Below are 57,671 nucleotides of genomic sequence, written 5' to 3' on the forward strand. Positions count from 1 at the left end.
CCTATCTGTGTAGAAGATTTTTCAGCCAAAGAGACCAAGTGAATAGCGTCCGTAGGACAAACTTCGGCACATTTACCACATTCCGGACGGCAATACCCTTTCTCGTACGACATTTCAGGCTGCATAAATCTCATCAAGTCAGTTGAAGGACGTAACACCTGATTTGGACATACAGATACACACAACTGACATCCCGTACATTTTTTTGCAAAACTGTTCTTACTCAAAGCCCCTGGAGGAAGTATAGGAGTATTTCTATGTGGAACTTTCTTGTCTATTATTTTTGCCAATCCTCCATCAACTTTCATTTCCTGGGCTTTCAAAGCGCTTCCCGCAGTAATTAAAGCGGCAGTAGTAAGGAAAGTTCTTCTTGAATTGTCTGTCTCGACAGACTTTGCCTCTTTCTGTTCATTATCTTTTTTCTTTTTACCAAAGTTTGGGACATAATGGATAGCATCATGCTTGCAAGAATCAAGACAATTCATACAAGAGACACAACGTGTGTAGTCTATGCTATGATTTTTAATATCTATACACGATGCCTTACACTGCATTGAACATAAACGACAGTTCTTACATTTTTCACTGTCAATTTCAACTTTAAATAATGAGAATTTCGAGATATATCCAAGAATCGTTCCAACCGGACAAATAGTATTACAATATGTACGTCCGTTACGCCATGCCAGAATGAAGATTACAACAAAAGTAACTAAAGCTATTATGAAAGTGGGTAAACTTTTTATCCATACCTCTGTAGAATAAAAAGCATAGCTGTCCGCACGCTCGGCAAAATAAGCCAAAATATTATTTCCAAACTGCCATACAGGCGCCAACAAATTGGATGCGATTCTTCCGTATGAGCTATATGGCGAGAGCAATGCCACAACAGAACCTATTCCAAGAAAAAATGCCGCAACAAATATCACAAGAACAATATTTCTCAGATAGAAATATGCAGTAGAATATGTAAATCTGTTTTTCTTCTTTTTACGCATTCCGCTTATTCGTGATATTACATCCTGCATAACTCCTAACGGACAAATAACAGAACAATATACACGTCCGAAAATAAATGTCAGCAGAAATAAAAATACCAAAACCGCTGTATTAACAGCAAACAATGCCGGCATAAACTGAATCTTTGCCATCCATCCTAACCAGGCATGTACCGTCCCGGTAAAGTCAAGAAACAATAGTGTAATACAAACAAAAAACACTAATGCCAAAATCTGTCTAATTCTCCTCAACATAATATCAAAAAATCATTTCAATTCAATACAAATCACTACAAAAATAGAAAAAATAGTAATTATCATAAAGATTTTTCCGCCTATATGTCTAACGCTTCCTTAATTAGACTGATTATAGATAACTCATAGTAAATGTGAACATTTTGAATAATACGTTTTTTTTGCCATATTTGCTATTGTCAAACATCTAAATACAATTTTATGAGAAAAAGAGATGTATTATTATATGCTTCATTATTAACACTTCTTGGATGCGGTTCTGTTCCATTGACCGGTAGAAAACAATTATTACTTGTTTCGGATACTGAAGTCCTTTCATCAAGCCTCACTCAATACAATGATTATATCAAAACTGCAAAAAAATCAACTTCCACCTCACAAACAGCAATGGTGAAACGTGTAGGTCAGAATATAGCTTCAGCTACAGAAGAATATTTGAGACAGGCAGGGATGAGTGATGAAATCAAAAATTTCGCGTGGGAATTCAATCTTATAAATGACAGTCAGGTTAATGCTTTCTGCATGCCTGGAGGAAAAATAGTGGTTTACGAGGGCCTAATGAATCTGGTAACTTCAGACGACGAACTGGCAGTAGTCATTGGACATGAAGTGGCTCATGCTGTGGCAAAACACAGCAACGAAAGAATGAGCCAACAAATTGCTGCGCAATATGGTTCGCAAATTCTGTCGGCGGCGCTATCAGAAAAAAATGCCATAGTAAAAAACGTAGCAGGTACTGTTTACGGATTAGGAGCACAATATGGTGTGATGCTTCCATTCTCAAGAACCCACGAACTTGAAGCAGATTATATGGGGCTGATTTTAATGACGATGGCAGGATACAACCCTGAAGTATCAGTAAATTTCTGGCAGAAGATGTCGGCACAGTCAGGTGGCGGTGTTCCCGAATTTATGAGTACTCACCCCAGCGATGAACATAGAATTAATGAAATTAAAAAAGTATTACCCGAGCTAAAGAAATATATTAAATAACAAATGAGAAGCCAATAACAGAAATAAAGCCCGACAATCATTCCGATTATCGGGCTTTATCATTCAAATATAATTCTTTACTTCTTATTCTTCTTCCAAAGGTTTGTCATATCTTCAAGTGTTTTACCCTTAGTTTCAGGAACCATTTTCCAAACAAACAGGGCTGCCAAAACACATATTACCGCATAAAGTCCATATACGAACATGTGACCAAACTTTTCGCCCATATCACCAGCACTCATGTTATACATAGGCAAGAATGTTGAAGAAACGATAAAGTTGAATATCCATTGGAAAGCTACAGCTATCGCTACAGCTCCACCACGAATGGTATTAGGGAAGATTTCAGCAATGAGTACCCAGCAAATAGGTCCCCAGCTGAACATAAATGAAGCACTATATATCATTATACTCACTACAGGAACGACGGCCGGCAATCCAGCAACCGCATTACTCAAAGCAACTCCCAATGCACCAATTGCCATACCGATAGATCCACAAATCAAAAGAGGCTTTCTTCCTACTCGTTCAACTGTAAATATAGCAAGCAAAGTAAACAGAATGTTTACTACTCCCATAAATACTGTCTGAACCATAGGATTACCCATACCCATGCTCTCGAATATACGAGGAGCAAAATACAACACAGCGTTAATACCAACAGCCTGCTGGAACACACTTAGCATTATACCTACAAAAATCACAGTCCAACCGTAAGTGAACAATTTCTCAGTCTTTTCTTCGGCTGTTGCCTTAATTTCATTAAGTATTATCTTAGCCTGGCTCATACCATTAATTCTGCTAAGCACAAACAATGCTTTTTCATCCTTACCTACCATGGCAAGATAACGTGGAGTCTCAGGAACCAAAAGAACCAATAACGTGAAAAGTCCTGCAGGAACAGCTTCGCTGACAAACATTAACCTCCATCCTGTTTCTATTGCCCAAGCAGCTTCTCCGGGATTAATAATCTGATTGACTCCTTCTACAGCCTTAATCACAGGATTTATATTGTCACCAAGTATCAGGAAATTAACAAAATATACTACCAACTGACCAAATATGATGGCAAACTGGTTCCATGAAACCAATGTTCCACGAATATTACTTGGTGCTATCTCTGCAATATACATAGGACAGATAGCAGATGCCAAACCGACACCAACACCTCCTAATACACGATAAAAATTGAAAGCAATTAATAATGAATATGAAGGTTTTCCGTAATCGAAAAAAAGGAACTCAGGCCAATATGAACCTAAAGCGGAAAGGAAGAACATAATACCTGCCATAAACAGCGATTTTTTACGTCCTAACCTTGACGCAAAGAAACCTGATATGGCACTACCAATTATACAACCAATAAGTGCGCTTGAAGAAGTAATGCCATGCCATGCATCTGTATAAACAAAATCACTTGCACCCATGAAGAATGCCTGAAGTCCTTTCTCGGCACCTGATATAACAGCTGTGTCATATCCAAACAACAAACCTCCAAGTACAGCAACTAAGACTATGGAAAAGAGATAGGCCTTACTACCTTTGTCTGTATCATTCATAATAACAAGATTTAAAATTTTGGGAAAACGAATAAGTCGGCACACTGCTGTCAGTGGTTTTATACCGCCGACAGCTGTACGCCGACTATAATCTGATAATCAATCAGATATTAGCAATACATATTTACAATAGCCTCGTAAAGTTCTTGCTTACCACTTGTCTGTTTTGGTTCGCCGTTAGCCTTAGCATAAGCGACAACATCTTCAAGAGTAAGTTTACCTTCTTCGAATTCTTTACCCTTACCGCTGTCGAATGAAGAGTAACGGTCAGCAAGCATCTTCTTGTATGGAGATTCTTCGAGCAAACGAGCCGCATTTTCAAGAGCGCGAGCCATAGCATCCATACCAGCGATGTGAGCAATGAAGATATCTTCAAGGTCAGTTGAGTTACGACGAGTCTTAGCATCGAAGTTTGTACCACCGTTTCCAAGACCACCACCACGGATAATCTGCATCATAGCCTGGATTAATTCGTAGTTGTCGATTGGGAACTGGTCTGTATCCCATCCGTTCTGATAGTCACCGCGGTTAGCATCGATAGATCCCAACATACCGTTGTCAACAGCTACTGCAAGTTCGTGTTCGAATGTGTGACCGGCAAGAGTAGCGTGGTTTACTTCGATATTTACTTTGAAGTCCTTGTCAAGGTTGTGAGCTTTCAAGAAACCGATAACTGTTTCAGTGTCAACATCATACTGGTGCTTAGATGGTTCCATTGGTTTTGGTTCGATAAGGAATGTACCAGTAAAGCCTTTTGAACGTGCATAGTCACGAGCAAGAGTCAACATCTGAGCCAAGTGGTCTTTTTCACGTTTCTGGTCTGTGTTAAGAAGTGACATGTAACCTTCACGTCCGCCCCAGAATACATAGTTAGTACCACCAAGTTCGATAGTAGCATCGATAGCATTCTTAATCTGAACAGCAGCACGAGCAACTACGTCGAAATCAGGGTTTGTAGCAGCACCGTTCATATAACGTGCGTGTCCGAATACGTTTGCAGTACCCCACAACAGTTTAACGCCAGTTTCAGCCTGTTTCTGTTTCAGGTAAGCTACAACTTCTTTCAAGTTAGCTTCATATTCTTCGATAGTTTCAGCTTCATCGCAAAGGTCAACATCATGGAAGCAGTAGTATTCGATACCTAATTTCTGCATGATTTCAAAACCTGCGTCAGCTTTATCTTTAGCAGCCTGAACTTTATCTGGATTTCCTTTCCAAGGGAATGTTTTTGTACCACCACCAAACTGGTCGCCACCTTCAGCGCAAAGTGTGTGCCACCATGCCAAAGAGAATTTCAACCAATCTTTCATTTTCTTTCCCATGATAACTTTTTCAGCATCATAATAACGGAAAGCCATAGGATTCTTGCTATTTACACCTTCAAATTTGATTTTTCCAATTTCTGGAAAGTACTCTTTTGTTGCCATAATATTCAAAATTTAAAAAGTTAATATTAAAGTTGACAATAAATTTATTATTATATTATTATAGTTTTTCCAAATATTCTACCCAACGTCCGTAAGCGTCAGCATAAGCAGCGGCATCTTTCACTTTTGGTTCAATAACTTCAAGTTTATCCAAAGTAGCAAATGCTTCGTTATTATCTTTATATATACCTGCTCCCATACCTGCGCCTTTGGCAGCACCTACAGAACCGTCAGTATCATAAAGTTCGATTGTAGCGCCTGTAACACCGGCCAATGTCTCGCGGAATATCGGGCTTAAGAACATATTTGCATGTCCAGCATGGATTTTATGTACATCCATTCCCATACCTTTCATTATATCAATACCATACTTGAATGAGAATACAATTCCTTCCTGTGCTGCACGGATAATATGATTACGATTATGCAAATTAAAGTTTACGCCGTTGATAGAGCAACCTACTTCTCTATTCTGAAGCATACGTTCAGCTCCATTACCAAAAGGCAATATGCTTACCCCACCTGAACCGATAGGCGCCTGAGCAGCCAAGTCATTCATTTCGGCATACGAAACTCCTTCCGGAACAACTGTACGCTTAATCCATGAGTTCAAGATACCTGTACCATTTATACACAACAATACTCCAAGACGTGTCTGCTCTTCAGTATGATTGACGTGTGCAAATGTATTTACTCTTGATTTAGGGTCATAATTTACGTTACCATTAACACCATATACAACGCCCGAAGTACCTGCGGTTGATGCAATTTCGCCAGGGTTGAACACATTCAATGACAATGCATTATTAGGCTGGTCGCCTGCGCGATATGTTACAGGAATACCTGCTTTCAAGCCTAATTCCTGTGCTGCGGCTTCAGTAACCCTACCCTGTTCTGAGAATGTCGGTTTGATATCAGCAATTATATATTTATCAAAGCCATAATAATTCATCAAGAAATCTGCCACACAATTATTCTTGAAATCCCAAAACATGCCTTCTGACAATCCCGAGACAGTAGTACAAATCTCACCTGTCAATTTCATAGCGATATAATCGCCAGGAAGCATTATCTTGTATATCTTTTCAAAGATTTCAGGTTCATTTTCCTTAATCCACGCAAGTTTGGAAGCTGTAAAGTTTCCCGGAGAATTAAGCAAATGAGACAAACATTTTTCTTCACCAATTGTTTCAAAAGCTTTTTGTCCGTAAGGTACGGCTCTTGAATCGCACCAAATAATAGCAGGACGGAGAACATTCTGGTCTTTATCTACACAGACAAGTCCGTGCATCTGATAAGAAATACCAATAGCCTTAATGTCTTCAGCTTTTACTCCAGATTCTGCCATTATGGCCTTTGTTGAAAGTTTAAGGTTTTCCCACCAATTAGAAGGTTCCTGTTCAGCCCAACCTTGCTTAACAGCAATAATAGCCGCTTCAGTCTTTGGGTAAAAAGCAGAAGCTACACACTTGCCTGTAACGGCATTTACCAAACTCGCCTTTACAGACGAACTACCAATATCATATCCTAATAAATACATGTTATTATAGTTTTAGATTATCTTCTTGTTTTATTGTATATTTTCTTATCAAATTTATAAAATCTTGCAGCTCTATGAGATACGCCTTGCTGATATTCATCCATTGGTATCACATATTCCATCATCGTTATCTTCTTATGAAAGTTTCTTACATCAATCTGCTTGCCGTACAATACTTCATACAGCATCCGCAGCTGCAAAGCAGTAAATTTTCTTGGCAAGAGATCAAACAAACATGAAGGATTGAATTCAACATACTGACGAATAAACTTCATAGCCTCATCAATAATCAGGTTATGGTCAAAAGCCAGATCTTTCACCTCATCCAGCGGAACCCATTCTGCCTGGAAGTTGTTAAGATTCTTATTGTTCAACGCCCTGTCAATCTTGACGAGCGACAAATAAGCAATAGTAACAATTCGTTCCACTTTGGCCTTCTCAGCTCTTTCCAGCCAACGGACATCCTTCGGATTCTTTGTCCTATCTTTTGAGCTGAACACCTTAAACTGCATAAGATTAACATTTTTCAGGCCTGTAAGCTGATTGAGAACACGCATTGCCGCACCATCCAAATCCTCGTCCACATATATAAGGCTACCCGGCAATTTCATATCATGAAAGACTTCACCTCCGCTATCCTCTCCAATGCGTCTGACCAGAAGGACTTTCAGTTTCTCGCCATCGAAACCTATCACTACGCAGTCGACAGAAATATGATTGTTAGCCAAAGGTATTTTGTGTTCCATATTATTCATTTGTTTATCGTTTCCAAGTGCAAATAAAAAGCATTATTTTTAATTATGCAAATATTAAAAGAGAAAATTTTAGTGTCTCATATATAATTAGCATTCAGATAAATACATATCATAGATATTACAATATCACCATACAGCCTTTTTGTAATACCTACAATATGTACTTTCATGTAACTTTATACATAATCAATTATATAGGCACTGACATACAAATGTTTTATGTTACAACACGTTACAATATTTTCCGGCACATATTTCATGAAAGAGTTATTGTCATTCTATAAAATAAAATTTTGCAACATGTTATACAGTGTTATCCGTCATATCGTATCATAATACAAGCATTTTACTTAGAATGTTAAAAAAACAAAAGAGCAAAACAATGTATGATTTATAGCAAAAAAACGCCTTACAACCCATATCGGCTGCAAGGCGTTTCTCATTCAAAATCCAAGTACAAATGCTTACTTAGGAGCCTTTATATATAGATATATCGCAATAAACAAAAACAAAATATTAGGAATCCATACCGCCAATACCGGAGGCACATTACCACTAATCGCAAAGGTTGAAGATATAGTCTGGAAAAGTATATATGAAGCACTTAATCCAAGACCGACTCCAAGATTAAGCCCCATACCTCCCTTAACTTTCTTCGACGACAATGAAGCCCCGATAAGAGTGAGTATGAAAGCCGCGAACGGAGTCGCAATTCTTTTATAATACTCCACTTCGAATTCTTTGATATTTGCGAATCCACGTCGTTTCTGATTGTCAATATAAGTCTTCAGTTCTGAACTTGTAAGAGTCTCATATTGGTTTCTCGTAATCAGGAAATCCTGAGGTTCCATCTTTATTATTGTGTCAAGCTTTTCACCTTTTGTGATAACCTCCTTCATTCCCTTCATTTCCCTTATCATATAATCCCTTATCACCCATTTGTGCAATCTTGTAGTATCGTAAGTTGCACGTCTGGCCGTTAGATGGGAAACAAGTTTGTTATCTTCGAACTTATCAAGCGAGAACCTATATCCGGTAAGGTTATAGTTTTCATATCTTTCCATATAAGCAATCGTCCCTGTATCGACTACAAGCTGTATGTTTCTGGCATAGTTTACCTTTTTCTTGTTCTTATATTTCGCCTCGAAATCAATTCTGGTAATACTGCCCTTAGGAATATATTGCGAACTTAATATATAACTTCCAATTGCTATAATTGTAGCCGAGAGGAAATATGGCACAAGCAATCTTTTAAAACTCATACCAGTAGAGAACATGGCAATTATCTCCGAATTCTCAGCCAGCTTACTTGTGAAAAATATCACAGATATAAAGATGAACAGAGGACTGAAAAGATTTGCATAATATGGAACAAAATTCATGTAGTAATCAAAAATAACTTCCTTTACCGGAGCCTTATTATTGATAAAACTATCTATGTTCTCATTAATATCAAAAACCACTGATATTGACAGGATAAGAGCCAGGGCAAAGAAAAACGTGCCCAAAAACTTCTTCATTATATACCTGTCAATACGTCTCAGCCAAAAACGTTTCAGATATTTTTCTTTAAATCTAATAAGTTTCTCTTTCATGTATTATCTATAATATATTCACACTCCCAAAAATCACAAACGTGCAGACAGACGTTCAACCATGACCGGTTTCCATGTAGAAAAGTCACCTGCTATAATATGCGCCCTTGCTTCCTTTACAAGCCATAGATAGAAGGCAAGATTATGTATTGACGCAATCTGCAATGCGAGTAATTCGTCGGCATGGAACAAATGACGAAGATATGCACGGCTATATAGAGTATCTACATACGAAGCGCCGTCTGCCTCAATTGGCGAATAATCCTTTTCCCATTTTTTGTTACGCATATTCATTATACCGTTCTTGGTGAACAGCATACCATTACGACCGTTTCGAGTAGGCATAACACAGTCAAACATATCTACTCCACGTTCTATGCCTTCAAGTATATTTACAGGAGTTCCTACCCCCATAAGATATCTTGGTTTATCCGCAGGAAGAATTTCATTCACCACTTCTATCATCTCATACATCTTTTCTGTCGGTTCACCAACAGCAAGACCGCCGATAGCATTACCATCAGCTCCTTTTGAAGCAATATATTCTGCCGAGCGCTTTCTCAGGTCGGGATATACACACCCTTGAACTATAGGGAATAATGACTGGCTATAGCCATACTTAGGTTCAGTTTCATTAAATCTGGCAATACATCTGTCGAGCCATCTATGAGTAAGTTCCATAGAATTCTTAGCATAGTTATAGTCGGACGTACCTGGAGCACATTCATCAAACGCCATCATTATATCAGCTCCTATTGTACGTTCAATATCCATTACCCTCTCCGGAGTAAACAAATGCTTTGATCCATCAATGTGAGAACGGAATTCCACTCCCTCCTCACGCATTTTTCTAATGCTGGAAAGAGAAAAGACCTGAAAACCACCACTATCAGTAAGCATAGGACGGTCAAAGCCATTGAACTTATGCAATCCTCCGGCCCCTTCTATCACATCAAGCCCCGGTCTAAGATAAAGATGATATGTATTACCCAATATTATCTGAGCCTTGATATCTTCCTTAAGTTCAGTAAGATGCACTCCCTTAACTGTCCCTAATGTACCAACCGGCATAAATATAGGTGTTTCTATCTGACCATGGTCCGTAGTAATAAGACCAGCTCTGGCATTAGTTTTCGGATCTGTATATTGCAATTCAAATTTCATGTAACTTAGTTATATAGGCAGTAATTATTTATCATCATTCTCTTTCTTCGTTTCAGGAATAGTCAGCTTTGGAGCATTTGTAACTATTTCGTCAGTCAAAGCGATGTCCAACACCTCTCTTATATCACTCACGTAATGGAACTTAAGCCCCTTGAGATATATTTCGGGGATATTGTCTATATCCTTCTTGTTTTCCTCACACAAAATAATTTCCTGGATACCTGCACGCTTTGCAGCAAGAATCTTTTCCTTAATACCTCCCACTGGCAAAACCTTACCTCTCAAAGTAATCTCACCTGTCATAGCAAGGCGGTTTTTAACTTTTCTTCTTGTCAAAGCAGAAGCCAATGAGGTAACCATAGTTATTCCGGCAGACGGACCGTCCTTAGGAATAGCCCCTTCCGGAACGTGGATATGGATATTCCAGTTTTCAAAAACTTCTTCAGGTATATCAAGTATATCATTGTGCGCTTTAAGATATTCCAAAGCAAGCATAGCCGATTCCTTCATCACATCTCCCAGGTTTCCGGTAAGAGTCAACCGACTACCTTTTCCCCGACTAAGACTTGTCTCCACAAACAGAATTTCACCGCCAACAGCAGTCCAGGCAAGACCCGTTACCACACCCGCATATTCATTGCCCTGATACTTATCTCTTGAATATTCTACAGGACCCAGGCATGAAGGTATATCTTCAGGCTTCAATTCTTTTGCTGTGGTCTCTTTGCCCAAAGCAATATTATAGGCTGTACGCCTCATCACCTTGTTGATTTTCTTTTCCAACTCGCGCACACCACTTTCACGAGTATAATTTTCCACAATAAATTCTATAGCGGCTTTTGACAGCTTGATATTATCTTTTGTTAGACCGTTGGCTTCCAAAGCTTTCGGTATAAGATGTCTTTTAGCTATCTCAATTTTTTCTTCAGTAATATACCCGCTCACCTCAATCATTTCCATACGGTCCAACAATGGAGCAGGAATACCTCCCAGATTGTTTGCCGTAGCTATAAACATCACATTTGACAAATCATAGTCTATATCTATATAATTGTCATGGAATGTTCCGTTCTGTTCAGGATCAAGCACTTCAAGCATAGCCGAAGCAGGGTCTCCCTGATTGCTTGTTCCCAGTTTGTCTATCTCGTCAAGGATTATCACAGGGTTTGAGCTGCCCGCCTTAATCAGACTCTTTATAATTCGTCCGGGCATAGCGCCTATATATGTTTTTCTATGTCCTCGGATTTCAGCCTCATCATGCACCCCTCCCAGTGACATTCTTACATACTTACGTTTAAGGGCCGACGCAATAGAGCGTCCTAAAGATGTTTTACCTACTCCAGGAGGGCCATAAAGACAAAGTATAGGAGATTTCATATCACCTTTAAGCTTCAATACAGCCAGATGTTCCAATATACGCTCCTTCACCTTTTCCAATCCATAATGGTCGTGGTCAAGCGTTTTCTCAGCAGTTTTCAGATTGAAAGCCTGTGTGGTAAAAACATTCCAAGGCAACGAGAGCAGGTTCTGCAGATATGTATATTGTACATTATAGTCAGGCGATTGCGGATTTATACGTTCAAGTTTAGTCACTTCCTTTTCAAAAATATCCGCAACTTCCTTCGACCATAGTTTCTTCTTACCCTGAGCACGAAGATTGTCTATTTCATTTTCAGTGCCATTACCAAGCTCATCCTGTATATTTTTCAGTTGTTGCTGAAGAAAATACTCACGCTGTTGTTTGTCCAACTCTTCACGAGTACGCATCTGGATATTTTGCTTCAGTTTGGCTATTTCAAGCTGCTCGTTTAAATATCCTATCAAATGAATTGCCCTGTCCTTTATATTGTCATGTTTCAGCAATTCATATTTAGAGCTCACCTCTAACGGGAAATTAGAACAAATGAAATTGATTCTTACAGCATCGCCTTCCATATCACGGAGAGCCATAAGGAAATCGGGACCAAGTTCGTCCATGCTTTCATGCAACTTCTTCATTACATCAAAACATGTACTCATTATGGCCTTGAACTCATTGTTTTTAGGAGCTTTATTATTTTCCGCAATAGGCTCAGCTGTACCTGAAAGGAAAGGCTCGTTAGATATAATTCTCTCAAGTCTAACTTTAGGACCGGCAGTATGTATCAAAGCATTTGTCGTTCCACCGGGCAATTCTATAATACGTACTATTCTGCCCACAACACCAAGAGGATATAAATCATCCAATTCAGGACTGTCAACAGCCGCATCTTTCTGTGTCGCCAAAATTATTGCAGTTTTTTTCTTATATGCAGTTTTCACAAGCTCAAGAGTGCTTCTTCTGCCTATAGCAACAGGCATAACAATTTCAGGGAAGATTATCATATTCCGCAAAGGCAAAATCGGCATTTCCCCATTCAACTCCTCAACCGGCATCGCAGTCTGGTCAATATCTATTTTTGCTATCACTGCCACTTCGTCTCTCTTATTTCTCTTATCATTATTATCTTCCAGCATATTCTATATTGAATTATCTGTTTATACAAACGGCTACAAAGTTAGTGAATATACACATAATAATAAAACATTTTATGTCAAATGAAACATAAAATAATGTTTTTATATATAAGAAACGTAATTCTACGGATAATAAATATCTTTGTACAGGAAAATTATAAAGCTGACATGGGTAACGAATATTTCAAGTTTAAACAATTCATCATAAAACAGGAAAAATGTGGTATGAAAGTCGGTACAGACGGAGTTCTTCTCGGAGCATGGACCGATACACGCGAAGCATCAAACATAGCCGACATAGGGACTGGTACCGGACTGATTGCAATAATGCTTGCACAAAAATGCGGCGCAAATATCACTGGAATAGAAATAAACGAGGATGCTGCCATCCAGGCAAAAGAGAATATGGACAACACATTATGGCACGACAGGCTGAATGCCGTCAAAGCCGACATAAACGATTATTACTTGTACAATGAATCAAAATTTGACCTGATAGTATCAAATCCTCCATTTTTCATTGAAGACGTCAAAGGCTATTCCGAGAAAAGGAACATGGCAAGACATACTGACAGCTTTGATTTTACAAGTCTCGTCAAAGCCGTATCATATATGCTGACAAGTGATGGACGCTTCTGTGTAATCCTCCCTGCCACATGTTCAACCGATTTTATTGGAGAAGCCATAAAAACCGGATTAGTCCTCACTAAAAGAACTGAAATAATCACTAAACCCGGTGTTAAGCCTAAAAGAATTCTCATGGAATTCTGCAAAGGACATAAAAACGCTCCCACAGAGTTTTCCCAACTTTTATTATCGGCAAATGGAGAAAAAACAGATGAGTATATAGAGCTGACAAAGGATTATTATCTATAAAGTCAGAATTCATACATAAGGACTCGGGCATCTTTATATCAGCACCGGAGTCCTTACATTAAAGTACTTTTTATATTCACTTATCAGTTTTGTCCGCTTCACCGTTTTTCTTCACCAATCTGCTCATAATATTACGATTCATTTCAACCAGTCGGCGATGTTTTTCCGCGATAGATATTGACACAGGCTGCGCTTCGATAAAATCTGTTATATGCTGCAAAATATTATGAGGCTCATACATCCTACGTTTGGGCTTAGGCGGACAAATCACTTTCAACGACGAAGGAATAATTTCCACTACAAGATCTTTTGGCCCCATCATTGGGTCTCCGTCAAAATGGAACACACCTTCCGAAGCCCTGTGAATCGTTATTTTCTTATCCTTCATAGTCTTGATACGGCTATTCATGTCAATAGTCTTAGTGAATAGCTGAAACGACAAAGAAGCTACATCAAGCACAGTAAAAGGCTCAAGCACAGTTATATCCATCATTCCGTCCGACAATGACGCCTGAGGAGCTATATAGGCATTATTGCCATATTGCGAAGCATTTCCGCAGGCAATCAGAAAAGCCTTATACCTCACTGTACCTTCCGAATTCTCTATTTCGTATGTCTCAGGCTGATAATGAAGCGCCTCGAGCAATGTATTTTCAAGATATGTCGCCAGGCCTCTACGCTTGGAACTTGCAAATTTAAGACTTACAAAAGCGTCAAACCCAACGCCACACGTACAGAAGAATGGATGTCCGGCAATCTTTCCATAATCTATGCTACGTACATTAGCATTATTTATTACATCAACAGCCTTCTGGTAATTCATTGGTATATGCAAATGACGCGCGAGCCCGTTGCCGGAACCGCACGGTATAATTCCGAGTGCAGTATCGGAATGTATAAGCGCACGCCCTACCTCGTTTATTGTACCATCTCCACCAATAGCCACAACATACGACACTTTATCTTCCACTGCCTTGACCGCAATGTCGTAAGCATGCCCCGCATACTCTGTCTTTATAATTTTAGGATTAAAAATATTACGGTTTATGTTTGATTCTATATATTCAAGTATAGCCTGTTTATCCTGAGTCCCGGAAATGGGATTAACTATGAATATAATATCCTCTCTTGTGTCCATATTATAGTTATATTGGTTGTTGACGCAAATGTAATATATATTTGTATATAAAAAATCCGGTAAGTATAAAATCTTATTTCGAGTCACAAAAATTGTTCCATAATGTTAGCCTTTGTTGAATTTTTACTATCTTTGCGGGCTGTTAAGCTAATAAGAAAAATCTATTAATCATAGAATATGGGATTATTACAAGAAAAGTTAAGTAAATTCAGACTCCCACAGATGTATATGGAGAAGGGGGTTTATCCTTATTTCCGCGAAATAGACAGTCACCAGGATACAGAGGTGATGATGGACGGCAAAAAGGTATTAATGTTCGGGTCAAACTCATATATGGGCCTGACCTACGATCAGAGAATTATTGATGCAGCAATAGCCGCAACACGCAAGTATGGAACGGGATGCGCCGGTTCCAGACTATTGAACGGAACTCTTGATATTCATGTACAGCTCGAAAAAGAACTTGCAGAATTTATAGGAAAGGACGAAGCTCTTTGCTTCTCTACAGGATTCACAGTAAATGAAGGCGTGATACCACAGCTCGTTGGACGTGGTGACTATATTATATGCGACGACCGCGACCATGCCTCTATCGTTGACGGACGACGCCTTACTTTCGCTACTCAGCTAAAATACAAGCACAATGACATGGAAGCTTTGGAAAAAGAGCTTCAGAAGTGCGAGCCGGACACCATCAAGCTTATAGTAGTTGACAGCGTTTTCTCTATGGAAGGTGATTTGGCAAACCTGCCTGAAATAATCCGCCTGAAGAAGAAATACAATGCAACAGTTTATGTTGACGAAGCTCACGGAGTAGGTGTATTCGGACGTAACGGACGCGGTGTTTGCGACCATTTTGGCCTGACAGACGAAGTTGACATCATCATGGGTACATTCAGCAAGTCGTTGGCGTCAATCGGAGGTTTCGTTGCCGCCGACAAAGATATCATCAACTGGTTACGCCACAATGCCCGTTCATATATATTCCAGGCAAGCAGTACTCCTGCGGCTACAGCAGCAGCGATTGAAGCTCTTCATATTTTAAAGACAGAACCTCAGCGCCAGGAGAACCTGTGGAAGATAACAAACTATGCCCTTAAACGCTTCCGTGAATGTGGTTTCGAAATTGGTGACACTGAAAGCCCTATTATCCCATTATATGTTCGTGATACAGACAAGACTTTCCTTGTAACAAAAATGGCATTCGACGAAGGAGTATTCATCAACCCTGTAATACCTCCTGCATGTGCGCCACAAGATACACTTGTAAGATTTGCGCTCATGGCTACACACACTAAAGAGCAGATTGATTTTGCAATCGACAAGCTTCTTAAATGCTTCAAAGAACTTGAAATAATAAAATAGACAAAAAGAAAATAAAATAATAGAGGCTGTCTCAAGGAAATCCGCGAGACAGCCTCTTTTGTTTTTGTTGTATTCAATAATTTCATTTTCAAAAGCTCATATTAACCTAATCAGTTTATATATGAGTTCAACTCATCGGCAGATACATTCTTTGCAACTATCAAACCATTGCTATCTATAAGATAGTTGGCAAATCCATCTCTAAGATGAAACTTCTTAAAGATTTCCGAAGTTCTACCCTCTGTTTCGATAAAACAGTCAGCCGAATCCAACTGGTCTTGTTCTACTGCCGCATGAAAAACAGATTCATAACGGTCCAACGAAACAGAAATCATCTTAATGCGGTCTGAATTCTGCAATGCATGAGACAACTCAGCATTCTTCATTCTTGACAAAGCGTCATAACCAGCCCAAAAGCTCAACAAAGTATATTTGCCATCATCGGCACGCAGGTCGAGCGTCTGCTTGTCAAATTCAAGAACTGGTATCGGAGTTTTATCGCCTGGTACCAACTTCTCTGTAGGGTCTTTCTTCTCAATAAAAGAGAAAGAAATTAAGGAACTGAATACTAATACAACAAAAATCGGCTTTACACTTTTAATCATGTAATGTGATTTTAGTTAATACTATCCGAGCCTGTCCTTAACAGTGATTTCATCTCGGAACATTATTTCTACATCCAAATATCAGTCACAGATATCTCGTTTGGACGCATTCATTGTTTGAAATCACTGCAAATATACGGTTTTTCTAATTAGCAACACAATTTTCACTCCATTTTTTATGTTATTAAACATCTTTTTATGATATACATCAATAATACAAACAATAAATCGGAATACAAAAACATAAAAAACACGTTTATATGGCTTATAAAGCATATTTTAATTAACTTTGCAAAACTATATTGAAAAAATAGGTTATTCACACACAAAACATACATCTAACAGATATATCAAATGGAGTTTTCAGAATTGAACTTAGACGACAGCGTACTAAATGCCCTTGATGCAATGAACTTCAAGGAATGTACGCCTGTACAAGAATATACTATACCGGTTTTACTTGAGGGACACGACCTCATAGGAGTAGCACAGACAGGAACAGGCAAAACAGCGGCTTATCTACTTCCGGTATTAAGCAAATTATGCAGTGGCAATTACCCGGAAGACTCCATTAACTGCATAATAATGTCGCCAACCAGAGAGCTGGCAATACAGATTGACAGACAGATGGAAGCCTTTTCATACTTCATGCCAGTTTCGGGAGTAGCTGTATATGGCGGTAATGACGGAGTCCGTTTCGAACAAGAGAAAAAAGGACTTACACTTGGCGCTGACGTAGTAATTGCGACTCCGGGACGTCTGATAAGCCATATAAGCTTAGGCTACGTGGATTTGTCAAAAGTATCATTCTTTATACTTGACGAAGCCGACAGAATGCTCGACATGGGATTCTATGATGACATCATTCAAATAGTAAAGCATCTACCTAAAGAAAGACAAACCATAATGTTCTCTGCTACCATGCCTGATAAAATCAGACAACTTGCGGAAAATATCCTTAACAATCCCAAAGAAGTAAAATTAGCAGTTTCAAAACCTGCCGAAAAGATTATTCAAGCAGCATATATATGTTACGAGGCCCAGAAACTTGACATTATAAAGGATTTATTCTCTTCGCAGGAACCAGAGAGAGTGATAATCTTTGCATCATCAAAAATGAAAGTCAAAGAAGTGACCAAAGCTCTTTCAAGAATGAAACTGAATGTTGGCGAGATGCATTCCGATCTTGAACAAAGCCAAAGAGAAGAAATCCTTCACGAATTCAGAAATGGAAGAGTAAAAATACTCGTAGCTACAGACATAGTGGCAAGAGGTATAGATATTGACGATATTAGATTAGTCATAAATTACGACGTACCTCACGACTGCGAGGATTATGTACACAGAATTGGACGTACAGCGCGAGCAAACAATGACGGATGCGCAATAACCTTCGTAAGCGAAACCGAGCAGACTAAATTCTATCAGATAGAACAGTTTTTGGATAAAACGATATATAAACTACAGATACCGGACCAGATAGGTGAAGGTCCTGAATATACACCAAAAACGGCTCAGAGCAATAGGAAAAAACGAAATGTGAAAAAGCATGGTAGTGTTCAAAATGGCAAAAAGAAATTCTCAAACAAAAAGAATAATACAACATTAAACAAACCACAAGAATAAATTATGATAATTGCTGTTGATTTTGATGGTACAATTGTAGAACACAAATACCCTTACATTGGGAAGGAAATACCATTTGCCATAAAAACACTCAAGAAGCTCAAAGAAGAGAGGCACACGTTTACTCTCTGGGCGGATTATTAAGCAAACTATTCGGACAATAAAAAAACATGGCCACGTTCGAATTGAAACACGGCCGCGTTCAAACTAAAATACGGCCGCGTTCGATATTAAATGTCTCCACATCTTTTCAAGGTCTAAATTTGTACCAGAAAATAAAAAAATCAACATAAACTGTGTATGGAACTGATATATTTACACCACAGCGGTTTTGTCATTTTAACGAGCGACGCCACAATAGTCATAGATTATTTTGAAGACTCATTATCCCCAAAAGATGGAATACTGCATGACGAGATACTAAAGCGAGAAGGCAGAATGTACGTACTTTCAAGCCATTTTCATGCCGACCATTTCAACAAGGATATTTTCGAATGGAAAAATACCAAAAACGACATTACATACATCCTGTCTAACGACATACACAAAAAAAGAAAAATAGCAAGAGACTCGGCTTCATGGCTAAAAAAAGGAGAAGAATATAATGACAACAACATAAAGGTGAAAGCTTATGGATCGACAGACGTGGGCATCTCTTTCCTTATAGAGACAGAAGGAAAAACAATTTTCCATGCCGGAGACTTAAACAATTGGCATTGGATGGAAGAAAGTCCTGAGACCGAATGGAAAAGAGACGAAAAGAAATTTCTGGATGAAATAGATATAATATCAAAAGATTACAAGAACATTGACCTTGTGCTATTCCCGGTCGATCCTCGTCTTGGAAATGAATATATGAGAGGCGGAAAACAATTTATAGACCTTATTACACCGTCCGTATTCATTCCCATGCACTTTTGGAACGACTTTACATCGGCAAACAGATTCCAGCGATACGCAATCGGCAAAGGAATAAAATCGCCCGAAATCAACCATCGTGGACAAATTTTCCATAATATATTATAACCCACTTAAGAAATAAAGAAAATGAAAGTAAAAGGACATTTTGACCATTTTAACATCAATGTAACCAACCTGGAAAGAAGTCTCAAGTTCTACGAAGAAGCATAAGGATTGACCGAAGCGAGCAGAAAAGTAGCTGCTGACGGCTCGTTCATTCTGGTCTATCTGACAGACAAATGCTCTAACTTCTTGCTTGAACTTACATGGTTAAGAGATCATACAGAAGCATACGAACTGGGAGAAAACGAAAGTCATCTGTGTATCAGAGTAGAAGGCGATTATGATGAAGTAAGGAAATTCCACAAAGAAATGGGATGTGTTTGCTTCGAAAACGAATCTATGGGATTATACTTCATAAACGATCCTGATGATTATTGGATAGAAATATTACCGGTAAAATAAATGGATATGGGCGGCATGACACCGCCCGTTATTTTTCAAGTTTCACATAGCCTAACCGTGTATATCGTACTCCCCTGCTCTCGTAATGCGACATAACCTTGGCCGAGAGCACATGTAGAGTCTCGCCATTAATAATTTCTCTTGAATGACAACTTAATTCTTTGGGAGAAAGACTTCTTCCGGCAGCTTTCACAAGAAAAACAAACCTGTTTCCGTCACGGTCTGCCGCCAATACATTCTGGTCAACATAAAAATCGGCCTTATACCCATCAACCTGTCTTCTGACATTTAAAACCCTTAGGAGCAAGCCTTTGAGACTTCCTCCCTTCTCGCCGACAAAATGACTCACCGACGAAATACGGTTTTTATGTACAGTAAGTTCAAAATGTACCATTGAAAACAGCCTGGCAAGTGATATAAGTTTATCAAAACGGTCGTTGTCAGGCTTAAACTTGTTTGCAAGCCATAGCACATACGATGGTTCGACATAATATATTTCAGCCAAACGTTTCCCACGATATTTTCCAAATGGTATTATATCGTCAGTACGCCCATAACAGCTCTCAAAATCGGAATTATCAGAACATACCAATTGTACATTACAGTTCTGAAGTATAATAAAAGCACGTTCCAATGCCGCTTGAAATGTAACCGCAAGTGTTCTTACAAACAAAGGCTGCTCCTCGGGAAACAATCTCCATAATGCATAATAAGGTCTGAAATCAGTAGCAATACTTATAGCATACACTCCATTTGCCGACGTGCGTCCATAATTAAAACTATCAATCAGGGTTGTATCAAACATAAAAACCTCCTTTTATGCAATGTAATAAAAATATTATAAATATACAAACAATCGACAAAAAACCGACACACCTTTCGGATATGCCGGTTTTTGCTGTATAATAAAATATTTATTTCCTGATAATTATTATCTCAGTCTTTCATAAGCCTTTACTAACATTTCGTCCTTGCCTATTGCGCGAATTGCCAACCAATCAAGTACAATCGCAATAAACGGCAAGCAAACTATCCATGAAGGAACAAATGTAGCGTCACCTTTCAGCATGAAAATAAATGTGACAAATGCCACATAATAACCTATAGTCAATATGATATTGAACAAGGTTAATCTAATCTGCAACATTCTTTTCTTATATAAGAAAATAGTAATCAATGAAATTATTGCAGAAATCATTTGAATGGCAAACAAAGCCCATGGTCTGTAATCTTCTGTACCGTCCTGAGCGACCAAAGAAAGATTTGTAAACTCGGTTATTGAGTTGTCCGCACCTATAAAACTGCCTAAAGAACTCGAAATGACAATAACCGAAAGAATAGCTACAATAAGCAAATATACGGATTGAATACGTTGTATCATAAGTTCAAAAATTTACCAGATTAACAATAAAAAAGCCGCTCCTGAACGAAACGGCCTTATATCTTAGGAATATTACCGGTCCTTGTCTTATTTTAGTTTTTCAATTTCCTTAGCAGGATTCCTATAATAAACCTTACCTTCTATATACTCTTGAGTTGCAATCAAAGTTGGTTTTGGAAGTTTTTCATAATAACGAGAAATCTCAATTTGCTCTCTGTTTTCAAAAACTTCTTCCAGATTGTCATTGTAAGAAGCGAACTCCTGGAGTTTCTTGGAAAGGTCGTTTTTCATCTCGACAGCAATCTGGTTAGCACGCTTGCCTATTATTGCAACAGTTTCATATACATTACCCGTGTCTTCACACAGTTCCATCATGTTACGTGTTACGGTGTTAGTAGGAGCATTTGATTTTTTGTAATCCATAATTCGATATTTAATTATAAATGTTTTTTTAATAATCTTCTTCTACAGAACCAACAAACTTGCTGGCTTCTTTATATATATTCTCTACTTCCTTGATGTACTTGCTTTCAGGGAATTCATTCTTGAACGCATAATATTCGTCAATGGTTTCACGCATACGTTCTTCTTTCTTTTCAAGCACACTTTCGCGAGCCATATCATATTTAGCGCGAAGTATAAGTATCGACAAGTCTTCACGCAATTTTGTATAAGGATACTCCTTCAGAACATTCTGAGCAGTAACAACAGCTGCCAGATAATTGTTACCTGTACTGGTCTGCGACATGTTTCCGGTGTACGACCCCAAATCATAATAGAGCTTTGCGGAGAGATATTCTTTCTCAACAAGCTTATCCTGTAACTCAAATATCATGTTCTGGGCAATTTCATGACGCTCTGTGCCCGGGAAATACTCCATATACATCTGCAGTTCCTGTATAGCCTTATAAGTACTGCTCTGATCCAGTCTTGGTTCCGGAGTATCAAGATACAAAGCCTTTCCGGAGTTGAATCTTGCCAACTCTGTATATGTACCACGCGGATAAGTAGTATAATATGTGTTGAAATAATGTGACGCTGTTACATAATCACCCTGATTAAAATATGTCATCGCAAGCATATATAACGATTCCTCGCCAAACCTTGTTCCTTTCATGATAGGAATAAGTTCTTCCAGAACAGTAGCTGCCTTACTATTCTGTCCTTTGGCAAAATATGCCTTTGCTGCCTCATATTTGTATTCATAATCCGTACTCTTAAGTACGTTATTGTACTCTCCGCAAGAGCTTAGTAATCCTGCAGAAAGGAGAACCATTACTATATATTTTTTCATATTAACAAAAATAGTTCTGCAAAATTACTGTTTTATCGCGAATAATACAACATCAAAATCATTTTTAATTATATTTTTACTTACTACAAAGTATTAAAACAAATATTTATGTACTTTTACACCATAAAAAACAAATTTACATGAAGTTTGAATTAATATCAGAATACAAGCCTACAGGCGATCAGCCTGAAGCAATCAAGCAACTAACTGAAGGTATAAACAATGGTGTCAAAGCCCAGACTCTGCTTGGAGTTACAGGCTCAGGAAAGACATTTACTATAGCCAATGTTATTAAGGAAATAAACAAGCCGACACTAATACTTAGCCATAACAAGACTCTTGCCGCGCAGCTGTATGGCGAATTCAAACATTTTTTCCCAAACAATGCCGTCGAGTATTATGTATCATACTATGATTATTATCAGCCTGAGGCATACCTTCCATCGACTGACACATATATAGAAAAGGATCTTGCCATAAATGACGAAATAGACAAGCTCAGACTCGCAGCTACTTCCGCGCTCCTTTCAGGCAGGAAAGATGTCATAGTAGTCTCCTCTGTATCATGTATTTATGGTATGGGCAATCCATCCGACTTTTATGACAACGTAATAGAAATAAAACGCGGAAAGCTATTAGACAGAAATGTTTTCCTGAGACGTTTGGTTGACAGTCTTTATGTAAGGAACGACATAGAGCTGAACCGCGGGAACTTCAGAGTTAAGGGAGATACAATTGACATTTACCTTGCATACTCGGATAATCTGCTAAGGGTTATGTTCTGGGATGACGAAATTGACGCAATAGAAGAAATAGACCCTATTTCCGGACATAAAATAGCTGATTTTGACGAGTATAAGATTTATCCTGCCAATCTGTTTATGACTACCAAAGAGAGTACTCTGAGAGCTATCCACCAGATAGAAGACGATTTGACCAAACAAGTTGCTTTCTTCGAGGAGGAAGGTAAGCCTCTTGAAGCAAAAAGGATATACGAACGAGTAACTTACGATATGGAGATGATTCGCGAACTTGGTCACTGTTCTGGTATCGAGAACTACTCCAGATACTTCGACGGACGTGAAGCCGGCACACGCCCTTACTGTCTGCTTGATTTCTTTCCAAAAGATTTTCTGCTCGTAATTGACGAGAGCCATGTAAGTGTACCACAAATCAGGGCCATGTATGGAGGCGACAGAGCAAGAAAGAAGAATCTTGTGGAATATGGTTTCAGGCTTCCGGCCGCGATGGACAACAGACCTCTTAAATTCGAGGAGTTTGAAGAGATGATCAATCAGGTGATATATGTCAGCGCCACACCGGCCGACTATGAGCTCGTACAGAGCGAAGGCATTGTAGTTGACCAAGTAATACGTCCTACAGGACTTCTTGACCCAATTATTGAAGTAAGGCCAAGTCTGAACCAGATAGACGACCTTATGGAAGAAATACAGCAACGCATAGAGGTAAACGAACGTGTATTGGTTACAACACTGACAAAACGTATGGCAGAGGAACTTTCCGAGTATCTTCTGAACAACGGAATAAAGTGCAGCTATATCCATAGTGATGTCGATACACTGGAACGTGTCAAGATTATGGATGAGCTCAGACAAGGCATACACGACGTTTTAATAGGTGTAAATCTTTTGAGGGAAGGGCTTGACCTTCCTGAAGTATCACTCGTAGCTATTCTTGATGCCGACAAGGAAGGATTCCTGCGTTCGCACCGTTCGCTGACACAGACAGCCGGACGTGCCGCAAGAAACGTAAACGGAAAGGTAATAATGTATGCCGACAAAATAACAGAAAGCATGCAGCTTACTATAGACGAGACAAACCGCCGACGCGAGAAACAGCTTGCCTACAACGAAGAACACGGTATTACACCTCAACAAATAAAGAAAGTAAGGACTCAAATTCTCGGAGACAAGGAAAGTACTGAAGATAAGCAGGCAGCACCCAAAATTTACACTGAACATGCTGAGGCATCATATTCAGCCGCCGACCCTATTGTTCAATACATGTCAAAGGAACAACTTAAGAAAAGCATTGAAAGGACAAGAAAACTCATGCAGGATGCCGCAAAGAATCTTGATTTTATCGAGGCCGCGCAATATAGGGATGAACTTATCAAACTGGAGGATATGCTGAAAACGAAGTAATATTCAGTAGCACATAATCTGGAAAAGATCTAAAAAGGTTCCATAAATGGAGCTATACTTACTAAAAGACATAATAATAGCCACGAAAAAATATAATTAAAATTACTTTTTTTCGTGGCTATTATTTTCTACTTATCCTGCATAAGACTTTGTAGTTTTCCTGACAGAAAGAATAACACCACTGCAGCAGTGCCACTCATGAAAACAAATAATAGGAAGAAGTCATACAAGTTTTCTACATGATACCCTATAAAACTCTTTGCCACTCCACCCTCAGGATAGTATCCGCTCAACATTCCGGCCATTTTATTTGCGGCAGATGTACTTAAATACCATACTCCCATCAGAAGTGAAGAAAATCTTGCCGGCGACAGTTTATACACCAGAGACAGACCTATAGGAGCAAGACACAACTCTCCCATGGTATGAATAAGATACAGACCTGTAAGCCATATCATACTCACTTTTACACCCGGTTCCACATCCTTCACTCCAAAAGCTATGAACAAATACCCCATAGCCAGCAGGAAAAGACCTATGGACTGTTTCTTGACTGAACTCGGTTCTATCCCTTTCCTTCCGAGGAAAGACCATAGACCGGCAAAGACAGGAGCCAGAACCACCAGCATGATAGGATTGAACGATTGGAAATATGCAGCAGGCATCTCCCATCCACCTATGTTACGGTCTGTCTGCTCGTCGGCAAAGAAAGTCAGTGACGCTCCGGCCTGCTCATACGCAGCCCAAAAGAATATAACAAAGAAAGCTATGACATATATTATTCCAATCCTAATTTTCTCACTACGATTAAGACTATGGTCGGTTATTATCAGTACAGGCATCACTATTACTGTGGCATAAATAAGTGAACCAATCCAGTCTGCTCCCGAGAAGACACTACCTACTGTAGAAATCTGATTACCGATTATCCAATTCCAATTCACAGAGAAAACTAACGTCAGTGCAATTGTCGCGACAATTGCCACAATACTTCTGGGAGAAAGCCATCCATCATCTTTTTCTAATGATTGCAAATTGTCATCTTTCTTTTGAGGCGCAATTCCTACAGGATTACCATCAGGATCGCAGATATATTTGTTCTTGAATATCTGAAAAACCACAGCTCCTATAATCATACCGATACATGATGCCAGAAATCCCCATTTGAAATCCTCCGGATGCCCAGTATTTCCTATCAGCCCACAAATAAGCGGGGCAAGAGTAGAACCGACATTGACTCCCATATAGAAAATTGTGAAAGCCGAATCCTTGCGTTTGTCATCATCAGAATACAGGCGTCCCACCATTGTGGATATATTAGGCTTAAAGAAGCCATTACCCATTATAAGCAATCCTAAGCCACAGAACATCAGCCATTTTGCCACATCAACCTGATGAAAATAACATGCACTCAGAAATAGAAGGAATTGTCCTACCGCCATTACCAACGCACCTACAACAATTGACCTTCGGTTCCCCCAATATTTATCAGCAATGTATCCTCCTATAAGCGGAGTCAGATAAACAAGTCCCGTATAACTGCCATAAACTTGAGATGCAAACTCCTTGTCAAACAGCAGAGCCTGCACCATATAAAGCATAAACAGAGCACGCATGCCATAATAACTGAAACGTTCCCACATTTCAGTCACAAAAAGAAGATACAATCCTTTCGGATGTCCTTTGCTATTATTTTTTACAAATTCGGAATTACTCATCTTATTTTATTCCAAGCTTCTTCCTCAATTCTTTAGTCAAAGCATCCTTATGCATCATTACGTAAACAGTCTTTGCACGTACAAAGCTTTCAGACATATTGATATATCCTCCGAAACGGTTTCTCTCTGTACCCCAGGAATTTTTGGTTATATAATACTTGGTCCCGTTCTGGTCTTTTGTCAGTCCCGTGATATGCATCAGATGATCATCTGTAGTTACAAACGACTCATATCCTTCTTGTCTTACTTCAGGCGTTACATTGATTTCCGGATATGGATGCTCAAACTTATACACTTCTCCCAGTCTTTCAACCGGTTTCATATTTTCAAAACGGGCTCTGTCTGTCTGACTGTAATCATCCATCTTCGTAACCTCAGGATTAATGGCGACACCATTTGTGAATGAAAAACCTTTTTCGCTTACATCACCATCCCAACATACAGTATATCCGCTCTTCAAGGCATTGTCAGTGGCAGACATCATCTCATCAAGCGGAAGGTTATACATCTTGGCATGTTCCCAGTTGTCAGGAATTTCAAGCTCAAACTTTTCATAATAAGGTTTGTGAGTGAAACTTGTAAGCATAACATAATCATCCATATTCAGACCAAGACTCTCAGCAAAACTTTTCGGAGTATATTCCTTTCCGTCATAGACGAAAGTTTCCGGAAGTTTACCCATATAAATATCGAACAAGCTGTTAATCAGTTCATAATATTCACTGCTACGGTGCTTCATTTCGACTGCCTGCCCTGCAATAGCGGACATATAGCTTTCAAGTTCGGTATGGTTATGAGTCTTAGAATCGTAATTTATTCCGCTATACACTTTTTCCGGAACAATACCTACTTGCTTAAAAGCTGTCATCCAACTTGGAGAAATACTACCCTGCCCTATATTACCGTTTCCGCGGCGAAGATAATTGTCTGCAAGCTGGTTCATATACTTTTGTCTTACGATAAACATTTCAGACAAATCATACTCACCTTTCCCCATCCTAATCAACTCAGATTCCATAAACGATGTTGTCGCAAAACACCAGCATGTGCCTGTGGCTGCCTGATTTTTCACCGAAGTCACCTTATTTGAAACAACGTCTGTAAACTGGAATCCTTTTTCCTCCTGTGCCATAACAGCAGACGAAATAGCAATAAATGCAACAAATGTCAAGTTTCTTACTCTCATCTCTCAATCTTTTATTATAAAAAACAATATTTATTTTACATAATGAATATTTCCGCTTGCAAATATAGTGAAACTCGCCCGATTTCGGATGGATTTAAGAATAACAAAGTATATTTTTCCCCGTTAGGACAACAAAAAAAGTCTCCGCAACAAATACATGCTGCGGAGACCTCTATAATTTAAATGTTAATTACTTCTTTTCGATATCGATACCCTTGTTGCGAAGAGTCATACCCATAAGTTTAAGATAGTCTGAATACTGCTTTTCGTTAAGAGTATTCTTCATAAGCTTAAGATTACCATAAACTGCTTTACGAACTTTTTCGTCTTGGTTTTTCTTAGAGTTGTTAGCCAATTTCATTTCTGCCTCAAAGAAATCGCAAATATCAGCAACTTCCTTAGTCTGGTCTGAAGAAAGTTTAAGATACTTTCCCAACTGAGCTTTGTTGATTGAACCGTTCCACTTTTCTGGAGTTGTTGTCTGGTTACCGTTTGCAAATACTGTTGCAGAAAACGCCAATGCGGCGATTAATGTTAATCCTGATTTCATAATACCTAATGTTTAATTTTTGTTGTTACCTAAAATACAATCTTTTTCTGATTGCCTTAATTTAATCTCATTTTAGTAAGTCTTTCTATATACTTACCTTTCATTTAGCTTAAGCCTTTTTCTTTTTACCGATACAAAGATAAGCATGTTTTCTGTATCAGAAAAACAAATGACAGTAAATCTTCAAAAACAACGTCATTTGTTGATATGCATCAAGATATTAACAGAAATTTGAACAATAACAAGATTTTATTGTTAACGTAATACTTATATAACATAAAAGCCCGATACACACACGTATCGGGCTTTTATGTTATATAACCTTATGATATTATCCACCAAAGTTATCGTACATGATAGAAGATGATTCAACGCCAAGGCTGTCAAGCATTTTGACAACAGCATTCGACATCGGACCAGGACCACACATGTAGTATTCAATATCTTCAGGAGCTTCGTGGTTCTTCAGGTAAGTTTCAAGCATAACCTGATGAACGAATCCTGCAGTATATTTCACACCTGCTGCATCTGCTGCCGGATCAGGACGGTCAAGTGCAAGGTGGAAATGGAAGTTAGGGAAGTCTTTTTCAAGTCCCAGGAAGTCTTCAAGATAGAACACTTCGTTCAATGCACGAGCACCATAGAAGTAGTGAAGTTCACGGTCTGTAGTATGCAGAGTACGTGTCATGTGCATAATCTGTGCACGCAAAGGAGCCATACCGGCACCACCACCTACCCAAATCATTTCCTTCTTAGAATCGAAGATTGGATGGAAGTCTCCGTAAGGACCACTCATCAATACCTTGTCACCTGGTTTCAAAGTAAAGATATAAGATGATGCGATACCTGGATTAACATCCATGAAACCGCTGCGGTCTGGTTTGAACGGAGGAGTTGCGATACGTACTGTCAACATGAATACGTCACCTTCGGCAGGATAGTTGGCCATAGAGTAAGCACGGATAGTTTCTTCTTCGTTCTTACATTTCAAGCCGAACAGACCGAATTTTTCCCATGCAGGAAGATATTCGTCACCGATAAGGCTCTTGTCGATATCCTTGTTGTAATCCATTTCGAATTTAGGTATCTTAATCTGTGCGTATGAACCTGGGATAAAGTCCATGTGAGCACCTTTAGGCAACTGCACCTTGAATTCCTTGATAAATGTTGCCACGTTTTTGTTAGAGATAACTGTACATTCGTATTCCTTAACACCCATTACTGATTCAGGAACCTTGATTGACATATCACCTTTAACTTTTACCTGGCAACCAAGACGCCAGTGGTCTTTCTGCTGCTTACGGCTGAAGTGGCTGACTTCTGAAGGAAGAATTTCGCCACCGCCTTCTACAACCTGACATTTGCACTGTCCGCAAGAACCTTTACCACCACATGCTGAAGGAAGGAACACGTTGTTCACAGCCAGTGTATTCAGCAGTGTAGAACCAGATTCAACTTCCAACTGGTTTTCACCGTTTACAGTAACTTTCACTTTACCTGAAGAAACAAGAAAGTTCTTTGCAACCAGAAGGATTACTACCAACACCAGAATAGTCACGAGGAATACTCCAATGCTTGCTAAAATAAAATTCATATCCATTGTCTTATTCCTTTCTTTATTAGATGTTCAAACCAGAGAAACACATAAATGCCATTGCCATCAGACCTACAACGATGAATGTGATACCCAAACCTCTAAGTGGAGCAGGTACATCAGAGTAAGCCATCTTTTCGCGGATAGCGGCAAGACCTACGATAGCAAGCAACCAACCGATACCAGAACCAAGCGCATAAGAGATAGCGTCTGCTACTCCACCGATGAACTTAGGATCAGATGGTGCAAGAGTAATACGCTGCTGCATGAAGAGCGAAGCACCCATGATGGCACAGTTAACAGCGATAAGTGGAAGGAAGATACCCAATGATGCATAAAGCGACGGGCTGAATTTTTCCACAATCATTTCCACCAACTGTACGATAGCAGCGATAACGGCAATAAATAGGATAAAGCTAAGGAAGCTCAAGTCAATACCAAGAATACCGTCGGCAGCCAAAACCTTAGTCTGGAGCAGGTAGTTTACAGGAAGTGTAACTACAAGCACGAATGTCACGGCAATACCAAGTCCGAGCGCAGTCTTCACATTCTTCGAAACAGCAAGGTATGAACACATACCAAGGAAGAACGCGAATATCATATTGTCCACAAATATAGAGCGGACGAATAAACTCAATAAATGTTCCATATTATACAATTAATATTTTTTATTCAACACCCTATTATTTTTCCTGCAACTCTTTATGTTTAGCACGCTGATACCAGATAAGGCATGCTACGATAATCAGAGCCATAGGAGGCATCAACATCATACCGTTGTTTACATAGCCTGCATCCTTAAGCCACTGATAGTTCAGGATATTGAAACCGAGCAGTGTTCCTGAACCGAGAAGTTCGCGGAAGAAAGCTACGATGATAAGAATCTTGGCATATCCAAGACCGTTACCGATACCGTCAAGACATGATTCCCAAGGACCGTTTGCCATAGCGAATGCTTCAAGACGTCCCATCAGGATACAGTTAGTAATGATAAGACCTACGTATACTGAAAGCTGTACGCTCACATCGTATGCAAAAGCCTTCAACAGTTCACTGACGATAGTTACCAAAGCGGCAACAACCACCAGCTGAACGATGATACGGATACGGTTAGGAATAGTCTTACGCAACAAAGAAATCACTACGTTTGAGAAAGCTGTAATGATAGTTACAGAAAGACCCATAACGATAGCCGGTTCCAGTTTAGAGGTAACGGCCAATGCTGAACAGATACCCAACACCTGTACAGTTACAGGGTTGTTCATGTTTAAAGGAGTAGAAAATACTTCTTTATTCTTAGCTGAAAATAATTTTCCCATTGTTCGTCTCCCTCCTATTATTTAGTAGTTAAAAATTTTGTGTACTGGGCCATGCAGTTCTTAAGCATAGCATCAACACCGTTTGAAGTGATTGTACCACCGGAGATACCATCAACTTCGAATTCAGGATTTGCCACCTTACCGTTCTTGACAACGCTCAATGCAACACTTTCACCTTCCATTACGTGCTTGCCTACGAACAGACTCTGGAAGTGAGGCAATGCGATTTCAGCACCAAGACCCGGAGTTTCAGATGCATGTGAGAAGTATGTACCAAATATTGTGTTCTTGTCTTCATCAAGTGCTACATAGCCCCAGATAGCGCCCCAAAGTCCGGCACCGTAAACAGGAACAACGTATTTAGTCTTACCGTCGATTTCACATACGAATACGTGAGCACGACCGTTTTCCTTGAATTCTTTTTCGTAAGCTGTTACGAATTTGCCGTCATATTCTTTCAAAGAACCGTCTTCAGCAACAATCATATCAGACTTAACTACCTTGCTGAACTCAGCGTCAGCATCTTTAACTTCTGTAATACCCAAAGAAGAAAGAATCTGTTTCTTAGTGTCGAGTTCAACGTTCTTGCCCTGAAGGTCACGCAAAGATGAGTTTACGAAAGCCAGCAGGAATGCTACGATAACAACCATTACCGAAGCATAAATTATAGTATATGAGTTACTATTAGTATTCATTGTTTTCGGTTTTTATTTGTTAGACATAGCACGTTTTGCACGACGTGAAATATTGTTCTCAACGATTACATAGTCAATCAGCGGAGCGAAGATGTTCATCAGCAGGATAGCAAGCATCATACCTTCCGGATAACCAGGGTTCAACACACGGATGATGATAGCCATCATACCGATGAGCAGACCGTAGATGAACTTACCGTTCTCAGTACGTGAAGATGTAACAGGGTCTGTAGCCATGAACACTGCACCGAAGCAGAAACCACCGGCACACAAGTGCATGTACCAAGGCATGTTGGCCATAGCTGTATCAGGACCTGCAACATTGAATATCCAAGCCATCAATGCACCACCTACGAATACTGAAATCATTGTCTTCCAGCTTGCTACGCCAGTCCACAACAGGATAACGGCACCGATTGCAATAGCGATAACTGAAGTTTCACCGATTGAACCAGGGATGAAACCGAAAATCATATCGCTCAAAGAAGCTGATATAGGAGTTTCAGTGGCAGCCTGACCAAGAGGAGTTGCAGCAGTCAAGGCATCGATGTCTTTACCAAGACCGAATATGCTGTTGCTTGACACCCATACAGTGTCACCGGACATCTTAGTAGGATAAGCGAAGAACAGGAATGCACGTGTAATCAATGCAGGGTTGAAGATGTTCATACCTGTACCACCGAATACTTCCTTAGCGAAGATTACAGAGAATGCTGTAGCTACGGCAAGCATCCACAACGGACAGTCAACAGGAACAATCATAGGAATCAACATACCAGAAACAAGGAAACCTTCCTGAATTTCTTCCTTCTTCCACTGAGCTACAACGAACTCGATTCCAAGACCTACAACGTATGAAACGATGATTTTTGGCAATACGGCAAGGAAACCGTAACCGAATTTCTGAATGAAGCTACCTTCGATACCTGCAAAAGCATAGTGCTGGTAACCTACGTTATACATACCGAACAGCAATGCCGGTATAAGCGCAATAACCACGATAGACATGATACGTTTGCTGTCTATAGCGTCGTGGATGTGCGTACCAGTCTTAGATGTTGTATTCGGAACGAAAAGGAATGTTTCGAAACCGTCGAATACAGAACGGAAAGCCTGGTATTTGCCGCCCTCTTCAAAGTTTGGCTTTATCTTATCGATATAATTTCTTAACGCTTTCATTATTATTTATAAGTTTGTTAGTTTTTTAGTTTATAAGTTAGTTGACAAGTTGACGAGTCGACAAGTTGACAAGGTTTTCGTAGAGAAACCTATCTATTAACTTGTAACTGAAGCCTGGTCAACTAAAAAACTCATTAGCACATTTCACGACGGAGCATGTCAAGACCTTCGCGAACGATACGCTGAAGTTCCATCTTCGAAGAACATACGAACTCGCAGATAGCGAAATCTTCAGGAGCTACTTCGTAAATACCGAGCTGTTCCATGCGGTCGATATCACCGGCAATGATAGCCTTGATAAGATATTCAGGAAGAATATCCATAGGAAGTACGCGGTCGTATTCGTTTGACATAATCATGTGACGTTCTCCACCTTTGATACGAGCGTCAAGAGTATATTCTTTCTTGCCCATCAACCAGCTGAAATATGAGTGGCTTGTACTGAACTCGTTGAAACGAGGCATAATCCATCCCAACATTTCGTGAACATCGTTACCTTCAGGGATTACAGTAATCTGACTGTGGAACGCGCCGAGGAAACCGTTGGCTGGAATCTGCTTTCCTGTCAGAGGATTACCGCTGATATAGCGAAGTTCCTTGTCTTTATTTACATTACCTGCCAGGATGTCTGTAAGCAGAGCGCCAACTTTCAGTTTGCAGTAAGCCGGTTTCTTAACTTCAGAACCTGTAATAGCTACTGTACGTGTCATGTCAACACGTCCTGTGTTCATCAGACGTCCGATGAAGATAACAGCCTGTGGGTCGATAGTCCAAACTGTCTCACCTTTGTTTACAGGAGCGATGTTGTTGATCTGAACGCCAACATTACCTGCTGGATGAGGTCCGTCGAAAGCTGTTACGGTAACGTTCTTAGCCTGTGTAAGAGCTGCTGACTTCTGGTTAACACTAATACTTAAATAAGTCTTGGCAATTTTAGCCAAAGCATCAAGTCCTGTCTGGAAGTTGTTTTCTTCGCCTTTCAGAGCTATTTCAAAGTCAGGAGCAAGCGGATTTGTGTCGAATGCAGAAACGAAGATAGCTCGTGGAGCCACTGTAGGGTCTGCAATTACATCGTAAGGACGCTGTCTGAAGAAAGCGAACATACCGGCATTAAGAAGAAGTTCCTTAACAGCCTCTGCGCTCATTGCAGATACGTTCTGCTTACCGAATTCTTCGTAATCCTGTTCGGCTGCTGCCTCTACAGTAATACTCATTACCTTACGTCGAGCTCCGCGCTCTACGCTTGTCACTACGCCACTAACTGGCGAAACAAATTTCAGTTCAGGATGGTTCTTGTCAATAAACAAGGGTCCTCCGGCCATTACATACTCTTGTTCCTTAACGACTACCTTAGGAGTTACTCCTGTAAAGTCATCCGGCACTATAGCATAGAATCCGGGTGCCTTTACAGCCACAACTTCTGCAGCTGCCTTACCTTTCAAGTTGATGTCCAGGCCTTTGCGTAATTTAATTACATTTGCCATATTGGGTTATAAAAAATGGTTTTTAATTTTTGCCGCAAAATTAAAGAAAAAATAAGTAAAAATGAACTTTTTCGTCATATAAATAAAGAATTTTTTCCTTATTTAGTTTTATTCATATACTTCACAATTAGAATACGACCAATTTAGCGAAACTATAATTAATATCTCCATAAAAACATCAATACAATTCGTGTAATAATATCACAAAAACTGTCATTCCCTATTTGTATTGATGTTTTAGAACTCTTACATAATTTAAGTCAAATAACCTTTTTTTCATACAAAAACACATTCAAAATTTCTATTTTGAATATTTCTCCAACACACATAAAGCAAGACATAATGCTATCAATTATAAATATCCAACTTACATTATAATACAAAAACAAACAATCCATACAACACAACACATAAAACTAAGGCTAAACAATAACATTTCAGAAAACACAAAGCGTCTGAGATTCTTTTTTTTAAGACCATCCGAACAATCGCACACAAAAATGAAAATCTCAAGCTCTAAAAATTTTATCCATAATACCAGTAAAACTCATGTACGCCATATCGCCGATATGACATTATGTCAGTTTACAAATAATGGCATTTATTTTGTACAGTGGATTGCGATTGGTTTTGTTCCACTATTAATGTAGATTTTATTAATAAAAACAATAAGATATATGCAAAAAGGTAATATCGGGGTTACAACAGAGAACATTTTCCCCATCATAAAGAAATTCTTATACAGCGATCACGAAATTTTCTTACGCGAACTTGTGTCAAACGCAGTTGATGCAACTCAAAAACTTAAGACTCTTGCCTCTAAAGGTGAATTCAAAGGAGAATTGGGAGACCTTACAATTAAGGTAAAAGCAGAAAACGATACAATCGTTATCTCAGACCGCGGACTTGGTCTTACCGCTGAAGAAATAGACAAATACATCAATCAAATTGCATTTTCAGGAGCCAATGACTTCCTTGCCAAATATAAAGACGATGCTAACGCCATCATCGGTCACTTTGGTTTAGGCTTCTACTCAGCCTTCATGGTAGCAAAGAAAGTGGAAATCGTAACAAAATCATATCAGGAAGGTGCTCAGGCAGTGAAATGGACTTGCGATGGTAGCCCTGAATTCACTCTTGAAGAGACAGAAAAGGCAGACCGTGGTACTGACATCATTCTTTACGTGGACGATGACTGCAAGGAATTCCTCGAAGAGAACCGCCTGAAAGGATTGTTGAACAAATATTGTCGCTTCCTGGCTGTGCCTGTAGCATTTGGCAAAAAGAAAGAATGGAAAGACGGCAAGCAGGTTGAAACAGAAGAGGACAACATCATTAATGACACTTGCCCAATCTGGACTAAGAAACCAAGCGAACTTAAGGACGAGGATTACAAGAAGTTCTATAGGGACCTCTACCCTATGTCCGATGAGCCATTATTCTGGATACACTTGAATGTTGACTATCCGTTCAATCTGACGGGTGTTCTGTACTTCCCTAAAATAAAGAGTAACATCGACTTACAGAAGAACAAAATTCAGTTATACTGCAATCAGGTTTACGTAACCGACTCAGTCGAAGGAATCGTTCCTGACTTTCTGACATTGCTTCACGGTGTAATCGATTCTCCTGACATTCCGCTTAACGTATCGCGTTCATACCTTCAGAGTGACTCAAACGTAAAGAAGATTTCCACTTATATTACAAAGAAGGTGGCAGACAGACTTCAGTCTATCTTCAAGAACGACCGTAAGGAATTTGAAAACAAATGGGATGACCTGAAGATTTTCATCAACTACGGAATGCTTACTCAGGAAGACTTCTATTCTAAGGCTGACAAATTTGCTTTGTTCAAAGACACTGAAGGCAAATACTACACTCAGGAAGAATATAAGACTCTTATAAGCGGGAACCAGACAGACAAGGACGGAAATCTGATTTATCTATACGCCAATAACCGTGACGAACAGTACGCATACATCGATGCCGCAGTAAATAAGGGTTACAATGTATTGATGATGGACGGACAGCTTGACGTGCCAATGATTAACATGCTGGAACAGAAGCTGGAAAAGAGCCGCTTTACACGTGTGGACAGTGACGTAATAGACCGTCTGATTGTTAAAGAAGAACAGAAAGGCGAAGAACTGAAAGAAGACAAGCGCAATCTGCTATCTACTGTATTCAGCGGACAGTTACCAAAACTTCAGAAGACTGAATTCCATGTAGAAGCACAGGCATTGGGCGAAAACGGTTCTCCTGTTATCATAACACAAGCTGAATATATGCGCCGTATGAAAGAAATGGCCAACATCCAGCCGGGAATGAGCTTCTACGGAGAAATGCCTGACATGTACAGCCTGGTGCTGAACAGCGACCATAAGCTTATCAAACAAGTCCTGAATGATGCCGAAACTGCTTGTGCGGAAAAGCTTGTTCCTGTAGAATCAGAAATTGCAGTCCTAAAACTTAGAGAGAACGAGCTTCACAAGGCTCACGAAGGCAAAAAGGACGAAGAAATTCCTGTAGCAGAGAAAGACGAGCTGAAAGATGTTGAAAAGAAACTGGAAGAACAGAAGAACAAGAAAAACAATATCCTGAATGAATATGCTGCCGGCAATAAAGTTGTTCATCAACTTATCGACCTGGCTCTTCTGCAAAACGGAATGCTGAAAGGCGAAGCTCTTACAAACTTTGTAAAGAGAAGTATCGAATTGATTTAATACGATAATCTATATTATTCTTATATATTGGGCAATGTCATGCTTACATAGCTGGCATTGCCCTTTTATTTATCTCTAAAGCTCTATTAGATATATAATGTAACACATTTCGACAAATTTAAATCAACTGATACCCCCCCTAATAAAGAAAAGAAAAAATATTATTCGAAAAAAACAGTAATTATTAGATAAGGACACAAATTTTGATTATCTTTGGTTACATTAAACTGGTATATTTACACAACTACTACTGACCCGACAGCATGAAAAAAGCTTTTGCACTGATATTAATCTTTGTTTCTTTACTGTTTACACCAGCTTACGCCCAAAAGGTAGGACTCGTACTTAGCGGTGGTGGAGCTAAAGGTATGACACATATAGGGATAATACGTGCACTGGAAGAGAATAACATTCCTATAGACTATATCACCGGTACATCAATGGGAGCGATAGTAGGATCGCTTTATGCCATGGGATATTCGCCCGACGATATGGAAAAGCTGCTAAAATCGCCGGATTTCAAGAAATGGTACTCTTCAAGAGGTATAGAAGAAGAATATATGTACTACTTCAAGATGAATCCCCCTACTCCCGAATTTATCAATATACGTCTTTCTAAATTGGACATGGCAAAAAAAGTAAAAACACGCTTCCTGCCATCAAGCGTTGTCGATCCTATGCACATGAACATAGCGTTTGTTGAGTTATATGCTCAAGCGACAGCAAAATGCAGAGGAAATTTCGACAATCTTCTTATTCCGTTCAGATGTGTTGCATCGGACGTATATAACAAGAGACCTCTTATAATGAGCAAAGGCGACCTCGGAGATGCAGTCAGAGCTTCAATGAGTTTCCCCGGGATGTTCAAGCCTATTGAAATAGACTCTGTTTTGGCATACGACGGAGGGATATATGACAACTTCCCTGTATCTACCATGATCAATGACTTTCATCCTGATGTTATTATCGGTAGTGTTGTAAGTTCAAATCCAAGCAAACCTAAGGAAGGAGACATCATGAGCCAGTTGGAAAATATGGTAATGCAGAAGACAGACTATTCTATACCTGACTCATTGGGCATCCTTATGACATTCAAATATACAGATGTGGGATTAATGGACTTCGACAGATATGATGAACTCCACGACATAGGATATAACAGGACTATACAGCTTATGGATTCCATAAAGCAAAGAATATCCAGAAGAACAAGCTATAGAATACTCGAAAAAAAACGTATAGACTTCAGAAGAGAAATGCCTGAAATGAATTTCAGGAAAATAATAATAAACGGTACTAACGAACAACAGAAAAAATACATCATGCGAGGATTCCACGCCGAAGAAAATGATGTATTCAACCTGGAAGAGCTGAGGAAAGGATATTTCAGACTGCTGTCCGATAAAATGATTTCAGAAATTCTACCTCATGTCCAATACGATTACAACGACAGCACTTTCACTCTGATACTGGATGTAAAAGTAGCTGAAGATCTATCAGTAAGAATTGGCGGTAATGTTGGTTCAAACGGAGCCAACCAAATATACATGGGTGCATCATACCATAACCTTGGAAAATACTCAAAGGAATTTGCCATTGAAGGACAGTTGGGACAAATCTACAACAACCTCCAACTGACTGGCAGAATAGACCTCCCTACAGAGATTCCCACTTCATACAGAATGATTGTCTCATTGTCATCTTTCGATTATAAAGGCCAGACACAGAACTTTTTTAATCAAATAAACAGTCCTGTATTCAACAAAAAAGACGAGAAATTCGTAAAAGTTTGTGTAAGCATGCCATTTTTAAGCAAGCACAAAGCTGAGTTTGGAATAGGTGCAGCAACCCTCGACGACCAGTACTTCCAGACAAATGTCATTGATTTCACCAACAGCACAAGGGACAAGAGTAAATACAACATTCTTGGCGGTACTGTTGCCCTTGAAGGTAACACTCTCGACAGCAGACTATATGCCGTAAACGGGAAAAAGGAAAGACTTGCCGCAAATATATACTGGGGTACCGAGAAATTCCAACAAGGAACGGGAACAGACCCTTACGAGGGACAGTTCAAATATACCCAGGCATGGCTACAGATTTCATACGAACTTGAAAAATACTTCCGTCTCGGGAAAAAAGTTTCATTAGGATCATATCTTCACACATACTATTCGTCACGTAATTTCAGCAATAATTATCGTGCTACAATGATGCAGGCCGGAGAATTTTCTCCAACCACACACAGCAAAATTACCTATAACGAAGCTTTCAGGGCAAATCAGTTTGCCGGCATAGGACTTATACCTATATATCGGTTCAATAATACGATTCACGCGCGGCTTGGAGTATATGGCTTTTTACCTTTCTTTCCAATAAACTGTAATGAGTCTAACAAGGCTACTTATGGCAAAATATTCAGTAAATTCGAATATTTAAGCGACTTGTCAATAGTTGTACGATTACCTTTCGGTTCTATCAGTGCATACTTGAATTATTATAGCTCACCAAAGAACAACTGGAATGCCGGGATATCATTAGGATGGCAAATCTTTGGAGAGAGATTCATGCAATAGTTTTTTTTAGCAAAAGCATAAAAAAATCACTGTAACATTTGCACAATAAAAAAAATACCCATACCTTTGCACCCGTTAAACAAAAAGAGATGGCCGCGTAGCTCAACTGAATAGAGTAGCTGACTACGGATCAGCCGGTTACAGGTTTGAATCCTGTCGCGGTCACTCCACTTTAACTTATTGAATAATTTGTTTGGCCGCGTAGCTCAACTGAATAGAGTAGCTGACTACGGATCAGCCGGTTACAGGTTTGAATCCTGTCGCGGTCACTCATTTTAACTTATTGAATAATTGTTTGGCCGCGTAGCTCAACTGAATAGAGTAGCTGACTACGGATCAGCCGGTTACAGGTTTGAATCCTGTCGCGGTCACAGAAAAGACATCTTTACCCACAAGATGTCTTTTTTTATGTACATTAGATTCTAAAAACAATGGCTTATGAATAAAACCAACGATGCAGAAAGTTTTTTACTCATAAGCCATCATGTCATTAAATATTATCTTTTGACAATTCCGATTTTCAGATTCAATTTAAAGTAATACACACCATTCTCTCGCTCAAGAAAGCCATATTTATCTTTCTCTGTAGAACCTTTCTCAAAACGAGTATTATAATATAAGAAATCAGCAAAAGTCTGTCTGAATGCTTTCTGATAACAGAGCACTTCCCCTTCAGCAGTAACAAACATAAATCCTGATATCGCAGACTCTGTTCCATTATACATTTTGGCAGGACGCATTCCTGCGGCAAGAGCAAGAAGAAGCTCCTTTACCTTATACTCATAATAGCCATGCTTGTTTATCAATTCATCCTTTATCTTAAGAGGATTGAGTTTCTTTATTTCTTCTGTAAGCTCGGAGACCTTTGTTATTCCGTCAAGCCACATTATACGAACCATTTCAGCCAGCATACGTCCCGCATGCAAATCTATCATTGAAAGATTGCTTCTGAATATCTTATCGGCAACATCATTATATTTTAGAATGCCTCCCAGACGTTCTATCATCAACATCCTGCCCGTAACATCGTCTTCTTCACCTTCTGCATTGATTTTATTAATTGTAGGGACAGCAAATTTCACACCTGTCTGTTCGAACTTAAAATTAGCCGAACGCCCACCATCAAGCAAAGGCATCATCCTCCCCCCGAGTCTGGAACGAACACAAAATCCTGTCAGAGGAGCTTCTAAACTATAAAATGCTACAGAAAAGTCAGTACGGTCCTCCGTCTGAGACTCAAGGTCAAATATTGCTACCTCATCAAGAAATTCTTCTACTCCATCCGGCGAAGTGACATCATTCCCTGAGGTATTCTTTATAGCCTGCAATATTATCTCAGCCACGGTGTCAAAATCCTCACGAGGAATTTGCTTATCAATATTCTCACCCTTTATCCTTATAGATTCCTTTTCTACAATATACTGGCGCGTGCCGTCGTGCTCCTCACGCTGTACCATTGCCACCGGTATAACATGCGCCTCATTGCGCTTCGCTTCAGGAGTTCCGGCATAGACTTTACCGTCTGCCAGGATTCTGAAAAATGCGTAAAGTTCGCCCCATTCTCTTTTTGTTGCTTCAAATGCCATATTAATCATTATTAATCCGTTACAAAGATATAGATATTTATTTAACTTTGCAGCCATGAAACTAATATTCTATTCAGCGGATTTAAGTACAGAACTTGATTTGCCTTTTGCTTCAGAAGGCATACGTGCCGGATTTCCCAGCCCGGCACAGGACTACATGACAGATTCCATTGACTTGAACAAAGAGCTGGTATCACATCCGGCAACGACATTCTATGCTCGCGCCGTGGGCAATTCAATGACCGGATTCGGCATATCCGATGGCGATCTGTTAGTGATAGACAAAGCCATAGAGCCTATTGACGGAGACATAGTTGTGGCCTTCATCGACGGAGAATTCACCCTAAAAAAAATAATGAAAGAAGAAAACGGACAATACTTGTGGCTCGTTCCGGGAAATGACGACTATCCTCCAATAAAGGTAACCGAAGACAACGAATTCATAATATGGGGAGTTCTTACTTATAATATAAAGAAACAGCTTGTAAGAACAAGAAGAAAAAGGGAATAAAAGCAAGCATTCACTCCAAATGAACGTCTATAATCTCATCCAGATTTGTTGTGTACCGCTTTGAGACATATTCATTCTTCAATTTCCACTGCATCCCGTAACCCTGAACCGCAACACGTATAGTATTAAAACCATTCTTACGGTTTATTTCATCAATAGCCTTTGCTAATGACATCTGCTTTCCACGGTCAATAGTATCAAACAGATTACCCTGCACGGCACCGTCGCTACACGTATCCCAAACAATTACTCCGGCCTTTTTATATAAATAAACCTGATTACCCTTCCAGCACCCCCTTAACGCCTTGACTGCAGCAGAAACAATCTCCCTAATGTCATTTGTAGGAACCTGAAAAAACACATCACGATGTATATAGTCAGATGGCAAATCATTTCTGAACCTGCTTGTATATGCAAAAACAGTCATAGCCTTACACACAGTTCGATTCTCCTTTAATTTACGTACGCATTGGGCCGCAAAGTTTGCCACAGCTTCTTCAAGAATATCAATATTTCCTACTCCCTCTCGTGCGAAACTGCGGCTGGTACAGATTGACTTCTTGTTCGGCAATTCGTCAATACTGATACAATCCTCCCCTTTCAGCTCCTTCCATGTGCGCAATCCTGTCACGGTAAGTTCTTTTCTCACCCAACTTTCGGATTTCTGTACGAAATCCCATGCAGTCTCAACCCCAACACTTTTCAGACGGACTGCAATCCTGCGCCCTATTCCCCAAACATCAGCGATATCAAAAAGTTTTAAGGCTTTCTCCCTCTTTTCGTCTGTATCAATTATACATATAGAATGAAAGCCTTTATATCGCTTTGCAAATTTGCTTGCCATCTTTGCAAGAGTCTTTGTCGAAGCTATACCAAGCGATATTGGTATTCCAGTACCTTTAGTGACAAATCTCACCATCTCACTGACATAAGGCAATAAGTCCGTTGTCGGAATTCCGGAGAAATCCATAAAAGCCTCATCAATGGAATATATATCCAGCTTCGGAGTATATCCCGACAGGATTGTCATCACCCTACGGCTCATGTCTCCATATAAAGTATAATTACTGCTGAACACAGCAACCCCGTTATCTTCCATCAACTGTCTAACCTGATAAAACGGAGCTCCCATCTTTATGCCAAGTGCCTTAGCCTCGTTACTGCGCGCTATAACACAACCGTCATTATTAGACAGTACAACACACGGAGTATTCCGCAAATCCGGACGGAATACCCTCTCACACGAAGCATAAAAATTATTACAATCCACGAGACCTATCATAGCGACATCATAAAATTTAATTTATACTTTAAAGCCTTCAGCAACAAAATATTAATAAGAACTGCAGATTTGCCCAACGAATAGAGCTACTCATTTCTGACAAACACATAAACCGGATGGAATTTCGAAGCAATATTCTTCAACACCCCGCTGTCCACCAGACGTTTTATGTACCTTGACGATTTTGACAGATTAAATCCTGTAAGTTCCTCAAAATCCGTACGCTGCATATATTGGTTCTTGGCAAAATAGGTTTCCAGTCTTTTCATTACTTCCTCGTCCGTAATTTTCTCCGAGTGTCGGGATTCGTCTTTTACCCTTACCAGGTTAGCTGTCTCAAATTTCTCAATAAAAACCTTTTCAGGAACAAATTTTATTCCCCTGACCCATACATCAACATTATCCATATTCCCTGAACCAACTTCGGAATTACAGCTAAGGCTCAGACTGAAATATCCCAGCCCGTCAATATGTACAGAATAACCGTCGCTCAATGCATCGTACAGCTCGTCACTGATTGCTGTCAGCACAGCTGCTACATCGGCAGGTGTAGCGGTACACTTTCTCGTGATATTCTCACGAAGATTTTTTGTTGTAACGACGTTCTTTGTCACCACCTTGGCATGCAGCCTTGGACTATCACCCACCTCCTTGCCGGGATTCTCGTACAAATCATATTCTATTTCCATAATTCAAAATATTTTTTCTTATGCCAGTTTTAATTCGCGGTAATTTATCTGTCTCCACACGCTCGTGTCGAGACCTCCACACGCTCGTGTGGAGAGCTGCGCACGTTCGTGTGGAGTACTCGACACGGCCGTGTGGAGGTAAAGATGCTTAAAATTTTCGAAACAGCCAAACTTACGGATATGTTATTATTTTCCCAGGCTGTATTTGTCCGCATTCGGTCTATAAAACGGAGGCTACCGGTTTCTAATTAAACCACATCACCAAAATATATTAAACAATATTAGCTTATCACATCGAATTATGATATATTTGCATTAAATACCAAATTATTTCAATTATAAAGCAATTGAAGTAGAAAAGGATAAATCTTAGTAAGTATATCAAGATGGCTATTTCTCAAAGAACTTCAGTTGTCCGTAGGTAGAGGAACTGGTATTCCAACCATACAAAACGTATTAAGAAGAAATGGCTTTTGTCCTGCTGTGATTGAGACAAACGAAGAGAAAGTTATTTCTTGATTGAGATTCCTTGTAGAGAAGGTTTTGGTGTTAGAGTCTTGATTGGTGATGATTTTATTTCATTAGATGATGATAAGATAAAAAGTATCCTGTTGAAGATTTCAGAACTTGGAATAGCTAAAAGGAAAGACTTGCATGACGCAATAAAAATATCAATGCCTACCATAGATAGAATTCTTAAGCAGCTTATTTCAAAAGATATTAAATTGATTGAGAATCAAAGCTCGCACAAGACTGGAAGTTATGTGTTAGCTGAAAAAGGTAAGACTTTTATAAAAGCATTGGATGAATAATTATGACATTTGGAGTTGATATATACGAAACACAAATAAGGGATTGGGGACATGAGATTCTTGAAAATCTTTTGAAGGATCGTACCACAGGTGAAAATATTATTTGGGCCACAAATGATTACTCGTATCGTGGGAAGGGGTACTCGTATTATGATGAAATTACATCAGAACTCATTTGTGAGGATAATAACCGGGTTGTACAACCACGAATATCAAAATCATTAGAGGAGCAAAAAAAGCGCATCAATGAAAAAGCAGAAGTGTTTACTCCTTCCTGGATATGTAATGCACAAAATAACCTTATAGATAAAGCATGGTTTGAAACAGAAGAAGATGTTTTTAATCGTGAAATATTAGTAGATGGAGTACATTCTTGGGTGATGAAAGATTCTCTACCTCCATACCCTTCTGGCAAAAATTGGAGAACATATATTTCTGAAAATCGTTTAGAAATGGCATGTGGTGAAGCACCTTATTTGTGCAGTCGCTACGATGCTACTACAGGTGTATTTATTCCTGTAGAAAAGCGAATAGGTTTATTGGATCGTAAACTTATTCTAGTTAATGCTAATACACCGAATATTACTCCATATATGGATAGCAAACAACGAAAGAATGTTCATAAAATATGGAGAAGAGCAGCGTATAAAGCTTTACAGTCAACATACGGGTTTGAATGGCAAGGTGATAATCTATTACTTGCAAGAGAGTCTTTACTTATTACCTTTATTGAATTTTATCAAACTAAATGGCAGACTGATAAACTGCCTGATAAAGAATGCTTGAAGAAAGTTGCAGAGATTATATCTTGGAATATTTGGCAGATGGATGGATTGAAGTATGGTATTCCTGGCTATAATCCAACTGAACAGCTCGGAGGATTACCACTTTTAATACCTAGCAGAGAGAAGTTCTGCAGAATTAAGGAATGGACAAGTCAAGAACCTCTTCAAGGAAATGAGATAATCTTTGTACAAATGTTAAACAGTAATAACAAGAAATAGGAAAGTATGGCAATTTCTATTCAAACGACTCAATATAATCTTATTTACGTCTATAGTCGTAAGGAGATTCCTGATGCTATAAAGATAGGTAAAGCGAGTATTAATGAACCGGAATCTGTTCGTGATTCGCTTACACCAAACTGTGAGAAATTGAATGTTGCTGCCATAGAGTGTATCAAAGGGCAAACACAGAGAACCGGTGCAGATTTCACATTGCTGTATACTGAGCTTGCATGGTTTGAGAACTCTAAAGGTGAAGGTTCTAAATTTATGGACACAGATGTTCATGATGTTCTTATACATAGCGGATTTAAGCGTAAGGTATTTGATTCAGAGGTGATAAATCCAACTGAATGGTTTAAAGTAGATCTTCCTACAGTTATAAAAGCAATTGCTGCTATTAAAAATGAGCAAGAAGTAATAGAGGGACCACAAGTTATTGAAAAGCCTAAAAAAGATATACGTTTTCGTGAAGAACAGGAAAAAGCTATCAATGCTACAATTTCTCATTATGAAATAGGAAGACAGATGCTTTGGAATGCCAAAATGCGCTTTGGTAAAACTCTTTGTGCCCTTGAACTTATTCGTCGTAAAGAATATGGTCGTGTACTTATTCTTACTCATCGTCCTGCAGTTCGTAGTGGTTGGTTTGAAGATTATCACAATTTGAAGTTTGTAAATCAACAATATGGTTCTAAGGGAGGTGATAAGTATGCCTTTTGTGATGAGAATGATACTAAAGGTAAGAATTTTGAAACTCTTGAAAAAGATTTCAAAGAAAAAGGCATTCATTATATCTATTTTGCTTCAATGCAAGATTTACGAGGTTCTCAAATTGTTGCAGATAAAGGTATTAATAAGAATGATGATGTCTTTAAGACGGATTGGGATTTAATTATTCTGGATGAGGCACACGAAGGAACAGAAACGCCACTCGGTCAAAATGTAATAAAAGGATTCTGTGAGGAGCGTAATCCTTATTTATTGTATTTGTCCGGAACTCCTTTTAATATATTGTATCATTTCTCGGAAGACGAAATTTATACCTGGGATTATGTAATGGAACAGGATGCAAAAGACAATTGGTCAATACAGCATCCTAATGAGCCTAATCCATACGAAGGATTAGCACGACTCAATATCTATACTTATGACCTAGGTGATGTATTCGAGACAAATGCTTATACAAGAACTGAAGATGACTTCTTTAATTTTGCTGAGTTTTTTAGGGTATGGACTGGAAATGAAAGAATAGATGGAGCACCAATGCCAACACCGAACTCTAAAGGTAAATTTGTTCATGAAGTTCACGTCAGGAAGTTTCTTGATATGCTTTGCGATAAGAGTACTGGCAGTAAATATCCATATAGTACAAATGCTTTTCGTGATGCTTTGAGTCATACTTTGTGGATGCTGCCTGGTGTTGATGCTGCACTGGCTCTTGAAAAACTTATACAAAACCACCGTTTGTCAAAAGAATTTAATTTTACAACAATCAATGTAGCTGGCGAAGGAAGTAAAATAGAAGGACTTGATGAAGATGATGCAAAAAAAATTGAGAAATTGGGGAGTGATGTCTTGCAAAAGGTTAAATCTGTAATCAAAATAAAGCCTCGTACTATTACTTTATCTTGTGGCCGTCTTACTACTGGAGTATCAGTACCTGAGTGGACCGGTGTCTTTATGCTACGTGGTGGCTTTAATGTAGATGCGGGAAACTATATGCAAACTATCTTCCGTGGTCAGACACCTTTTAAAAATGGAGCTATAAAAACAAACTGTTATGCATTTGATTTTGCTCCTGACAGAACATTGACTGTAATTGATGATTATGTAGAAAAACAGCCTAATGCATCAGGTTCTCATCATACTAAAGGAGAAAAAACAGCTAACTTGCTTCGATTATGTCCCGTAATTGCCATGAAAGGTGGTCAAGAAGTGGAATATGATGCACATTCATTTATTGATGAGGTAAATAAGGCCTATAAAGAACATGTTATACGTAATGGGTTTAAAGGAAGAATGCTGCACAAAAATTTTGCAGACTTTACCGATAGTGATCATGCCTTATTAGCTGAAATAGGAAAAGTTTTTGATGGGAATAAAGTAAAGACAACCTCTGACGGCAGAGTGAAAATGAGTGATAGCGGACTTACTGGTGAGAAGAGCAGTAAATCAAAGAAAGGTACAAAGAAAAAAGAAGTACTACCATCCAAACAAAAGTCATATTCTAAAGAAGAAGCTGACCGTAGGAAGAAATCCCAAAATGTACTCGATCAAATTTTTGTGCGTTTACCTCTATTGTTATTTGGTGCAGTAGAAGATACTAGCCATTTAACAATATCTGAATTGGTGGATGATGTGATAGATGAGCCATCATGGCATGTTTTCATGCCAGAGGGATTTAAGAAGCCTATGTTCAAACAAATTGCACACCTTGTTAGGGAAGATTTGCTTATTTCGTGTACGGCTGAAATTATAAAAATGGCTCAAAAAGCAGATGAACTAACTGTTGAAGAGAGGGTAAAAGAAATAGCACGGATGCTTTCTACGTTTCACTATCCTGATCATGAAACAGTACTTACCCCGTGGCGAGTAGTTAATATGCACTTGGGTAGTACTATTGGTGGCTATAACTTTTATGATGAGAATTATCGTACTCTTGTTTCTGAACCTAGATGGGATGAAAAAGGTGAAATAACAAGCCGCGTATTTAAAGCAGAGGATACGCAAATATTGGAAATTAACTCTAAATCAGGCGTTTATCCTTTATATCTTACTTACACTTTATGGCGAGTGAAACGTAATCAGCAGCACCCAAAATCAAAAGCGGAAGAACTTGCCATTTGGGATTCTATCTTAAGTGACAATGTTTTTGTTCTGTGTCAGACTGAAATGGCCAAGAAGATAACAGAAAGAGTACTACGTGGATACCGTGATGTCCATACGCATTGTTGTGTGTATAAAAAGTTAGTAGAAACCCTTCGTTTAAAAGAGTCAGGGAAAAATAACGAAATGAAGAAACAACTTGTTAATACAATAAAGTCAACAAAATTTTGGAATATAAATAATGGTAGTAAATATATGAAATTTAATGCAGTAGTAAGTAATCCTCCGTATCAGGCTGGTGTCAATAAGGAACCATTATACCATTTGTTTATAGATTTGGGTAGAGAGCTGGGAGATTTAGGTACAATAATTCATCCAGGACGTTTTTTGTTTAATGCCGGCAAAACGCCGAAGAAATGGAATGAAAAAATGCTTAACGATCAACACTATAAAGTTGTGAATTATTGGACAAAGAGCTCTGACGTTTTTGATAATGTTGATATCAAAGGTGGAGTAGCTATAACAATGTGGGATAGTTTAGTTCAATATAAACCTATAGGTACATTTATATTACAAGACGAATTACGTGAAATTAAAGAATTAGTATGGTCTATTGCAACTGATAATTTTTGTAATAATGTATATTCACGTGATTTGTATCAGTTGAAAGAGATTTTTTACACAGAAAACCCAAAGTTAGATAATAGACAGAGTGAAGGTCATCGCTTTGATGTAGGAACCACATTTTTTTCGCTTTTCCCAGAAGTTTTTTTCGATAACAAAGAAGATGATTGTAGTTATGCTTTAATTGTTGGAAGGGAAAATGATACAAGAATTGCTAAATGGATAAAAAGTAAATACCTTAAATTACCAGATAATTTTAATTCATATAAAGTATTCATTCCTAAAGCAAATGGTAGTGGACTTTTTGGAGAGGCTTTAGGCGAACCAATAATAGGTGAACCACGATATGGACATAACACCACTTTTTTGAGTGTTGGTAATTTTGCAACATTTGGTGAAGCTAATGCTTGTTTAAAGTATCTAAAAACTAAATTTGCAAGAACAATGTTAGGAATAAGAAAGGTAACTCAAGAAAGTTCTAAAAGAGTTTGGGAATTTGTTCCAAATCAAGATTTTACTTCTAATTCAGATATAAATTGGTCACTATCAATACCAGAGATTGATCAGCAGTTATATAGGAAATATAAGTTACAAGACTATATAGAGTTTATAGAAGAAACCGTTAAACCTATGGAATAACAATTTGAATACATTCAACTTGAACACATAATATTTGTTAAATACATATAGTGATAGTTTATGGCAGTAGAGTCACACGATAAAAAGCTTGACGACCTTCTTAAAATGGTTGAAGAAGGAAAAGCTCAATTACCCGATTTTCAACGCAGTTGGGTATGGGATGATACAAAAATATGTAAACTCATAGAAAGTATAACATCCGGATTTCCGATGGGAGCCGCAATGTTTTTGGCTAATGGAGGTGAGAATATCAGGTTTAAATATCGCAAATTCGAAGGTGTGGAGTCAAAGTCTGAGATTACTCCAGAATGGCTTGTACTTGATGGACAGCAAAGGTTGACTACTTTATATCAAGTTTTGAAAAGTAAAAAAGCTACCAATACCAGATTGGAAACGAATCGTGATGCAACCATCAAGCGTTATTACTACCTTGATATACGCAAATGTCTTGATCCTATGGCTGATAGATTGGATGCAATCATTTCTGTTTCAGAGAAAAAACAATTAACGACAGATATAGGTCGAACTGTAATTTTAGATTTATCTACAAGGGAAAAAGAATTTGAGAATTTAATGTTTCCTCTTAATATTACTTTTTCACACAATGATACAGAGGATTGGCATTATGATATGGAGGATTACTATCACGGTGATAAATATTATAGGAATTTATTCCGTGACTTCTCTCAGCAGATTCTTCGTCCTATATTAGAATATAATATGCCTGTAATACAACTTGATAAAGAGACGCCTAAAGAGGCTGTTTGTCAAATTTTTGAAAATGTCAATACAGGTGGAGTACCTTTAACCGTTTTTGAATTAGTTACTGCAACCTTTGCTGCTGATGGACATGAACTGAGAAAAGATTGGGAATCAATACGTAATACATTTTCCCAAAAAGTAAATGGAGAATTGCTGAAAGAAATTACAGGAGCTAATTTGCTGGCTGCAATGACTCTTCTAGTATCATATTATAAAAGAGTAGCTTCAGGTGATGATGAGCGCGTGGCTGTTACATGTAAAAAAAGGGATATCCTTAAATTGGAACTTCAGGATTATCTGAAACATCATGATGCCTTAGTTAAAGGATTCTGTGATGCTGCAGATTTCTTGGTGCATCAAGGCATATTTCGTTCAAAGGATTTACCATACACTTCACAGCTGATACCATTAGCTGCTATTTTTGCTTATGACAATGAAAATAAAAAAATGCTCCATCTTGGAACAAACCAAAGTTTTTTATCACGTTGGTATTGGTGTGGAGTAATGGGAGAATTATATGGTGGAGCTAATGAAGCACGTTTCGCGACTGATATTATTGGATTTTTTCGCTGGATAGATGGTGGCGAAATGCCTGAGACGGTATATCGTTCAAGCATTCAACCTACACGTCTATTAACAATGCAGACAAGAAACAGTGCAGCCTATAAAGGTATAATGGCACTTCTATTACAAGATGCCCCACTTGATTTTATGACAGGTAATCGTATGGATATAGCATCATATATAGATGAGGACGCTGATATTCACCATATATTTCCACAAACTTATTGTGAGAAAAAGAATCTGCCGCGTATAAAGTGGAATTCTATCATTAATAAAACACCTATCTATGCTTCATCAAATCGTTCAATCGGCGGACATGCGCCAAGTGTATATATTGGAACAATGGCAAATAAAGGATTAAATCAAGCAAAGATTCAGGAAGCAATTGAATCTCACAAAATTAATTATGCTTATTTATCCACAGATGATTTTGAAGCCTATTTCATTGATCGTGCAAAGCAATTACTAGATAGAATTGAACAAGCGACAGGTAAATCAATATCTGGAAGGGATAGTGAAGATACAATCCGAGAATTTGGTGTGAATCTAATATAAAATGAGATTAACTAAGTAAGTAATCTAAAATCTTTTTATATTCAGCATAAATTATAAATATTGTATCATTATATCTTATGATTTCGCGTGGTGTGAAAGATGTGAAAGTGAAATAGAGTATGAATTACTGATAATATCATTATAATTTTACCATAACAAAAATGTTCTGGCAGCATTCACAACATTGAATTATAAGAGTTCATTTCAAAATCAAAAATTTGAATAATTATGAATAAGGCTTTGCAAACCTTTTGCAAAACATTTTCAAATGCCATTTAAATACTGCTTAATCAGTGTTTAAATGGTATTTAACAAGCTATAGAAGAACGCTTATTTCTGTAGATGACTTTTATGCAGGAAGCCAGAGTATTTGCCATAATTCCATTAAAATGTTCAACCTGATACTGTATCATTGTATCTTTATTACTAATGAAGCTAATGATACAAGCTTAAGTGCCAATGATACAAGTTTGAATACCAATGATACAAGCTCTTATAAATGATTTCGTAAACCGACAGCAATATGTAAATATTATATTTCCAGAGGATATAAAAAACTAAAACCTGAAAACATCATTCCAAATAAATGCTTATCTTTGAATGCATTATTTGCCAGGTAAAATGAGAAAATATATGGTAAAAACCATAGGGATATAATAAAGAAGACCATATTTCAGCAGGAAGAAGTCAGAATAATGACTTAAGAACAAACGAAAGGAGAAGTTTATGGAAAGCAAGAACATTATACATTCACAGGAACATCAGTTTGGTGAGGTCGTTGATATAATACTTCAGCATCGTAGCCGCGCTTCGAAAGCAGTAAATGAAGAAATGTTGCTCACTGCATGGAGTGTAGGATCTTATGTCTCCGGAAAGTTGAAAAGTGAAGAATGGGGAAGCAAGGTTGTTACACAGCTTTCCGAATATATCCGTTCACATCGTCCCGATTTGAAAGGATACAGTCGTAGCAGCATTTACAATATGGTGATGTTTTATGATAAATATTCTTCAGAAGCATTCAGAAATACAGTGCAGCAATTCTTTTCCAATGGAATTGTGCAGCCAAAAACTGCACAATTAACGGAAAGTGATAAAGAATTTGTCCAGACAATGTCTGGACAAATATTCAACATACTGAAAATGACGTCATTGTCAAATCATATTTTGCCCTGAATCAGACCGGGTAGTTGTGGAATATGCCATGAACCGCTGCATGAGTCCTACTATGATTGCTGAATACAAACGTATCCTCATTCCACAGGAGCGTATGCAGGAACAGCTCAGAGAGTTTTGTAATTTCTTTATGAAGAATGAAAAACAACAGGAGATTTTAAACGCTATTTAAACAATACCTAAAAACTTCATATATGAAAAAATATACAAAGTTAAGTGTTCAATGGTTTTATAATTTGCTCGAACGCGGAGAGTGCGATATCATGGATTTCAAGGAACAACTTGAGGATAAGACATTGTTTGGCAAATCAATGAAGAACTTTGCTCCTAAGTATGATGAGACAGCAAGAGATGTGGTGGCCTTTGCGAATAACAAGGGGGGCTTCCTGTTTATAGGTATAGTTGATGGAACAAAGGAAGTAAACGATAATTTCGTATATGATGACGAAAAAGTTTATGAACTTATTCATCAGATACAAGACCGCACAGAACCTACTATAACACTTACACCTCATAAAATAAAGGTAAAAGGAAAAGATTTGCTGGTTCTGGAAATTCCTTTCTCGTCACAGTTACATCGTACAAGCCGTGGGGAGTTCTTGATACGCAGTAACAATGGTAATCGTCCTATAGAACCATACGAAATGGCAACTATTATGTCTGAAAAAGGATTGATAGTGTACGATCAAAAAGAATGGCAGATAGCCGGTGAATGGATAGACGAAACCCGTATCCAGAACTTATTGGGACTAATAGAAGCAAGAGACCCTGATAGTCCTTATCTGGATAAGACTAGGGAAGATTTTCTCGACTCTCTTGGTATGACAAAAGAAATAGGCAACGCAACATTGCCTACAACAACAGGTATTCTTTTTGTAGGGAATCAGAGTGCATTGAAAGAATTGCCGTTTTATGAAGTAAAATATATTCATTACTTTGAAGATGGAACATATAAGCCCTACGAATATAAGGGTAATATTATAGAAGTAGCAAAAGAATGCTTTGCTCAACTAAAAGCTGAAATCAGACAGAAAGAGTATGTATTTGGACTTTTTCGCGAATATGTTGAAGATTATTCAGAAATAGTAATTCGTGAATTGTTGATAAATGCACTGGCCCACAGGAGCCTAAGCAGACAACAGATTGTTGAGATTAGGAAATATGACGATGGTGGTTATCTGGAAATAGAAAGTCCGGGATTATTTCCGGAGGGTGTGACCACAGAAAACTACTTACGAAAAACCAATCCGCGTAATCCAAATGTAATGGATATTTTAAGAGAGATTGGTATGGCGGAAAAAGCCGGAAGTGGATTTGATAAAATATTTACCGATTTACTAAAAAAAGGCAAATCATTGCCTGAACCGGAAGAAACAGAAACATCTGTTATATTCCGGATAAAGGCAGATGTTGTTTCAGAAAAACTCATAGAGTTGTCTTTATTGTATGAAAGCCAGGTAGGAAAACCTATGAAGCTTGATGAATTACTAATTCTCTCCGAGATTATTAACAATAAACAAGTTAAAGTATCAGACCTTGCTCTATCACCTAATATAAGTCCTTACAGGTTACAATCAATATTAGACAAGCTTTATGATTTGGAATTTATAGAACCTACAGGCAAAACATCTGGTCTGGCATATATTCTTCATGTAAGCAAACGAGCAAATATGGGTGATAAAATTGAATATGTCAACACAAAAAAACAGGAAAAGGCTAGACAAAAGGAGGCAATCTTAAGATATTTGGATTCTATAGAGACTATAAATAATACGGAAGCTCGCATGTTACTGAAATTACAGGAAAAAGACCGCTCAAAGGTTTCCCGTTTGTTTGCAGAATTAGTAAATGAAGGAGAAATTTTGCAAACGGAGGATAGTGTAACTAACAACGTGAGATACAGAAGAATACGAGAGCTATCATAAACAATTCCGTTTGCAGGTTCGTTTGCAGAAAACATAATTTGCAAACGGAATAGCAAACGGGAAAACGTTTCCGGAAGAGTAGTGATTTAAAGATTAAACCAGAATGAAATATAAAGGTAAGAGTGTTGAAATAATAGGCAGCAAGACTTTATTTGGAAAGGATACAGTATGGATTCATATTCTTGAGGACAACACCTTTGTACAAGTTTTGCGTTCTGATCTTGAAGATGATATAACTGATGATTTACTAAGTATCAGATAGCTTCTAATAATTAAGAGATTCTATCAGACACTTTATTATCCATTGTTCAATAGGATTTGTTTAATAGGACAAATATCCACTGAATATCAAGATATTATATTTGACATATATATTTTTTACTCATATTTTTTGTTCAATAGAAAACCGAACAATAAAGAACAGAAAATATAAAAATGAAATACAAGCTGTTCAGTGATTGAATAGCAAGATTGTGAATAGTGCTATAATTAATAAGGCTTTGCAAACCTTTTGCAAAACATTTTCAAACGCCATTTAAATACTGCTTAATCAGTGTTTAAATGGTATTTAAACAATACCTAAAAACTTCACACTATGAAAGAACTGAAACAACAAGTCATTATAGAGGAACATCCTGATATAGAGATAAATTATGTAGAGGATGCAAATGTCCCTCAAGATGTCCCTAAGATGTCCCTTAAGATGTCCCTCAAGACGAAGATTTAGATACCTGGATTGAAGAACAGGTTGCCACTTATCCTAAAATTACAACTGAAGAATTGGCTTCACAATCAGGGAAAGGCATAAGAACGATTAAACGCCATATAGCTAAGATGAAGAAGCTCTGATATTGATGCTACATCATTTGAGAAGTTTGAGAAGTTTTTAAAAGAAAATTAGGAAATAAAGAAATAAATTGTACTTTTGCATTATATAGATTATAAATCCAAATATATGAATGTGACAGTTTTTAATCCGGCTCAATTGCAAGTGCTTGAAATGATGTCGTTTGTGGACAGTCCTGAAACATTAGCTGAACTTAAAAAGGCTATTTCTGACTATTTCGCCAAGCAAGCGCAAAAGGAGATTGACCGCTTGTGGGAGAATGGAGAATTGAATGAGGAAAAAGTCGATAAATTCCATCAACTACATGAACGTACTCCATATAAATGAATATGAGAAACATTGTATTGGATACTAACTCACTTATTATTGCTATTTCAGCGAAGAATGACTATTAGTACCCTTACGGAAGCTCAATATGATAAGGTGAATGGTGAGATGGGAGATGGAAACCTAAACAAGACCTAAAAACTTCACACTATGAAAGAACTGAAACAACAAGTCATAATTAGAAAATACCAGTTCGAGGAACTTACTGACTCGGACAAACGACTGATAGAGGCAGCCAAGGAGGCTACTAAGAGAAGTTATGCGCCATACTCGCATTTCAATGTGGGTGCTGCCGCCATGCTTGACGACGGTACGATAGTGACAGGCTCAAACCAGGAGAATGCCGCCTACCCTTCCGGACTTTGCGCGGAACGCACCACCCTGTTTCATGCCGGTTCTGAATATCCCGACAAAGCTGTAACCACACTTGCCATTGCGGCGTCAAACAGCGAAGGTTTCACTGAACAGCCTGTCACTCCGTGCGGAGCGTGCAGACAGGTGATGCTTGAAGCGGAACAGAGATACCACCGCCCAATACGTATGCTGATGTACGGCACAGCCTGTATATACGAAACAAGGGGAACAAAAGATTTGCTCCCCCTGTCGTTTGGTATTGAATCAATGGAATGATTATTTGTCGCCGTACATACGCGCGCGCATTTCCTTGATATGGTCTGATGTGATGTATTCATCGTACTCCATCATCTTGTCGATGATACCGTTAGGTGTAAGTTCGATGATACGGTTGGCAACAGTCTGAATGAATTCGTGGTCGTGTGATGCAAACAGCACGTTACCTTTGTATTGCTTCAGATTGTTGTTGAATGCCTGAATAGACTCCAGGTCAAGGTGGTTTGTAGGAGTGTCAAGGATAAGACAGTTGGCATTTCTCAACTGCATACGTGCAATCATGCATCGCATCTTCTCTCCTCCCGAAAGTACGTTCACTTTCTTCAGCACTTCTTCACCTGAGAACAGCATACGTCCGAGGAATCCCTTCATCTCCACTTCATTGCCCTGTCCGTACTGGCTCAACCAGTCAACAAGATTAAGATCGCAGTTGAAGAAATCGGTATTGTCAAGTGGAAGATATGCGGTAGTGATAGTCACACCCCAGTTGAAATGACCTGCCTGTGGCTTGCGGCGTTCGTTGATTATTTCGAAGAATGCAGTCATGGCACGTGGGTCACGGCTCAGGAATACAATCTTGTCGCCCTTCTCAACATTGAAGTTTACATCGTTGAAAAGAACAATTCCGTCCTCAGTCTCGGCACGAAGTCCTGAGACTTCAAGAATCTGGTTACCCGGCTCGCGGTCCATAGTAAAGATGATACCCGGGTATTTACGTGATGAAGGCTTGATTTCATCGACATTAAGTTTCTCAAGCATCTTCTTGCGGCTTGTAGTCTGCTTTGATTTTGCCACGTTGGCAGAGAAACGGCGGATAAACTCTTCAAGTTCCTTACGTTTTTCCTCAGCCTTGGCCTTCTGGTTCTGCTGCTGGCGGAGTGCAAGCTGGCTTGACTCATACCAGAAACTATAGTTACCGGCAAAGAGATTAACCTTACCGAAGTCGATATCCACTGTATGGGTACATACCGAGTCGAGGAAGTGACGGTCGTGGCTCACTACGAGAACTGTATGTTCGAAGTTTGAAAGATATTCTTCCAGCCATGTCACAGTTTCCATGTCGAGGTCGTTGGTAGGCTCGTCCAGAAGCAGGTTGTCAGGATTTCCGAACAATGCCTGTGCAAGCATGACACGCACTTTTTCCTTACCGCTCAGGTCGCCCATCAGCGTATAGTGCTTGTCTTCCTTTATACCAAGTCCGCTAAGAAGAATGGCAGCATCGCTTTCTGCG

46 protein-coding genes, 3 tRNA genes and 2 pseudogenes (2 of these 51 cut by a window edge) are annotated in these 57,671 nt (G+C 38.7%); 24 read left to right on the plus strand and 27 right to left on the minus strand.

The annotated features are described in order from the left end of the window. Window positions 1-1,253, minus strand: partial view of a 4Fe-4S binding protein gene (locus tag H6A27_RS01160; RefSeq protein ID WP_204507387.1) — the 5' portion only. It extends 250 nt beyond the left edge of the window; the window shows 1,253 of its 1,503 coding nt (coding positions 1-1,253); it begins with the start codon at window positions 1,251-1,253; its stop codon lies beyond the left edge, outside the window. 201 nt (window positions 1,254-1,454) lie between these two features. On the opposite strand from H6A27_RS01160, the gene H6A27_RS01165 reads away from it, so the two are divergent. Beyond that, window positions 1,455-2,246, plus strand: coding sequence for a M48 family metallopeptidase (locus tag H6A27_RS01165; protein WP_204403010.1), 792 nt, complete (start codon window positions 1,455-1,457; stop codon window positions 2,244-2,246). Between the two features lie 77 nt (window positions 2,247-2,323). Here H6A27_RS01165 and xylE read toward each other — a convergent pair whose 3' ends face one another. The 7 genes from xylE to lon form a co-directional block, all read right to left on the minus strand. Next, entirely contained in the window at window positions 2,324-3,805 is a 1,482-nt protein-coding gene (xylE, locus tag H6A27_RS01170; RefSeq protein WP_204507388.1) for a D-xylose transporter XylE, read from the minus strand. Between the two features lie 110 nt (window positions 3,806-3,915). Next, a complete protein-coding gene (gene xylA, locus H6A27_RS01175) occupies window positions 3,916-5,232 on the minus strand; it encodes a xylose isomerase (RefSeq protein WP_204403014.1) in 1,317 nt (438 codons plus the stop codon). A 58-nt stretch (window positions 5,233-5,290) separates the two neighbouring features. Further along, the gene (locus H6A27_RS01180; RefSeq protein ID WP_204507389.1) at window positions 5,291-6,772 is read right to left on the minus strand and encodes a xylulokinase; all 1,482 of its coding nucleotides are present in this window, start codon (window positions 6,770-6,772) and stop codon (window positions 5,291-5,293) included. Between the two features lie 17 nt (window positions 6,773-6,789). Beyond that, complete coding sequence (locus H6A27_RS01185; RefSeq protein ID WP_204403017.1) at window positions 6,790-7,527, minus strand: NUDIX hydrolase; 738 nt, start codon at window positions 7,525-7,527, stop codon at window positions 6,790-6,792. A 464-nt stretch (window positions 7,528-7,991) separates the two neighbouring features. Next, window positions 7,992-9,122 carry an LptF/LptG family permease gene (locus H6A27_RS01190; RefSeq protein ID WP_204403019.1) on the minus strand — a complete coding sequence of 377 codons (1,131 nt, stop codon included), beginning with the start codon at window positions 9,120-9,122 and terminating at the stop codon, window positions 7,992-7,994. A gap of 33 nt (window positions 9,123-9,155) precedes the next feature. Then, the gene (gene tgt / locus H6A27_RS01195; protein WP_204507390.1) at window positions 9,156-10,286 is read right to left on the minus strand and encodes a tRNA guanosine(34) transglycosylase Tgt; all 1,131 of its coding nucleotides are present in this window, start codon (window positions 10,284-10,286) and stop codon (window positions 9,156-9,158) included. Between the two features lie 24 nt (window positions 10,287-10,310). Beyond that, window positions 10,311-12,782: an endopeptidase La gene (gene lon, locus H6A27_RS01200; protein ID WP_204403023.1), complete on the minus strand. Its 2,472-nt coding sequence runs from the start codon at window positions 12,780-12,782 to the stop codon at window positions 10,311-10,313. Window positions 12,783-12,863: 81 nt separating this feature from the next. On the opposite strand from lon, the gene H6A27_RS01205 reads away from it, so the two are divergent. Next, window positions 12,864-13,658, plus strand: a complete 795-nt coding sequence (locus H6A27_RS01205) for a tRNA1(Val) (adenine(37)-N6)-methyltransferase (RefSeq protein ID WP_204507391.1) — start codon at window positions 12,864-12,866, stop codon at window positions 13,656-13,658. Window positions 13,659-13,734: 76 nt separating this feature from the next. Here H6A27_RS01205 and H6A27_RS01210 read toward each other — a convergent pair whose 3' ends face one another. Beyond that, window positions 13,735-14,796, minus strand: coding sequence for a diacylglycerol/lipid kinase family protein (locus H6A27_RS01210; protein WP_204403027.1), 1,062 nt, complete (start codon window positions 14,794-14,796; stop codon window positions 13,735-13,737). A 177-nt stretch (window positions 14,797-14,973) separates the two neighbouring features. Between H6A27_RS01210 and spt the strand changes: the two genes are divergently transcribed. Further along, the gene (spt, locus tag H6A27_RS01215; RefSeq protein WP_204403029.1) at window positions 14,974-16,161 is read left to right on the plus strand and encodes a serine palmitoyltransferase; all 1,188 of its coding nucleotides are present in this window, start codon (window positions 14,974-14,976) and stop codon (window positions 16,159-16,161) included. Between the two features lie 110 nt (window positions 16,162-16,271). Here spt and H6A27_RS01220 read toward each other — a convergent pair whose 3' ends face one another. Beyond that, window positions 16,272-16,766, minus strand: coding sequence for a thioredoxin family protein (locus tag H6A27_RS01220; RefSeq protein WP_204507392.1), 495 nt, complete (start codon window positions 16,764-16,766; stop codon window positions 16,272-16,274). Window positions 16,767-17,120: 354 nt separating this feature from the next. On the opposite strand from H6A27_RS01220, the gene H6A27_RS01225 reads away from it, so the two are divergent. From H6A27_RS01225 to H6A27_RS01240, 4 genes and pseudogenes are all read left to right on the plus strand, one after another. Further along, window positions 17,121-18,392 (plus strand): DEAD/DEAH box helicase, encoded by a 1,272-nt coding sequence (locus H6A27_RS01225; RefSeq protein ID WP_204403033.1) that lies wholly within the window; start codon window positions 17,121-17,123, stop codon window positions 18,390-18,392. A 3-nt stretch (window positions 18,393-18,395) separates the two neighbouring features. After that, window positions 18,396-18,527, plus strand: a pseudogene (locus H6A27_RS01230) (BT0820 family HAD-type phosphatase); the annotation flags it as partial. A gap of 165 nt (window positions 18,528-18,692) precedes the next feature. Further along, on the plus strand, window positions 18,693-19,418 hold the full coding sequence (locus tag H6A27_RS01235; RefSeq protein ID WP_239469520.1) for an MBL fold metallo-hydrolase: 726 nt from the start codon (window positions 18,693-18,695) through the stop codon (window positions 19,416-19,418). 21 nt (window positions 19,419-19,439) lie between these two features. Next, window positions 19,440-19,817 (plus strand): annotated as a pseudogene (locus H6A27_RS01240) (VOC family protein). 28 nt (window positions 19,818-19,845) lie between these two features. On the opposite strand, the gene H6A27_RS01245 reads toward H6A27_RS01240, so the two are convergent. The 4 genes from H6A27_RS01245 to H6A27_RS01260 form a co-directional block, all read right to left on the minus strand. Further along, entirely contained in the window at window positions 19,846-20,622 is a 777-nt protein-coding gene (locus H6A27_RS01245) for a hypothetical protein (protein ID WP_204403036.1), read from the minus strand. Window positions 20,623-20,748: 126 nt separating this feature from the next. After that, window positions 20,749-21,198, minus strand: coding sequence for a DUF4293 domain-containing protein (locus H6A27_RS01250; protein ID WP_204403038.1), 450 nt, complete (start codon window positions 21,196-21,198; stop codon window positions 20,749-20,751). Window positions 21,199-21,285: 87 nt separating this feature from the next. After that, window positions 21,286-21,621, minus strand: coding sequence for a DNA-directed RNA polymerase subunit omega (locus H6A27_RS01255; RefSeq protein ID WP_154042789.1), 336 nt, complete (start codon window positions 21,619-21,621; stop codon window positions 21,286-21,288). Window positions 21,622-21,649: 28 nt separating this feature from the next. Next, on the minus strand, window positions 21,650-22,492 hold the full coding sequence (locus tag H6A27_RS01260) for an outer membrane protein assembly factor BamD (RefSeq protein WP_204403040.1): 843 nt from the start codon (window positions 22,490-22,492) through the stop codon (window positions 21,650-21,652). Between the two features lie 140 nt (window positions 22,493-22,632). Between H6A27_RS01260 and uvrB the strand changes: the two genes are divergently transcribed. Next, the gene (gene uvrB / locus H6A27_RS01265; RefSeq protein WP_204403042.1) at window positions 22,633-24,657 is read left to right on the plus strand and encodes an excinuclease ABC subunit UvrB; all 2,025 of its coding nucleotides are present in this window, start codon (window positions 22,633-22,635) and stop codon (window positions 24,655-24,657) included. A 128-nt stretch (window positions 24,658-24,785) separates the two neighbouring features. Here the strand turns inward: uvrB and H6A27_RS01270 are convergent, their stop codons facing one another. The 9 genes from H6A27_RS01270 to H6A27_RS01310 form a co-directional block, all read right to left on the minus strand. After that, window positions 24,786-26,375: a peptide MFS transporter gene (locus tag H6A27_RS01270; RefSeq protein WP_204507393.1), complete on the minus strand. Its 1,590-nt coding sequence runs from the start codon at window positions 26,373-26,375 to the stop codon at window positions 24,786-24,788. 1 nt (window position 26,376) lies between these two features. Then, window positions 26,377-27,561 carry a C1 family peptidase gene (locus tag H6A27_RS01275; protein WP_204507394.1) on the minus strand — a complete coding sequence of 395 codons (1,185 nt, stop codon included), beginning with the start codon at window positions 27,559-27,561 and terminating at the stop codon, window positions 26,377-26,379. A gap of 190 nt (window positions 27,562-27,751) precedes the next feature. After that, window positions 27,752-28,111, minus strand: a complete 360-nt coding sequence (locus H6A27_RS01280) for a hypothetical protein (RefSeq protein ID WP_239469521.1) — start codon at window positions 28,109-28,111, stop codon at window positions 27,752-27,754. Between the two features lie 331 nt (window positions 28,112-28,442). Continuing rightward, complete coding sequence (gene nqrF / locus H6A27_RS01285) at window positions 28,443-29,711, minus strand: NADH:ubiquinone reductase (Na(+)-transporting) subunit F (RefSeq protein ID WP_204507395.1); 1,269 nt, start codon at window positions 29,709-29,711, stop codon at window positions 28,443-28,445. 19 nt (window positions 29,712-29,730) lie between these two features. Further along, entirely contained in the window at window positions 29,731-30,354 is a 624-nt protein-coding gene (gene nqrE, locus H6A27_RS01290; protein ID WP_204507396.1) for an NADH:ubiquinone reductase (Na(+)-transporting) subunit E, read from the minus strand. A gap of 34 nt (window positions 30,355-30,388) precedes the next feature. Then, window positions 30,389-31,024, minus strand: a complete 636-nt coding sequence (locus H6A27_RS01295) for an NADH:ubiquinone reductase (Na(+)-transporting) subunit D (protein ID WP_204403051.1) — start codon at window positions 31,022-31,024, stop codon at window positions 30,389-30,391. A 17-nt stretch (window positions 31,025-31,041) separates the two neighbouring features. Next, a complete protein-coding gene (locus H6A27_RS01300) occupies window positions 31,042-31,719 on the minus strand; it encodes a Na(+)-translocating NADH-quinone reductase subunit C (protein ID WP_204403053.1) in 678 nt (225 codons plus the stop codon). A gap of 12 nt (window positions 31,720-31,731) precedes the next feature. After that, the gene (locus H6A27_RS01305) at window positions 31,732-32,898 is read right to left on the minus strand and encodes an NADH:ubiquinone reductase (Na(+)-transporting) subunit B (protein WP_204403055.1); all 1,167 of its coding nucleotides are present in this window, start codon (window positions 32,896-32,898) and stop codon (window positions 31,732-31,734) included. A 134-nt stretch (window positions 32,899-33,032) separates the two neighbouring features. After that, window positions 33,033-34,382, minus strand: coding sequence for a Na(+)-translocating NADH-quinone reductase subunit A (locus tag H6A27_RS01310; RefSeq protein WP_204507397.1), 1,350 nt, complete (start codon window positions 34,380-34,382; stop codon window positions 33,033-33,035). 677 nt (window positions 34,383-35,059) lie between these two features. Between H6A27_RS01310 and htpG the strand changes: the two genes are divergently transcribed. From htpG to H6A27_RS01335, 5 genes are all read left to right on the plus strand, one after another. Next, window positions 35,060-37,105, plus strand: a complete 2,046-nt coding sequence (gene htpG / locus H6A27_RS01315; RefSeq protein WP_204507398.1) for a molecular chaperone HtpG — start codon at window positions 35,060-35,062, stop codon at window positions 37,103-37,105. A 263-nt stretch (window positions 37,106-37,368) separates the two neighbouring features. Beyond that, entirely contained in the window at window positions 37,369-39,681 is a 2,313-nt protein-coding gene (locus tag H6A27_RS01320) for a patatin-like phospholipase family protein (protein ID WP_204507399.1), read from the plus strand. Between the two features lie 91 nt (window positions 39,682-39,772). Next, window positions 39,773-39,846: transfer RNA gene (locus H6A27_RS01325), tRNA-Arg, on the plus strand. 30 nt (window positions 39,847-39,876) lie between these two features. After that, window positions 39,877-39,950 (plus strand) — tRNA-Arg (locus tag H6A27_RS01330). 28 nt (window positions 39,951-39,978) lie between these two features. Beyond that, a tRNA-Arg gene (locus tag H6A27_RS01335) sits at window positions 39,979-40,052 on the plus strand. Between the two features lie 126 nt (window positions 40,053-40,178). On the opposite strand, the gene H6A27_RS01340 is transcribed toward H6A27_RS01335, so the two are convergent. Next, on the minus strand, window positions 40,179-41,267 hold the full coding sequence (locus H6A27_RS01340) for an HpaII family restriction endonuclease (RefSeq protein WP_204507400.1): 1,089 nt from the start codon (window positions 41,265-41,267) through the stop codon (window positions 40,179-40,181). A 55-nt stretch (window positions 41,268-41,322) separates the two neighbouring features. Here H6A27_RS01340 and H6A27_RS01345 point away from each other — a divergent pair, with 55 nt between their 5' ends. After that, window positions 41,323-41,778 (plus strand): LexA family protein, encoded by a 456-nt coding sequence (locus H6A27_RS01345; RefSeq protein ID WP_204403065.1) that lies wholly within the window; start codon window positions 41,323-41,325, stop codon window positions 41,776-41,778. 10 nt (window positions 41,779-41,788) lie between these two features. Here H6A27_RS01345 and H6A27_RS01350 read toward each other — a convergent pair whose 3' ends face one another. Further along, the gene (locus tag H6A27_RS01350) at window positions 41,789-43,060 is read right to left on the minus strand and encodes a Y-family DNA polymerase (RefSeq protein ID WP_204507401.1); all 1,272 of its coding nucleotides are present in this window, start codon (window positions 43,058-43,060) and stop codon (window positions 41,789-41,791) included. Between the two features lie 86 nt (window positions 43,061-43,146). After that, window positions 43,147-43,749 carry an HU family DNA-binding protein gene (locus H6A27_RS01355; protein WP_204507402.1) on the minus strand — a complete coding sequence of 201 codons (603 nt, stop codon included), beginning with the start codon at window positions 43,747-43,749 and terminating at the stop codon, window positions 43,147-43,149. 515 nt (window positions 43,750-44,264) lie between these two features. Here H6A27_RS01355 and H6A27_RS01360 point away from each other — a divergent pair. The 10 genes from H6A27_RS01360 to cdd all read left to right on the plus strand — a co-directional run bounded on the left by H6A27_RS01360 (window position 44,265) and on the right by cdd (window position 56,440). Further along, window positions 44,265-44,561: a hypothetical protein gene (locus tag H6A27_RS01360; RefSeq protein WP_239469522.1), complete on the plus strand. Its 297-nt coding sequence runs from the start codon at window positions 44,265-44,267 to the stop codon at window positions 44,559-44,561. 2 nt (window positions 44,562-44,563) lie between these two features. Further along, complete coding sequence (locus H6A27_RS01365; RefSeq protein ID WP_204507403.1) at window positions 44,564-45,565, plus strand: restriction endonuclease subunit M; 1,002 nt, start codon at window positions 44,564-44,566, stop codon at window positions 45,563-45,565. 6 nt (window positions 45,566-45,571) lie between these two features. Next, a complete protein-coding gene (locus tag H6A27_RS01370) occupies window positions 45,572-49,657 on the plus strand; it encodes an Eco57I restriction-modification methylase domain-containing protein (protein WP_204507404.1) in 4,086 nt (1,361 codons plus the stop codon). 60 nt (window positions 49,658-49,717) lie between these two features. Beyond that, a complete protein-coding gene (locus H6A27_RS01375; RefSeq protein ID WP_204507405.1) occupies window positions 49,718-51,538 on the plus strand; it encodes a GmrSD restriction endonuclease domain-containing protein in 1,821 nt (606 codons plus the stop codon). A 726-nt stretch (window positions 51,539-52,264) separates the two neighbouring features. Next, window positions 52,265-52,711: a DUF1016 N-terminal domain-containing protein gene (locus tag H6A27_RS01380; protein WP_420867834.1), complete on the plus strand. Its 447-nt coding sequence runs from the start codon at window positions 52,265-52,267 to the stop codon at window positions 52,709-52,711. 16 nt (window positions 52,712-52,727) lie between these two features. Continuing rightward, on the plus strand, window positions 52,728-52,883 hold the full coding sequence (locus H6A27_RS15560) for a hypothetical protein (RefSeq protein ID WP_420867835.1): 156 nt from the start codon (window positions 52,728-52,730) through the stop codon (window positions 52,881-52,883). A 22-nt stretch (window positions 52,884-52,905) separates the two neighbouring features. Then, window positions 52,906-54,636: an RNA-binding domain-containing protein gene (locus H6A27_RS01385; RefSeq protein ID WP_204507406.1), complete on the plus strand. Its 1,731-nt coding sequence runs from the start codon at window positions 52,906-52,908 to the stop codon at window positions 54,634-54,636. Between the two features lie 595 nt (window positions 54,637-55,231). Further along, window positions 55,232-55,363: a hypothetical protein gene (locus H6A27_RS15410; protein WP_262897115.1), complete on the plus strand. Its 132-nt coding sequence runs from the start codon at window positions 55,232-55,234 to the stop codon at window positions 55,361-55,363. Between the two features lie 228 nt (window positions 55,364-55,591). Continuing rightward, the gene (locus H6A27_RS01390) at window positions 55,592-55,810 is read left to right on the plus strand and encodes a dephospho-CoA kinase (RefSeq protein WP_204507407.1); all 219 of its coding nucleotides are present in this window, start codon (window positions 55,592-55,594) and stop codon (window positions 55,808-55,810) included. Window positions 55,811-55,960: 150 nt separating this feature from the next. Next, a complete protein-coding gene (gene cdd, locus H6A27_RS01395) occupies window positions 55,961-56,440 on the plus strand; it encodes a cytidine deaminase (protein WP_204507408.1) in 480 nt (159 codons plus the stop codon). On the opposite strand, the gene H6A27_RS01400 is transcribed toward cdd, so the two are convergent. Next, window positions 56,441-57,671 carry the 3' portion of an ABC-F family ATP-binding cassette domain-containing protein gene (locus H6A27_RS01400; protein ID WP_204404987.1) on the minus strand. 389 nt of this gene lie beyond the right edge of the window, so the window shows 1,231 of its 1,620 coding nt (coding positions 390-1,620); the start codon falls outside the window, past its right edge — the gene reads right to left on this strand; the stop codon is at window positions 56,441-56,443.

Origin of the sequence: Bacteroides caecigallinarum (assembly GCF_016902295.1) — a bacterium.
GTDB lineage: Bacteria > Bacteroidota > Bacteroidia > Bacteroidales > Bacteroidaceae > Phocaeicola > Phocaeicola caecigallinarum_A.

Excerpts from the sequence above, each read along its gene's own strand:
- H6A27_RS01165 (WP_204403010.1), top strand. The coding sequence starts at position 1,455 with ATGAGAAAAAGAGATGTATTATTATATGCTTCATTATTAACACTTCTT.
- xylE (WP_204507388.1), bottom strand. The coding sequence starts at position 3,805 with ATGAATGATACAGACAAAGGTAGTAAGGCCTATCTCTTTTCCATAGTC.
- xylA (WP_204403014.1), bottom strand. The coding sequence starts at position 5,232 with ATGGCAACAAAAGAGTACTTTCCAGAAATTGGAAAAATCAAATTTGAA.
- H6A27_RS01180 (WP_204507389.1), bottom strand. The coding sequence starts at position 6,772 with ATGTATTTATTAGGATATGATATTGGTAGTTCGTCTGTAAAGGCGAGT.
- H6A27_RS01185 (WP_204403017.1), bottom strand. The coding sequence starts at position 7,527 with ATGAATAATATGGAACACAAAATACCTTTGGCTAACAATCATATTTCT.
- H6A27_RS01190 (WP_204403019.1), bottom strand. The coding sequence starts at position 9,122 with ATGAAAGAGAAACTTATTAGATTTAAAGAAAAATATCTGAAACGTTTT.
- tgt (WP_204507390.1), bottom strand. The coding sequence starts at position 10,286 with ATGAAATTTGAATTGCAATATACAGATCCGAAAACTAATGCCAGAGCT.
- lon (WP_204403023.1), bottom strand. The coding sequence starts at position 12,782 with ATGCTGGAAGATAATAATGATAAGAGAAATAAGAGAGACGAAGTGGCA.
- H6A27_RS01205 (WP_204507391.1), top strand. The coding sequence starts at position 12,864 with ATGAAACATAAAATAATGTTTTTATATATAAGAAACGTAATTCTACGG.
- H6A27_RS01210 (WP_204403027.1), bottom strand. The coding sequence starts at position 14,796 with ATGGACACAAGAGAGGATATTATATTCATAGTTAATCCCATTTCCGGG.
- spt (WP_204403029.1), top strand. The coding sequence starts at position 14,974 with ATGGGATTATTACAAGAAAAGTTAAGTAAATTCAGACTCCCACAGATG.
- H6A27_RS01220 (WP_204507392.1), bottom strand. The coding sequence starts at position 16,766 with ATGATTAAAAGTGTAAAGCCGATTTTTGTTGTATTAGTATTCAGTTCC.
- H6A27_RS01225 (WP_204403033.1), top strand. The coding sequence starts at position 17,121 with ATGGAGTTTTCAGAATTGAACTTAGACGACAGCGTACTAAATGCCCTT.
- H6A27_RS01235 (WP_239469520.1), top strand. The coding sequence starts at position 18,693 with ATGGAACTGATATATTTACACCACAGCGGTTTTGTCATTTTAACGAGC.
- H6A27_RS01245 (WP_204403036.1), bottom strand. The coding sequence starts at position 20,622 with ATGTTTGATACAACCCTGATTGATAGTTTTAATTATGGACGCACGTCG.
- H6A27_RS01250 (WP_204403038.1), bottom strand. The coding sequence starts at position 21,198 with ATGATACAACGTATTCAATCCGTATATTTGCTTATTGTAGCTATTCTT.
- H6A27_RS01255 (WP_154042789.1), bottom strand. The coding sequence starts at position 21,621 with ATGGATTACAAAAAATCAAATGCTCCTACTAACACCGTAACACGTAAC.
- H6A27_RS01260 (WP_204403040.1), bottom strand. The coding sequence starts at position 22,492 with ATGAAAAAATATATAGTAATGGTTCTCCTTTCTGCAGGATTACTAAGC.
- uvrB (WP_204403042.1), top strand. The coding sequence starts at position 22,633 with ATGAAGTTTGAATTAATATCAGAATACAAGCCTACAGGCGATCAGCCT.
- H6A27_RS01270 (WP_204507393.1), bottom strand. The coding sequence starts at position 26,375 with ATGAGTAATTCCGAATTTGTAAAAAATAATAGCAAAGGACATCCGAAA.
- H6A27_RS01275 (WP_204507394.1), bottom strand. The coding sequence starts at position 27,561 with ATGAGAGTAAGAAACTTGACATTTGTTGCATTTATTGCTATTTCGTCT.
- H6A27_RS01280 (WP_239469521.1), bottom strand. The coding sequence starts at position 28,111 with ATGAAATCAGGATTAACATTAATCGCCGCATTGGCGTTTTCTGCAACA.
- nqrF (WP_204507395.1), bottom strand. The coding sequence starts at position 29,711 with ATGGATATGAATTTTATTTTAGCAAGCATTGGAGTATTCCTCGTGACT.
- nqrE (WP_204507396.1), bottom strand. The coding sequence starts at position 30,354 with ATGGAACATTTATTGAGTTTATTCGTCCGCTCTATATTTGTGGACAAT.
- H6A27_RS01295 (WP_204403051.1), bottom strand. The coding sequence starts at position 31,024 with ATGGGAAAATTATTTTCAGCTAAGAATAAAGAAGTATTTTCTACTCCT.
- H6A27_RS01300 (WP_204403053.1), bottom strand. The coding sequence starts at position 31,719 with ATGAATACTAATAGTAACTCATATACTATAATTTATGCTTCGGTAATG.
- H6A27_RS01305 (WP_204403055.1), bottom strand. The coding sequence starts at position 32,898 with ATGAAAGCGTTAAGAAATTATATCGATAAGATAAAGCCAAACTTTGAA.
- H6A27_RS01310 (WP_204507397.1), bottom strand. The coding sequence starts at position 34,382 with ATGGCAAATGTAATTAAATTACGCAAAGGCCTGGACATCAACTTGAAA.
- htpG (WP_204507398.1), top strand. The coding sequence starts at position 35,060 with ATGCAAAAAGGTAATATCGGGGTTACAACAGAGAACATTTTCCCCATC.
- H6A27_RS01320 (WP_204507399.1), top strand. The coding sequence starts at position 37,369 with ATGAAAAAAGCTTTTGCACTGATATTAATCTTTGTTTCTTTACTGTTT.
- H6A27_RS01340 (WP_204507400.1), bottom strand. The coding sequence starts at position 41,267 with ATGGCATTTGAAGCAACAAAAAGAGAATGGGGCGAACTTTACGCATTT.
- H6A27_RS01345 (WP_204403065.1), top strand. The coding sequence starts at position 41,323 with ATGAAACTAATATTCTATTCAGCGGATTTAAGTACAGAACTTGATTTG.
- H6A27_RS01350 (WP_204507401.1), bottom strand. The coding sequence starts at position 43,060 with ATGATAGGTCTCGTGGATTGTAATAATTTTTATGCTTCGTGTGAGAGG.
- H6A27_RS01355 (WP_204507402.1), bottom strand. The coding sequence starts at position 43,749 with ATGGAAATAGAATATGATTTGTACGAGAATCCCGGCAAGGAGGTGGGT.
- H6A27_RS01365 (WP_204507403.1), top strand. The coding sequence starts at position 44,564 with ATGACATTTGGAGTTGATATATACGAAACACAAATAAGGGATTGGGGA.
- H6A27_RS01370 (WP_204507404.1), top strand. The coding sequence starts at position 45,572 with ATGGCAATTTCTATTCAAACGACTCAATATAATCTTATTTACGTCTAT.
- H6A27_RS01375 (WP_204507405.1), top strand. The coding sequence starts at position 49,718 with ATGGCAGTAGAGTCACACGATAAAAAGCTTGACGACCTTCTTAAAATG.
- H6A27_RS01380 (WP_420867834.1), top strand. The coding sequence starts at position 52,265 with ATGGAAAGCAAGAACATTATACATTCACAGGAACATCAGTTTGGTGAG.
- H6A27_RS01385 (WP_204507406.1), top strand. The coding sequence starts at position 52,906 with ATGAAAAAATATACAAAGTTAAGTGTTCAATGGTTTTATAATTTGCTC.
- H6A27_RS15410 (WP_262897115.1), top strand. The coding sequence starts at position 55,232 with ATGAAAGAACTGAAACAACAAGTCATTATAGAGGAACATCCTGATATA.
- H6A27_RS01390 (WP_204507407.1), top strand. The coding sequence starts at position 55,592 with ATGAATGTGACAGTTTTTAATCCGGCTCAATTGCAAGTGCTTGAAATG.
- cdd (WP_204507408.1), top strand. The coding sequence starts at position 55,961 with ATGAAAGAACTGAAACAACAAGTCATAATTAGAAAATACCAGTTCGAG.